General features: G+C 49.2%; 53 protein-coding genes and 1 pseudogene (1 of these 54 running past the window's edge). 22 read left to right on the top strand and 32 right to left on the bottom strand.

Annotation, left to right across the window (positions count from 1 at the left end; translation table 11 throughout):
* Positions 1-190, top strand: partial view of an NAD(P)/FAD-dependent oxidoreductase gene (locus tag ACYQ8U_RS07255; protein WP_459944868.1) — the final stretch only. It extends 842 nt beyond the left edge of the window; only the last 190 of its 1,032 coding nucleotides appear in the window; the start codon falls outside the window, past its left edge; it ends in the stop codon at positions 188-190.
* Between the two features lie 32 nt (positions 191-222).
* Entirely contained in the window at positions 223-492 is a 270-nt protein-coding gene (locus ACYQ8U_RS07250; protein ID WP_459944867.1) for a hypothetical protein, read from the top strand.
* 39 nt (positions 493-531) lie between these two features.
* Here the strand turns inward: ACYQ8U_RS07250 and pepN are convergent, their stop codons facing one another.
* Positions 532-3,183, bottom strand: coding sequence for an aminopeptidase N (gene pepN, locus ACYQ8U_RS07245; RefSeq protein WP_459944866.1), 2,652 nt, complete (start codon positions 3,181-3,183; stop codon positions 532-534).
* Positions 3,184-3,334: 151 nt separating this feature from the next.
* Here pepN and ACYQ8U_RS07240 point away from each other — a divergent pair, with 151 nt between their 5' ends.
* The gene (locus tag ACYQ8U_RS07240; RefSeq protein ID WP_459944865.1) at positions 3,335-4,561 is read left to right on the top strand and encodes an LL-diaminopimelate aminotransferase; all 1,227 of its coding nucleotides are present in this window, start codon (positions 3,335-3,337) and stop codon (positions 4,559-4,561) included.
* Positions 4,562-4,654: 93 nt separating this feature from the next.
* Here the strand turns inward: ACYQ8U_RS07240 and ispH are convergent, their stop codons facing one another.
* The 10 genes from ispH to ACYQ8U_RS07190 form a co-directional block, all read right to left on the bottom strand.
* On the bottom strand, positions 4,655-5,587 hold the full coding sequence (ispH, locus tag ACYQ8U_RS07235; RefSeq protein ID WP_459944864.1) for a 4-hydroxy-3-methylbut-2-enyl diphosphate reductase: 933 nt from the start codon (positions 5,585-5,587) through the stop codon (positions 4,655-4,657).
* Positions 5,588-5,782: 195 nt separating this feature from the next.
* Complete coding sequence (locus ACYQ8U_RS07230) at positions 5,783-7,180, bottom strand: TRAP transporter large permease (RefSeq protein ID WP_459944863.1); 1,398 nt, start codon at positions 7,178-7,180, stop codon at positions 5,783-5,785.
* Complete coding sequence (locus ACYQ8U_RS07225; protein WP_459944862.1) at positions 7,181-7,717, bottom strand: TRAP transporter small permease; 537 nt, start codon at positions 7,715-7,717, stop codon at positions 7,181-7,183. It abuts the gene before it with no gap.
* Between the two features lie 83 nt (positions 7,718-7,800).
* Complete coding sequence (locus ACYQ8U_RS07220) at positions 7,801-8,796, bottom strand: TRAP transporter substrate-binding protein (protein ID WP_459944861.1); 996 nt, start codon at positions 8,794-8,796, stop codon at positions 7,801-7,803.
* A 451-nt stretch (positions 8,797-9,247) separates the two neighbouring features.
* Positions 9,248-10,603 carry a sigma-54-dependent transcriptional regulator gene (locus ACYQ8U_RS07215; protein ID WP_459944860.1) on the bottom strand — a complete coding sequence of 452 codons (1,356 nt, stop codon included), beginning with the start codon at positions 10,601-10,603 and terminating at the stop codon, positions 9,248-9,250.
* Between the two features lie 4 nt (positions 10,604-10,607).
* Positions 10,608-12,455: a sensor histidine kinase gene (locus ACYQ8U_RS07210; protein ID WP_459944859.1), complete on the bottom strand. Its 1,848-nt coding sequence runs from the start codon at positions 12,453-12,455 to the stop codon at positions 10,608-10,610.
* Between the two features lie 68 nt (positions 12,456-12,523).
* On the bottom strand, positions 12,524-14,119 hold the full coding sequence (hisF, locus tag ACYQ8U_RS07205) for an imidazole glycerol phosphate synthase subunit HisF (protein WP_459944858.1): 1,596 nt from the start codon (positions 14,117-14,119) through the stop codon (positions 12,524-12,526).
* A gap of 64 nt (positions 14,120-14,183) precedes the next feature.
* Complete coding sequence (locus tag ACYQ8U_RS07200; protein ID WP_459944857.1) at positions 14,184-14,771, bottom strand: FmdE family protein; 588 nt, start codon at positions 14,769-14,771, stop codon at positions 14,184-14,186.
* A 380-nt stretch (positions 14,772-15,151) separates the two neighbouring features.
* The gene (locus ACYQ8U_RS07195; protein WP_459944856.1) at positions 15,152-15,424 is read right to left on the bottom strand and encodes an HU family DNA-binding protein; all 273 of its coding nucleotides are present in this window, start codon (positions 15,422-15,424) and stop codon (positions 15,152-15,154) included.
* Between the two features lie 416 nt (positions 15,425-15,840).
* Complete coding sequence (locus ACYQ8U_RS07190; protein ID WP_459944855.1) at positions 15,841-17,016, bottom strand: homocysteine biosynthesis protein; 1,176 nt, start codon at positions 17,014-17,016, stop codon at positions 15,841-15,843.
* Positions 17,017-17,276: 260 nt separating this feature from the next.
* Between ACYQ8U_RS07190 and pheA the strand changes: the two genes are divergently transcribed.
* Positions 17,277-18,377 (top strand): prephenate dehydratase, encoded by a 1,101-nt coding sequence (pheA, locus tag ACYQ8U_RS07185; protein WP_459944854.1) that lies wholly within the window; start codon positions 17,277-17,279, stop codon positions 18,375-18,377.
* On the opposite strand, the gene moaA is transcribed toward pheA, so the two are convergent.
* Positions 18,360-19,337, bottom strand: a complete 978-nt coding sequence (gene moaA, locus ACYQ8U_RS07180; RefSeq protein ID WP_459944853.1) for a GTP 3',8-cyclase MoaA — start codon at positions 19,335-19,337, stop codon at positions 18,360-18,362. The two genes, pheA and moaA, sit on opposite strands and share 18 nt — an antisense overlap.
* Before the next feature lie 213 nt (positions 19,338-19,550).
* Here moaA and tsaD point away from each other — a divergent pair, with 213 nt between their 5' ends.
* The 4 genes from tsaD (at position 19,551) to nadA (ending at position 23,302) form a co-directional block, all read left to right on the top strand.
* Positions 19,551-20,564, top strand: a complete 1,014-nt coding sequence (gene tsaD / locus ACYQ8U_RS07175) for a tRNA (adenosine(37)-N6)-threonylcarbamoyltransferase complex transferase subunit TsaD (RefSeq protein WP_459944852.1) — start codon at positions 19,551-19,553, stop codon at positions 20,562-20,564.
* A gap of 12 nt (positions 20,565-20,576) precedes the next feature.
* A complete protein-coding gene (locus ACYQ8U_RS07170; RefSeq protein ID WP_459944851.1) occupies positions 20,577-21,077 on the top strand; it encodes a DUF2062 domain-containing protein in 501 nt (166 codons plus the stop codon).
* A gap of 38 nt (positions 21,078-21,115) precedes the next feature.
* On the top strand, positions 21,116-22,027 hold the full coding sequence (gene rsmA, locus ACYQ8U_RS07165) for a 16S rRNA (adenine(1518)-N(6)/adenine(1519)-N(6))-dimethyltransferase RsmA (RefSeq protein WP_459944850.1): 912 nt from the start codon (positions 21,116-21,118) through the stop codon (positions 22,025-22,027).
* A 216-nt stretch (positions 22,028-22,243) separates the two neighbouring features.
* Positions 22,244-23,302, top strand: coding sequence for a quinolinate synthase NadA (gene nadA / locus ACYQ8U_RS07160; protein ID WP_459944849.1), 1,059 nt, complete (start codon positions 22,244-22,246; stop codon positions 23,300-23,302).
* 4 nt (positions 23,303-23,306) lie between these two features.
* Here nadA and ACYQ8U_RS07155 read toward each other — a convergent pair whose 3' ends face one another.
* From ACYQ8U_RS07155 to coaBC, 3 genes are read right to left on the bottom strand one after another with little or no spacing between them, the layout of a single operon-like run.
* On the bottom strand, positions 23,307-24,401 hold the full coding sequence (locus tag ACYQ8U_RS07155) for a tRNA-queuosine alpha-mannosyltransferase domain-containing protein (protein WP_459944848.1): 1,095 nt from the start codon (positions 24,399-24,401) through the stop codon (positions 23,307-23,309).
* Complete coding sequence (locus ACYQ8U_RS07150) at positions 24,398-24,526, bottom strand: hypothetical protein (RefSeq protein ID WP_459944847.1); 129 nt, start codon at positions 24,524-24,526, stop codon at positions 24,398-24,400. Before ACYQ8U_RS07150 ends, ACYQ8U_RS07155 begins: the two co-directional genes overlap by 4 nt.
* Positions 24,526-25,752, bottom strand: coding sequence for a bifunctional phosphopantothenoylcysteine decarboxylase/phosphopantothenate--cysteine ligase CoaBC (gene coaBC, locus ACYQ8U_RS07145; protein ID WP_459944846.1), 1,227 nt, complete (start codon positions 25,750-25,752; stop codon positions 24,526-24,528). Before coaBC ends, ACYQ8U_RS07150 begins: the two co-directional genes overlap by 1 nt.
* Positions 25,753-26,305: 553 nt before the next feature.
* On the opposite strand from coaBC, the gene ACYQ8U_RS07140 reads away from it, so the two are divergent.
* Positions 26,306-26,599: a hypothetical protein gene (locus tag ACYQ8U_RS07140; RefSeq protein WP_459944845.1), complete on the top strand. Its 294-nt coding sequence runs from the start codon at positions 26,306-26,308 to the stop codon at positions 26,597-26,599.
* A 72-nt stretch (positions 26,600-26,671) separates the two neighbouring features.
* Here ACYQ8U_RS07140 and ACYQ8U_RS07135 read toward each other — a convergent pair whose 3' ends face one another.
* Positions 26,672-27,943: a U32 family peptidase C-terminal domain-containing protein gene (locus ACYQ8U_RS07135; protein ID WP_459944844.1), complete on the bottom strand. Its 1,272-nt coding sequence runs from the start codon at positions 27,941-27,943 to the stop codon at positions 26,672-26,674.
* 172 nt (positions 27,944-28,115) lie between these two features.
* Here ACYQ8U_RS07135 and mnmA point away from each other — a divergent pair, with 172 nt between their 5' ends.
* From mnmA to ACYQ8U_RS07100, 7 genes are all read left to right on the top strand, one after another.
* On the top strand, positions 28,116-29,150 hold the full coding sequence (mnmA, locus tag ACYQ8U_RS07130; protein ID WP_459944843.1) for a tRNA 2-thiouridine(34) synthase MnmA: 1,035 nt from the start codon (positions 28,116-28,118) through the stop codon (positions 29,148-29,150).
* A gap of 13 nt (positions 29,151-29,163) precedes the next feature.
* A complete protein-coding gene (gene mtaB, locus ACYQ8U_RS07125; RefSeq protein WP_459944842.1) occupies positions 29,164-30,507 on the top strand; it encodes a tRNA (N(6)-L-threonylcarbamoyladenosine(37)-C(2))-methylthiotransferase MtaB in 1,344 nt (447 codons plus the stop codon).
* A complete protein-coding gene (locus ACYQ8U_RS07120; RefSeq protein ID WP_459944841.1) occupies positions 30,497-31,741 on the top strand; it encodes a CinA family nicotinamide mononucleotide deamidase-related protein in 1,245 nt (414 codons plus the stop codon). The genes mtaB and ACYQ8U_RS07120 overlap by 11 nt, the downstream gene beginning before the upstream one ends.
* A 128-nt stretch (positions 31,742-31,869) precedes the next feature.
* Complete coding sequence (gene recA / locus ACYQ8U_RS07115) at positions 31,870-32,937, top strand: recombinase RecA (RefSeq protein WP_459944840.1); 1,068 nt, start codon at positions 31,870-31,872, stop codon at positions 32,935-32,937.
* Between the two features lie 51 nt (positions 32,938-32,988).
* Positions 32,989-34,398, top strand: coding sequence for an NAD(P)/FAD-dependent oxidoreductase (locus ACYQ8U_RS07110; RefSeq protein WP_459944839.1), 1,410 nt, complete (start codon positions 32,989-32,991; stop codon positions 34,396-34,398).
* A gap of 215 nt (positions 34,399-34,613) precedes the next feature.
* A complete protein-coding gene (locus tag ACYQ8U_RS07105; protein ID WP_459944838.1) occupies positions 34,614-34,772 on the top strand; it encodes a rubredoxin in 159 nt (52 codons plus the stop codon).
* A 232-nt stretch (positions 34,773-35,004) separates the two neighbouring features.
* Entirely contained in the window at positions 35,005-35,595 is a 591-nt protein-coding gene (locus ACYQ8U_RS07100) for a peroxiredoxin (RefSeq protein WP_459944837.1), read from the top strand.
* A gap of 91 nt (positions 35,596-35,686) precedes the next feature.
* Here ACYQ8U_RS07100 and ACYQ8U_RS07095 read toward each other — a convergent pair.
* From ACYQ8U_RS07095 to ACYQ8U_RS07060, 8 genes and pseudogenes are all read right to left on the bottom strand, one after another.
* Positions 35,687-35,971, bottom strand: a pseudogene (locus tag ACYQ8U_RS07095) (hypothetical protein); the annotation flags it as partial.
* Between the two features lie 179 nt (positions 35,972-36,150).
* Entirely contained in the window at positions 36,151-37,023 is an 873-nt protein-coding gene (locus ACYQ8U_RS07090; protein WP_459944836.1) for a protoheme IX farnesyltransferase, read from the bottom strand.
* Between the two features lie 40 nt (positions 37,024-37,063).
* On the bottom strand, positions 37,064-37,651 hold the full coding sequence (coxB, locus tag ACYQ8U_RS07085) for a cytochrome c oxidase subunit II (protein WP_459944835.1): 588 nt from the start codon (positions 37,649-37,651) through the stop codon (positions 37,064-37,066).
* A 15-nt stretch (positions 37,652-37,666) separates the two neighbouring features.
* On the bottom strand, positions 37,667-37,954 hold the full coding sequence (locus ACYQ8U_RS07080; protein WP_459944834.1) for a cytochrome C oxidase subunit IV family protein: 288 nt from the start codon (positions 37,952-37,954) through the stop codon (positions 37,667-37,669).
* Between the two features lie 25 nt (positions 37,955-37,979).
* Positions 37,980-38,576 carry a cytochrome c oxidase subunit 3 family protein gene (locus ACYQ8U_RS07075; RefSeq protein ID WP_459944833.1) on the bottom strand — a complete coding sequence of 199 codons (597 nt, stop codon included), beginning with the start codon at positions 38,574-38,576 and terminating at the stop codon, positions 37,980-37,982.
* An 11-nt stretch (positions 38,577-38,587) separates the two neighbouring features.
* Positions 38,588-40,219, bottom strand: a complete 1,632-nt coding sequence (locus ACYQ8U_RS07070; protein WP_459944832.1) for a cytochrome c oxidase subunit I — start codon at positions 40,217-40,219, stop codon at positions 38,588-38,590.
* 55 nt (positions 40,220-40,274) lie between these two features.
* Positions 40,275-41,099: an SCO family protein gene (locus ACYQ8U_RS07065; RefSeq protein ID WP_459944831.1), complete on the bottom strand. Its 825-nt coding sequence runs from the start codon at positions 41,097-41,099 to the stop codon at positions 40,275-40,277.
* A 12-nt stretch (positions 41,100-41,111) separates the two neighbouring features.
* Positions 41,112-41,663: a DOMON domain-containing protein gene (locus ACYQ8U_RS07060; protein ID WP_459944830.1), complete on the bottom strand. Its 552-nt coding sequence runs from the start codon at positions 41,661-41,663 to the stop codon at positions 41,112-41,114.
* 551 nt (positions 41,664-42,214) lie between these two features.
* On the opposite strand from ACYQ8U_RS07060, the gene ACYQ8U_RS07055 reads away from it, so the two are divergent.
* Positions 42,215-42,589, top strand: a complete 375-nt coding sequence (locus tag ACYQ8U_RS07055) for a desulfoferrodoxin (RefSeq protein WP_459944829.1) — start codon at positions 42,215-42,217, stop codon at positions 42,587-42,589.
* 197 nt (positions 42,590-42,786) lie between these two features.
* A complete protein-coding gene (locus tag ACYQ8U_RS07050; RefSeq protein ID WP_459944828.1) occupies positions 42,787-44,172 on the top strand; it encodes a class II fumarate hydratase in 1,386 nt (461 codons plus the stop codon).
* A 114-nt stretch (positions 44,173-44,286) separates the two neighbouring features.
* Here the strand turns inward: ACYQ8U_RS07050 and ACYQ8U_RS07045 are convergent, their stop codons facing one another.
* Positions 44,287-45,006: a polyprenol monophosphomannose synthase gene (locus ACYQ8U_RS07045; RefSeq protein ID WP_459944827.1), complete on the bottom strand. Its 720-nt coding sequence runs from the start codon at positions 45,004-45,006 to the stop codon at positions 44,287-44,289.
* A 358-nt stretch (positions 45,007-45,364) separates the two neighbouring features.
* On the opposite strand from ACYQ8U_RS07045, the gene ACYQ8U_RS07040 reads away from it, so the two are divergent.
* The 3 genes from ACYQ8U_RS07040 (at position 45,365) to ACYQ8U_RS07030 (ending at position 48,617) form a co-directional block, all read left to right on the top strand.
* Positions 45,365-45,835, top strand: coding sequence for an Lrp/AsnC family transcriptional regulator (locus ACYQ8U_RS07040; protein ID WP_459944826.1), 471 nt, complete (start codon positions 45,365-45,367; stop codon positions 45,833-45,835).
* A gap of 12 nt (positions 45,836-45,847) precedes the next feature.
* Entirely contained in the window at positions 45,848-47,107 is a 1,260-nt protein-coding gene (locus ACYQ8U_RS07035; RefSeq protein WP_459944825.1) for a diaminopimelate decarboxylase, read from the top strand.
* Between the two features lie 64 nt (positions 47,108-47,171).
* Positions 47,172-48,617, top strand: a complete 1,446-nt coding sequence (locus ACYQ8U_RS07030; protein WP_459944824.1) for an exodeoxyribonuclease III — start codon at positions 47,172-47,174, stop codon at positions 48,615-48,617.
* On the opposite strand, the gene mutY is transcribed toward ACYQ8U_RS07030, so the two are convergent.
* From mutY to ACYQ8U_RS07010, 4 genes are read right to left on the bottom strand one after another with little or no spacing between them, the layout of a single operon-like run.
* Entirely contained in the window at positions 48,614-49,735 is a 1,122-nt protein-coding gene (mutY, locus tag ACYQ8U_RS07025) for an A/G-specific adenine glycosylase (protein WP_459944823.1), read from the bottom strand. The genes ACYQ8U_RS07030 and mutY overlap by 4 nt on opposite strands.
* 5 nt (positions 49,736-49,740) lie before the next feature.
* Positions 49,741-50,073 carry an AzlD domain-containing protein gene (locus ACYQ8U_RS07020; protein WP_459944822.1) on the bottom strand — a complete coding sequence of 111 codons (333 nt, stop codon included), beginning with the start codon at positions 50,071-50,073 and terminating at the stop codon, positions 49,741-49,743.
* Positions 50,058-50,783: an AzlC family ABC transporter permease gene (locus tag ACYQ8U_RS07015; RefSeq protein WP_459944821.1), complete on the bottom strand. Its 726-nt coding sequence runs from the start codon at positions 50,781-50,783 to the stop codon at positions 50,058-50,060. Before ACYQ8U_RS07015 ends, ACYQ8U_RS07020 begins: the two co-directional genes overlap by 16 nt.
* A 2-nt stretch (positions 50,784-50,785) precedes the next feature.
* Entirely contained in the window at positions 50,786-51,853 is a 1,068-nt protein-coding gene (locus tag ACYQ8U_RS07010; protein ID WP_459944820.1) for an iron-containing alcohol dehydrogenase family protein, read from the bottom strand.
* Between the two features lie 354 nt (positions 51,854-52,207).
* Here ACYQ8U_RS07010 and ACYQ8U_RS07005 point away from each other — a divergent pair, with 354 nt between their 5' ends.
* A complete protein-coding gene (locus tag ACYQ8U_RS07005) occupies positions 52,208-53,518 on the top strand; it encodes a hypothetical protein (protein ID WP_459944819.1) in 1,311 nt (436 codons plus the stop codon).
* Between the two features lie 36 nt (positions 53,519-53,554).
* On the opposite strand, the gene ACYQ8U_RS07000 is transcribed toward ACYQ8U_RS07005, so the two are convergent.
* The 3 genes from ACYQ8U_RS07000 to ACYQ8U_RS06990 all read right to left on the bottom strand — a co-directional run bounded on the left by ACYQ8U_RS07000 (position 53,555) and on the right by ACYQ8U_RS06990 (position 57,183).
* Positions 53,555-54,622: a GDP-L-fucose synthase family protein gene (locus tag ACYQ8U_RS07000; protein WP_459945014.1), complete on the bottom strand. Its 1,068-nt coding sequence runs from the start codon at positions 54,620-54,622 to the stop codon at positions 53,555-53,557.
* A gap of 13 nt (positions 54,623-54,635) precedes the next feature.
* Complete coding sequence (gene gmd / locus ACYQ8U_RS06995) at positions 54,636-55,754, bottom strand: GDP-mannose 4,6-dehydratase (protein ID WP_459944818.1); 1,119 nt, start codon at positions 55,752-55,754, stop codon at positions 54,636-54,638.
* Between the two features lie 85 nt (positions 55,755-55,839).
* A complete protein-coding gene (locus ACYQ8U_RS06990) occupies positions 55,840-57,183 on the bottom strand; it encodes a UDP-glucose dehydrogenase family protein (protein ID WP_459944817.1) in 1,344 nt (447 codons plus the stop codon).
* Positions 57,184-57,536: the final 353 nt, after the last annotated feature.

Below are 57,536 nucleotides of genomic sequence, written 5' to 3'. Positions count from 1 at the left end.
GAGATGTATTGCTCATCCCGGTTTCAATCCAGTCGAACTGCAAAAGATGATTAAAAATCATACTCGACATAGTAGAATGGTCTCTCTACTTGGAAAAAACAACCTCTTATCAACTTTTCTTGCTGAAATGGTCGCCTTTAGTTTAAAGAACAAACTCCTGAATTTTACTGCTGCTGAAATGGCCCACTGATTTAATTCGGTAAAAACCACCCCAGATTGTCAATGAAACATACAAAGAGTCGTAAACTGCTTATCGGCAATAGCCTGTTTATTCTCATTCTCGCAGCTATCCTTGTTTTTCTTCTCAATGCACCGAAGGAGACAACCTCACCCCTTCCCCATGATGCAATCCATAGCCGTTTCCATGACATCAAAGGGAAAAAGGAGGCGGAAAAATTCTGCCTGGAATGCCATGATCAGGATAAAGAGTCCCCGCTTCCCAAGGGGCATCCCCCAAAATATCGCTGTCTCTTTTGCCACAAACGACTCTAATGCCAAGGTTGATGGCCAGAGGCATGTACGACACGGCTCCTACCTACTTTTTGAGGCAATCTCAAAGACATCACGGGAAAGATCTTTTATCATTAAGATTCTATCGAGCTCCTGACGCATCAATTTTTGCCGCTCGGCATCATATCGTCGCCAGCTAATTAATGGTGTCACCAGCCGAGCGGCAATTTGAGGATTAATGGCATTTAACTCTTCGATCTTTTCAGCTAAAAACCGATAGCCAGCCCCATTCTTCTCATGAAACCGTACATGGTTGCCGGAACAGAAAGTGCCGATCAGGGCTCTTACCTTATTCGGATTGAACATAGAAAAAGACCGATGTGAAGTGAGTTGCACTACAGCATCTAAGGTGTTTTCGAGAGTTGACGAGGCCTGCAGGATAAACCATTTATCGAGCACCAAAGGATCATCGATCCATTTTTCATAAAAATCCCCCAGGGCATCCTCTTTCATTGCATGATCCAGGTTGACCAGCTGAGACAGAGCGGCGATTGAATCGGTCATATTGGTCGCTTGCCGGTATTGGTGGTAGCATAACTCCTGAATTTCTTTCGGCAGTGGGTCCAGGGCCATGAGATAGGCAAGCGAAATGTTTTTTAAACTCCTCCGGCCCATCGCTTCCGGAGTGATGGCATAGTCCCCTTCGTCTTTATGGTTATGGTAGAGGGTAAGGAAATGGTGTTTATTTCTTTTGGCCAGTTCTTTTTTTACGAGTTGTCGGGCATCATGCAGCGCATCCGGATCAATAACCGCCATTTCCTGCGCGAGAGTCGTTTCCGCCGGTAACTGCAGGGAAAGGGCCAGATGAGCAGGGTCATCAATAGTGCCTTGCAGGCTGGCGGAAACAGCCTCAAAGTACAGTTCATCGATCGATAGGGTCTGCTTGTTCTGCAAGCTACCTACTATCTCAAGGATTACCTCGGCCGCCAGGCGGGTTGCCGCATCCCAGCGATTAAAAAGGTTTGCATCGGCACGGCTGAGCAGTGCCAGTTCTTGGCGGGACAGGAAGCTTTCGACCCGCACCGGCGCGGAAAAATCCCGCAAAAATGAAACGATAGGCTTTTCCTTAATGTTTTGAAAAGTAAAAAGCTGCTCTCTCTCCTGCAGCTGCAGAATGGCCGACCCATTTGAATCATTTGACGAATCATACGACGCAGCAGAGGTGTCGAGCAGGTCGCGGCCGTCAGAGCCAAGAAGACCGATCATCACAGGTATGTGAAAAGGCTTTTTGGCCGTTTGCCCTGGGGTGTCCGGGCAGCTTTGCCTGATGAGCAGTTTATATTCCGCCTGTTCTTTATTCCACTCCCCTTTCACCTGCAAAACCGGGGTACCGGCCTGACTGTACCAGTTTTTGAATTGGTTCAGATCAATCCCTGATGCGTCACTCATGGCGGCGACAAAGTCGTCACAGGTGACAGCTTGACCATCATGCCGGGAAAAATAAAGGTCCATACCCTTGCGAAACAACTTCGGGCCAAGCAGGGTGTGCAGCATGCGGATGACCTCCGCCCCTTTATTATAGACGGTAGTGGTATAAAAATTATTGATTTCCTGGTAGGAATCGGGACGAACCGGATGGGCCATGGGGCCGGCATCTTCTTTAAATTGAAAATTTTTCAAAAGCCGCACATCGTCGATTCTCTGGACACTCCTGGAATTCATATCGGCCGAAAATTCCTGATCGCGAAAAACCGTGAGCCCCTCTTTCAGACTGAGCTGAAACCAATCGCGACAGGTGACCCGGTTGCCGGTCCAGTTATGGAAATATTCATGGCCGATGACGCCTTCAATGCCGAGAAAATCCTGATCAGTGGCGGTCTGCTCGGTTGAGAGCACATACTTTGAATTAAAGATGTTTAAGCCCTTATTTTCCATAGCGCCCATATTAAAATCATCGACGGCAACGATCATAAAGGTATCCAGATCGTATTCAAGGCCAAAAACCTCCTCGTCCCAGCGCATGGCTTTTTTCAGGGAAAGCATGGCATGGGCGCATTTGTCTTTGTTTCTCTCTTCGACAAAAATTTTCAGCTCGATAATTCGACCGGACTGAGTGACAAATTCATCTGCAATACTGACCAGTGTACCGGCCACCAGGGCAAACAGATAACTGGGTTTGGGGAAGGGGTCCTGCCAGACCACATAATGACGGTTTCCTTCCAGTTCGCCCTTGTCTATGAGGTTGCCATTGGACAGCATAACCGGACAGGAGAGCTTATCCGCTTCAATTCGAGTTGTAAATACGGTCAGGACATCCGGTCGATCAGGATAGTAGGTGATTTTCCTGAATCCTTCAGCTTCACATTGCGTACAATAGTTTCCGCTTGACCGATATAACCCTTCAAGAGAAGTGTTTTTTGCCGGATAAATGACCGTGACAATCTCAAGGGTGAAAGTGTCAGGAAGCTGCTCAAGCTGCAACGTCTTCGTATCGACCTTATATGTGTCAAGCTTGATACCATTGACCTTGACAGCTGACAATTCCAGCTCCTCGCCAAAAAGTACCAGCGGGGCATGCTGTTTTGTCGATGCCGGATTTCTGCGATACTTTCCCCGGGCGGTGACAACAGTACGCTCGGCAAAGAGTTGAAACTGCAGATCCAGCCGTTCAACGATATAGTCATAGACAAGGTAGGCGTCTCGATAAATGGTTCCCGGTTGTACAGTGTTCATGTGATAATTCCTTTTGGCCCGATGAGATCAGCCATGCCAGTTGCCGGTTGACAGCCTCTTTCATTTCATTATATTAGCAAGCTAATCCAGGTTGATATTTTGTTGAACAACTTAACGCCTTTTATCCATAAAACAACTGAGAAACGTATCCATGATTACAATCAATGAGCATTACCTGAAGTTGCAGGCGTCCTACCTTTTTTCCGATATCGCAAAACGGGTTGCCGCTTTTCAAAAAGCCAATCCCGACAAGGATATCATCAAACTGGGTATCGGTGACGTTACCAAGGGATTAACCGCTGCGTCAATCAAGGCCTTCCATGCCGCGGTGGATGAAATGGCTGAAGATACAACTTTTCGAGGATATGGCCCCGAACAGGGCTATGATTTTTTGCGCCAGGCAATAGCGACCAATGATTTCCAAAGCCGTGGTGCCGATATTGCCGCCGATGAAATCTTTGTCAGCGACGGGGCAAAATGCGACACAGGCAACATCCAGGAGCTCTTCAGCCAGGACATTACAATTGCCCTTCCCGATCCGGTCTATCCGGTGTACCTCGATACCAACGTCATGGCCGGCCGCACCGGGACATTTACCGATGGAAGGTATCAGGGGCTTGTCTACCTGGACAGCACCAGGGAAAATAATTTTGTGCCGGCATTGCCGAATGAAAATGTCGATTTGATCTATCTCTGTTTCCCCAATAACCCTACTGGATCGACCATTTCTAAAGCAGAACTGAAAACATGGGTCGATTATGCCAGAGAGCATAAGGCACTTATTTTATTTGACGCAGCCTATGAGGCATTTATATGTGATGCCTCGCTGCCTAAATCCATTTACGAGATCGAAGGTGCCAAAGAGGTTGCCATCGAGTTCCGCAGCTTTTCGAAAAGTGCCGGTTTTACCGGAACACGCTGCGCCTATACCGTCGTTCCCAAAGAATGTGCCGCCTACGACCGTGCCGGAAACAAGCACTTTCTTCACGGACTGTGGAATAGGCGGCACTGTACAAAATTCAATGGCGTTTCCTACCCGGTTCAACGCGCCGCAGAAGCGGTTTACAGCGACGAAGGAAAAATTCAAGCTCAAGCATTGATAGACTATTATATGCACAACAGCGCTGTCGTCTGTCAGACGATGGAGGAATTGGGCTACGACTATGTCGGAGGCAAAAATTCCCCCTATATCTGGATAGACGGCCGGATGGATTCGTGGAAATTCTTCGATATGCTGCTCAACAAGGCTGGCGTGGTCTGTACGCCTGGTTCGGGTTTCGGTAAATGCGGCAGCGGATATATCCGTATTTCAGCCTTCAACAGCCATGATAAGGTCAAAGAAGCGATGGTCAGGCTGCGTGCGGCACTGACTGATTAAATGTCTGAGGTGGTCACCTGTCGGGTTTGGACTCAAACGCGTTATCTGTTGAGCCCAAACCTGCGTCTGATTATAGTTAGGATTTTCTGTTCATTATTCAGCTGACAGAACAGCCGGCCTGAAATGTACGTTCTCTTCAATTCCTTTCAGCTCAATAACCCTTGTGGCACCGTGGTCACGCATCCAGCTGACGACCCCTTCTACCAATCGTTCAGGGGCGGAAGCGCCGGCGGTGATACCTACTCTCTTTTTCCCTGTAAGCCAGGCAGCATGCAGATCACTACAGTCATCAATGAGATGGGCCTCCACGCCACATTGCTCTGCGACTTCTTTTAATCTGTTGGAGTTGGAGCTGTTTTTTGATCCAACGACAAAAAGGATATCCGTTTTCTTTGCCAGTTGCTTCACGGCATCCTGGCGGTTTTGCGTGGCAAAGCAGATATTTGATTTCGGCCCCTGTATCCTGGGAAATCGCTTGGACAAAATTTTCAGAATCCCGCCAAGATCGTTTTTGCACAGCGTCGTCTGGGTTACATAGGCAACTTTGTCACTATCGTGCACCTTGACATCCGCAGCCTCAAGTTCATCGGCGACTATATGCACCCTGCCGCTGACCCGCCCCGCTGTGCCTTCAACCTCCGGATGTTTATGGTGCCCGATTATAATGACATCGTAGCCCGATAAATGGTATTTTTCCACCATCCGGTGCACACTGCTGACCAGCGGACAGGTAGCGTCAATGGTCTTCAGCCCCAGCTCTTGAGCCCGGCTTTCGATTGCATGAGACACGCCGTGGGCACTGAAGATACAAACTTCACCCGGTGGAATATTCTGCAGGTTTTCCACAAACACCGCCCCGGACTCTGTCAATTCCATGATGACATGCCGGTTATGCACTATTTCATGCAACACATAAACCGGCTTTCCATAGCGTATGAGACTGATTTTCACCGTTTCGATAGCCCGTTCCACTCCTGCACAGAAGCCTCGGGGAGCGGCAAGATATACTTCTATATTACCCGTCATAATCTTTATACCTTGTGTTCATCTCTTCATCCAATCGCCATGCATCTCCACATGCATATTCTTCGTATTATAGAGTTTTGTCAATGCCTTTGCAGGGCGGAAAACAAGGCTTTTCTGCTAAAACAAAAAAGGCCATCCATCGAATTCCTGGAGAGAATACGATGGATGGCCTTTACCCACTGACAGTTCGACAGCTTAATATCCCTGCATTTTATCAATGAATTCCGGCAGGAAGAGTGATATCTGTGGTATATAGGTAATCATAACAAGAAAAGTGAGCAGAACCATCAACCAGGGTACACAGGCCTTGATAGCCCAGCCCATACTGTTCCCGGTCACCCCGGAAATGACGAAGAGGTTCAGGCCAACCGGTGGGGTCAACATGCCGATTTCCATGTTGACAACCATGATAATACCCAGATGAATTGGGTCAATGCCGAGCTGCACGGCAATCGGGAACAAAATCGGGGCCATGATCAGAAGAATGGCCGATGGCTCCATGAAGTTTCCGGCAATAAGCAGGAGTATGTTCACCACGATGAGAAACATCCAGGGTGACAGTCCCCACTGTACGATCACTTCGGCAATATGATGCGGAATGCGCTCAGTGGTCAGCACATGGGCAAAAAGCATGGCATTGGCGATAATGAACAGCAGCATGATACTCACTTTAGAAGCATCAAGAACAACCTTGTTGATCTCTTTATCGGTAATCAGTTTAGGCAGACTAAGAAGGATATGTTTGCTGTTGCGACCAAGCATTGCACCAATACTCTCTCCTTGCTCACGCCAGGATTCATTTTTGAGAGGTCCCATGTCTCGATAGCCCCAGACTGCTATACCAAAAGCATAGACGGCGGAAACCGCGGCAGCTTCGGTCGGACTGGCAATACCGCCATAGATGGCCCCCAGGACGATGACGATCAGCATCAGGCCGCCGGTGGCGCTAAATCCTGACGCCAGGATCTCCTTTGCGCCGGCCCACGGCTGGCAGGGGATCTTTTTGATCCGGGCGACAAAATAGATAACGATCATCAGCATCAGACCCATCAGTAATCCCGGCAGAAAGCCGGCCATAAACATACGCGCAGCAGATACTTCGGTAGCTGCGGAATACACCAGCATGATTATCGACGGTGGGATAAGAATGCCAAGCGTTCCGGCGTTGCCGATAACCCCGGCGGCGAAGGCTTCAGGATAGCCGGCCTTGACCATGCCGACGATGACGATAGAACCGATGGCGGCGACTGTTGCCGGCGACGATCCCGAGACAGCGGCAAAAATCATACAGGCTATGACCGAGGCCATGGCGATGCCGCCATGAATATGGCCAACCAGACTGAGGGCAAATCGGATAATACGTTTGGCTACCCCGCCGGTCGATAAAAAGGTCGAGGAGAGAATAAAAAACGGGATCGCCAAGAGAGTGTAGTGTTCGGAGAGCGCCTCAAACAGTTTCAAAGCTATCGACGCCAGTGAGTCGTCGGAGAACATCAGAATGGTGCCGATGCTTGATAGACCAAGCGCAAGGGCGACGGGCATGCCGAGCAGCATGCATCCAAAAAGCAGTATAAACAGAGCTGCGGTTGTCATTTACCTTCCCTCCCCTTTGGTAATACCTTCGGCCAGTTCCAGGCTCTCTTTCGCCTCATCGGCATGCCTGAAACCAAGAGCCTTACCGGTAATTAACGACCAAAGTATAATAAGCAAACGAACAGTCAGGAAAAGGTATCCAAAGCACAACATTGAATGCGCCTGCCAGGCTGGAATCGGTATGTCTTGCAGTTCGATGCCGATCAATTTCATTTTCTTCAGATACATCCAGCTGCCGTAAAAGATGAGACCACAGTAGACTATTGCCAGGAGAGCTGCGATAGAGGAAAGTATTCTTTGACCTGTCGCAGGAAAGAGTTTGACGAAGGCATCCATACCGATGTGCGACCCGACCTTTAAACCGTAGGAGGCACCAAAGAGGACCATCCACGCTGACATATGCAGGGTCAGCTCCTGGGTCCACATGAAGCCGGCGCTGAAGCCAAACCGCATGACGACATCGAGAAAAACCAGAAGAGTCGTCAATATCAGCATGATGCAGATAATGGCCTCTTCCGCACGATTAATTAAGCGCATAAACATATCTCAACCTCTTGAGGACAAAAATTACGGCGGTCTCCTTGACTGAAGGCGACCACCGGTCCATTTACACAGTCCTGTTACATATTTGATTGATATGCCGCGTCAATCATATCCTTACCGATTTCCTTTTCAAACTGTTGCCAAACCGGTTTCATGGCCTCTACCCACTGGTTTCTTTCGGCCTCGGTGATCGTGACGATTGTTGTTCGTTTGGAATCGATAATCTTCTGACGATCTTCCAGGTCTTTTTCCAAAGCAACCTTATTGCCGTAGGCAATTGATTCGTTGAGAATAGCAGTCAGTTCGCTGCGAACATCGTCGGGAAGACCCATCCAGAATTCCTTGGAAGTTACCACCATATAGTCAAGAAGTCCGTGATTGGTTTCAGTGATATGAGACTGAATTTCATAGAACTTTTGTGAATAGTTGTTGGAGTAGGTGTTTTCCTGGCCATCAATCGCCTTGGTCTGCAGCAGGGTGAAAACTTCAGAGAACGGTTTTTTCAAAGGAACGGCCTTTACCGCCTGGAACTGCGCTGCGAGGACATCGGAAGACATAATACGGAACTTGAGGCCGGCCGCATCGGCAGGAACCCGCAACGGTTTGTTGGCGGAAATCTGTTTTAAACCGTTATGGAGATACCCCAGACCGACCAGACCTTTTTTCTCAATACTCTTCAGCAGTTCCTGGCCTTTCTCACTTTGCTGAAATTTATCGACGGCGGTTATGTCCTTGAAGAGAAACGGCAGATCAAATATCTGCAGCTGAGGAGTGTATCGATCAAACTTGGACAGTGCCGGTGCAGCTAACTGGACGTCGCCTAAGAGCATTGCTTCCAGAACTTTTTCATCGGTAAACAATTGGGAACTGGGGAAAACCTCAACAACAACTTTTTCGCCCATACGTTCCGCAACCATCTTTGCGAATTGGTTGGCCATTTGACCTTTGGGCGTATTTTCAGCGACCACATGGGCAAATTTAATTTTAATCGGATCACTCGCCAGCGCTGAACCGGTTATGAGCATTGCCGAGAGTGCTGCTGTTGCAACAAGTGTGGTAATCTTCCTAAACATAGTTTCTTCCTCCAATTTGAATGTTGACACACCGGCAAAGCCGGCAACATTAACCGACAGTTCAAAAATCTGTCCATATCGACGAAACTAAATTTTTCTTCGATACGCCAAACAGCCATGCAAACATTGGTCCATAACTAATCAAATAAACTATCTATTTAGATATACAGAACTATTTAATTTGGAGCTTCAATTACTGCAAAAAAATGGGTGGAATTCCACCCATGAGTCGCCGGAAACTGTTAAAGAATAAATATATATTGTATTTCAGTAACTTATATGAATAAAGAACGGATTACAAAGCCGACAACAGGCGGGAATCCACCCGTTTTGCCATCATGGGTGAACAGGATAAAGAGGTCTAAAAAAAGCCATAACCTGGGAGGAATTGCAGCGGAAGAGTACAGAAAAAAAGAAGGTACGGTGAAGGAAGATACCACTAGTTTTAAAATTATTTATAATCATCCTTTTTTAAGCCATACTTGCGCATCTTGTCGTATAACGTCTTTCTGGGCATAGCTAAGGTCGCCATCACATCTTTTATGCTCCCATTAAAGGAAACTAAAGCGTGTTCGATGAGACTCCTTTCAAAACAGTCAACCTGCTGGACCAGAGATTGACTCTGCACCTTATCCTCACCTGTGAGCATTTTCTCCAACGACCAGTCAAACTGTTGACCAAGCAAAACATATCGCTCAGCAAAATTCCTCAGCTCTCTGACATTGCCCGGCCAGGCATAAGATAACAAGGCTTTCATTTGTGCATTACCGGGTGTTGGAACCTCCTGCTGGTATCTATGCCCGGCTACCAAAAGAAAATGATGGAACAGCAGGGGGATATCCTCACGTCTTTCACGTAAAGGTGGAATTTCCAGACAGACGACATTCAGCCGGTAATACAGATCTTCCCGGAAAGCGCCCCGCTCCGAAGCGTCCCTCAAGTCTATCTTCGAGGCGGCAACCACCCTGAGATCAACGGGAATGATCCGGTTCGAGCCGAGTCTTTCGATGCATCGCTCCTGCAGAACCCGCAACAGATTGATCTGCACGCGAAGAGGCATCGATTCAATTTCATCGAGCAGCAGGGTCCCGCCGTTGGCATGTTCAAATTTTCCGATACGTGTTGACTTGGCATCGGTAAATGCCCCCGCCTCATGGCCAAACAACTCGCTCTCCATAATAGATTCAGAAACAGCGCCGCAATTGATAGCTACAAAATTTTTGGTTCTTCTACTGCTGTTTTCATGCAGGGCCCTGGCCACCAGTTCCTTGCCGGTACCGGTCTCCCCTAAGACCAGCACATCAGCTCCGGTATCGGCAACCTGGGCAATGGTACTTCTCAATAATTCCATAGCCGGCGTGCGTCCAATAATCCTTGGTCCAGGGGCACTGTGCAGTTCCAGTTCACGACGTAAGGTTCTGTTTTCCAGGGTTAATGCCCGTTTTTCCAAACCGCGCAAAACGGTTTTCACCAACCTTTCAGCAGAATACGGTTTTTCAATAAAATCGTAGGCGCCGTCGCGCATGGCATTGACTGCAATCGAGATATCGCCGTGTCCGGTTATCAGGATGACCGGTAGATCTTGATCAATTTTTTGTACCTCTACGAGAAACTGCAGGCCATCCATATTCGGCAGACGAATATCGCAGACGACTATGCCGGGCCATTCCCTGGTAACGGTTTCCAGGCCTTTTTCCGCGCAATCCATGACCAGGACGTCGAGGTCAACCAGCTCAAGCGTCTGTTTGTTTGCTTGTCGGATGTGTTTTTCATCATCGATGAAAAGAACCTTGCCATGTACTGTCATTTTTTTATACTATCTTATCAAGGGTGAATTCAAACCGGGCCCCTTCCGCGCTCGGAACCAGAGTAATGTGACCGCCGAAGTCTCTCACTATTCTATCACTTATTGTCAGCCCTAATCCCAGACCTTGTCCTGATTTTTTGGTGGTAAAAAACGGTTCGAAGATGTCACTGCGGTGTTCTGACAACACTCCGGGTCCATTGTCCTGGACCGCAACGACGACTTTGTCGCCGACAGCAAGACATTCGAGCGCTATCTTTTTCGACTTCCGACCTTCCATGGCCTGCATGGCATTAGAGATAAGATTGACCAGAACCTGCTGCAAAAGTACATTATTGGCACGCACTTCAATATTATCCGGCCGAATATCAATCGTCAATTCTATCGCCTCTTTATTGAGACTCGGTTTAAGAATTTCCAATGCACCGTCTATGGCACCATGCAGCGGCACAACGGCCACGTTGCCGCTCGATTTTTTGGAGAATAGTTTCAGTTGAATACCAATTTGAGCCATACGTTCGGTTAATTCACCAATCTGCTCCAGATTCCACATCGCGTCCTCAAGACGGCCTTTCTGCAGAAACTGTTTCCCGTTATCAGTGTAACTCCGTATGGCGGCAAGAGGCTGATTCAACTCGTGATTTATTCCAGCAGACATTTGTCCCAGCACCGCCAGCTTCGCCGCATGGATCAATTCTTTACGTGTTCTTTTCAGCTTGATTTCAGTCTGTTTTCTATCTAGAATCTCTTTGCGCAACATCTCGTTTGTTTCGGTAAGCTTCTGTGTTCTATCAAGGACACGTGATTCTAATTGTTCGTTAGCCTCCTGCAGCGCTCTCTTCGATTCCTCCTCAATTCGCCTCATTTCGGCCAGACGATGGTTGCGTTGCAAAAACAGGAGCACGAGCATATAGGCAAGGCTCAATCCTGTTCCAACCATAATGTTAACCATCAAAACTTTTTTTCTCAGCACCCTGGTGTCGGAAAGGATATGGACATTCCACCCGGCATTGGACATGAATTGCGATTGTTTCAGCACCTGTCTCTGGGTCTTGCCCTCTCCTCTATCAATATTAAGAATCTGAACTGCATCCCGGATAGTCTTGATTTCATGGCTGAGGGGCAGAAATACTGCATCCTGGTATCTCCTGCTCAACGTAATACGCTCGACGACACTTTGCTCCAGCGGTTCAAGCGTTTTAAACCTCCATTCAGGATTGGTGGTGATAAAGACGACTCCATCAGGATCGGAAACTAAAAAATTTTCGTCCCGGGCCGCCCAACTCTGCTCGACGGTATCGATATTGATTTTAACGGCTACGGCACCAAGTATCTCCTCGCCTTTGCGAACCGGATAAGCAAAATAATATCCCCTCTTCGAAGAGGTGGAACCAAGGGCGAAATATCTGCCCAATTTTCCTTCCATTGCCTGTTTGAAATAAGGACGGTAATTAAAATTTCTGCCGATAAACGGACGTTCCTCATTCCAGTTGGAAGCAGCGATGGTTAGCCCATCCTTATTCATCAGATAGGTATCAAGAGTGTCGCTCACCTTGTTGATTGTTTCCAGATATCGGTTGAGAATTTCGATGCGTTTCTTTTCATGGGGGTTCAATAACGCCCGGACCAGATGGTCGTCTATCGCCAGCAGTTCCGGCAGACTCTCATATTTGCCGAGAATGCCCTGTAAATAATTAGTATACAGCTCCAAGCGAACATTACCTTGTTCCAGCAGGTCAACAAGACTTCTTGTGTATGTCCAGGTTGAAACTACATTCAGAATCTGAACCAGGATAATAATGAAAAACATCGAACCGATGATGACTTTCCTGTTCCTGGTTAACTTGATTGCCATACCGCTCTATTAATTTTTTCAAGAGGTTATCAGAAGCAAATAGCACTAAGGACGTCGATGTTGGAAAACTACCTTATTTCAATTCCAGCCTTCTGCACTGCCTGTTTGACTTCTTTAATAGAAACTTCCCGGCGATGAAAAATTCCCGCTGCAAGCGCCGCATCTGTCGACGTTTGCTCAAATACCTCCACGAAGTGCGCGGCTTTTCCGGCGCCACTCGAGGCAATGACTGGAATGGAGACATTCTCTTTCACCAGTGTAATGAGCTCCAGGTCAAATCCGCTGTTGGTACCATCTTTATCAATACAGTTAAGGAGAATTTCACCGGCCCCCAATTCCTGACAGATTTTCACCAGTTGAACGACATCGATATCACGCCCCTCCCTGCCTCCTTTGACCGTGCACTGGTACCAGCAATAATTCTCCCCGCCGGGACCGGGTGTTTCGGTGTGGATAGTGGAGTGCGCGGATTCGTCAGGATGTTGTACATATACCCGCTGTGGATCGACCGAGATAACCACCGCCTGGGCTCCATAGACATGGGATATCTGTTCAATCGAACTCTTTCCTGATTTTTTCCCGGTTTTTAAAAATTCCTCAACAGTATAAACCGCATCACTGCCGATGGATATCTTATCAGCCCCGGAGCGAAAGTAGGCAGAGGCTACATCGAGTGAAGTATACGACTTGCCGTTCGAATCGGTAAATTCTCTGATACCACCACCAATGGTCAAGGGGACAAACACATTTTCAGATGTTTTCTCGAGCACCTCGATCATTGGCTGGTCCTGCATGGGAAAATCACGAAATCCGGTAATGTTAAGAAAAGTGATCTCATCCGCGCCTTCTTCGTAATATCGTTTGGCGAGCTCGACCGGTTTGCCAAGGTTTCTCACCTCCCCTTCGCTGCGCACATCGTACTGATCGCCCTTGGTGACGACCAGATCGCCCGCATCATTACTACGCACATCAAGACAGGCTATTATTCTTTTGGCAATATGTGTCTCTTTTTCCCCGTTCCTGTCTTTATCTGAAACTATAGTTCTCTCGTCCTGGGTGGAAGTCAGAAAATTATTCAGTATTCTCAACCCTGCCTTGCCACTTTTTTCGGGATGGAACTGCAAGGCGCAGACATTGCCTTTTTCGACTGCCGAGACAAAGGCATACCCATAATCGGTAAGGGTCAACGCCCAGTCCCGGGTTGCATCGGTAACCGGAGCGTGATACGAATGAACGAAATAGAGCTTCTCATTTTCATATCCGTAAAACAGCCTGGATTCCTTCTGCAGCCTGATGCCGTTCCAGCCAATTTGCGGGACAGACAATTTTGTCTCCGGAAACCGTATCACTTGACCGGCGATGATTCCCAGACCCGGTACGCCGGGGGACTCTTCACTTCCTTCAAACAAGGCCTGCAGGGCGACACAGATCCCTAAAAACGGTTTATTCTCTTTTATCCGCCTTTGCAAAGGCTCGATGTAGCCGCTCTCCTGCAATCGATGCATCACCAGGCCAAAACTGCCGACACCAGGGAAGATCAATTTCTCGGCAGTGAGAATATCTGCTGCAGTTTTGACATTTTGAACCGTATGGCCAAGTTCGCGAAGAGCATTTCTAACGCTGCGGACATTGCCGGCCCCATAATCCAAAAGAGTTACAACCATTTCAATTCACCTCTCCTCATCACTGTCCTTCCCCAGTAGTACCTGGATGTTTTCGCAATATTTTCTATTCGTTGAGCAGCCGGTAATAGCGTCCATGCGCACAGCTTCGGCAAAGCACCTTACCGTCGACGAGAACATCTCTCTTATCCTGCACCCAGTCGGCGCACTTTTCACACCTGACTCTCTTAAGAGGTCTGCCGGGTAAATTTTCCGGTGGGATTTCTACCGCCACATCTTCGACACGAAAAAGCTCTTCTTCCGGCATAATTTTATATGCCTGAAGCTGCCGGGCGTACTTATCGGCAATGTCGGAACAATATTTTTTCGATAGTTCACGGGATTCTTCCAGAGCAGTTACCCGGACAGACTTCCCCGAATCAAGATTGACAAAGGTTGCTGCCATGACGCCATGGTCAACCCATTTCATGGACCGCTTGCCCAAAGTACAGCCGGTAACGGTTTGGATGGCATCTGTCGCACATCTGTCAATTTCAACAAAGACATACAGTTTCTTGCGGTCGGCGCCTTGAGGATCGTCTATCTCCAGACGTGAAAGAGCCAGCATGCACATACGCACGCCAATTACCTGCCCCGCACAAACGTGGCCATGAATACGAGTTGCCTCATCCAGCAGCTCTTCAAAAGATTTCATTCGCACCTCTCATCTTCTCCACCCTGTCTACCTTGTATTTATTTGTTTTGCGAAAGCAGCAGCTGCCACCAGCACCCCCTTGAACGGGGAAAATTCCCAGAATTTTATACCCCAAGATACTTTCCAGCAAACTTGACTGTCAACCGTAATCAACGCATAAAATAAAAAGGCCGTTCCTGGTGAGGAACGGCCTTTTTATGGAGCTGTTTGCTGTCAATATGCCTAGCAACACTGTCACTTTGTCTGAAAGTGCAGTACGTACGTTATGCTATGCTTCCTTGCAATGTACTCATTCAGACACTGTAACCTTGTAGTATGTGTTTTTTGCTGCTCTACGCATAGTAACAGTTACCGTATCGACGATGTATGAACAGACAGGATTAATTGACAGTCTCAGACAATTTGCTACCAGCTTTGAATTTGACAACTTTCTTTTCTGGAATCTCAATGGTGTTCCCGGTTTGCGGATTTCTGCCCTGGCGAGCATCACGCTTTGAAACAGAGAATGTGCCAAAGCCGACGAGGGTCACCTTGTCGCCTTTTTTCAAGCTTTCAGCAACTGCTGCGAGAGTGCCGTTCAGTGCTTTTTCAGCAGCTGCTTTACTGATGTCTGCTGCACCTGCAATGCTCTCAATTAGTTCCTTCTTGTTCATGAATTCCTCCCTGCTTTAATCTTTCTTTGCCAGCCTAACGAAGACAACGTCAGCTGCCCTCTTTCCCCTATAAAAAACACCTCACCTAAACACTCATGAAAACACATATGAATTGTCAAAAATAATCTCTCATTTATCTTTTTGACAATAAAACAAAATTCGACGCAATCCCTTTGTATTCAGGGGAAGCACGCCCATAACAAGGCACCATAATTGAATCGGAATTCAGAATCAAGCAATAAATTGCTCTTACCAGAATAAGTTTCGCTCTATGCAATAACCATTCACCCGCGTTCAACAAAACCCAACGCCACAATCAGGAAACAGCGTTGTCGCTGATTCCTGCGGCGCAATTCTATACCAACGTCCCCACCTGCCAGCTGTTCTTTAATCCGCTGGCAGGCATCTGCTGGGTATTATCCTTGACCATCCGGCAGCAATTCTGCCGGTTTATTGAGGAAAAATCGGCCGTCCGATATACTTTTCTTAAGATTTTCGGCAATTGCCCGAGCCTTAACCACGCTCGACAAGGGAGCAGTTTTTACCTTTTTGCCGTTTACCTCGATCTCTCCTGTCTTTAACTGTGCATAACTGACTTCCCCATAACTTCTGGCAATACCGTTGGTATAATCGTAGCCGTAATCGATCACCTGAGTAAACAGGTCTTCATCCGAGACACCGGTATGGGCCGCCATTTCACTATTGAGAATTGGAATCGGAATACCGAGCCCGACAGCGAGCGAACTCCCGTAGCCGAGGATCGAAACACCGCGCAGCCACTCAGGTGACATCTGCTTCAAATCCCCCTGAACCATGATTGTTCCGGCCGGCTTCACGGGAACTCCGTTACTGTTCCGTGGCGCCTGGGGGTTGTGCTGGGTTCCCTGCCAGGTAACATACCCATAGCCGCCACCAAGAAAAATCCGTGTCCCAACGCCAATTGTTTTGTAAAAAGGATCATTTAACAGAGGGCTTAATTCACCGGCACTGCAATAATTCGCACTCAGACAATTCGGTTTCAACATACCCATATAGGTATAGACTGCTTTATCAGATAAATTGATGGCACAGTTGTAGTTTTGATAACCATTTCTCGGATTGCACAGCAGTGCATGCTGCAGATCCTCCAGTCCCACCTCCTTTTTCATTTTTTTTGCCGCATAGCAATCCGTCCCATAGGCTTTGGCCTCCAGCAAGAGTTTTTTACCGCGCAGAAGGTCTTCAATGACATGACCTCCACCGTAGCGAAACTCACCCGGGTAGATCTTATTTAAAGGATCATCTTCAGCGGGTTCGGTGGCGCCAATATAGGCATCGACCGCCGCCAGACCGGCATACGCAGGAACCTTGTTAAGCCATACCTTCGAGGCTTTAATAGTCGGGGTCATCTGACCAAAATTAAAAAACAAACCGGAAGAACACATCGGGGCAAATGTCCCCGTGGTGACGATATCCACTTTCCGCGCCGCCTCTTCCGGACCATTCTTTTTAACAATATCAACCATTTCCTCAGCAGTTACGACAACTGCTTCCCCCGCTTTGATTCGGGCATTTATTTCGTCGTAGGTTTTCTGGATTTTCTTCTCACTCATTTTATTCCTGCTATTTGTTGTGTTGAAGATTCATTGGGTTTCAAGAGATTATATACTCTTCTCCGTCTCATTCCGCCAAACGGGAAAGCGTCAGGAATCTATGATGCGTGCATTGGTAAGGCACCCGTCAAACTGACTAAAAAAGATCACTATAGCTCTCTTTTGCGGCTTGACATAGCAATTTCTTTTGCCTAATTTAATTGCGCTAGTCCATGAGGATAGTATTGATTTTTTTTACAGTGCACACAGTAAGGAGCAGCATGGAAAATGCGCAGAAAAAAGCCATAGTATCGGTTCGTGATACTATTGATTCTATAGATAACCAGATACTCACGCTTCTGAAAGAACGGCTCTCCTGTGCCAAAGAGATCGGCCGGCTCAAAGATGGGGAGAAACGCGCTAAATGGGACCCTCTTCGGGAACGGCAGATTTACGACAGACTCTTAAAAGACAACGATGACATCTTCCCCCCAGATGCCCTGAAATCGATTTTCCATGAAATAATTACCACCTGCAGGCTGTCGCAAAAAAAGGCCGAGGTGGCCTTTCTTGGACCCGAGGCTACTTTCAGCCACCTCGCCGGGGTGAGATACTTCGGCCACTCCGCCGCTTACAAGGCAATGGAAACCATTGAAGACGTTTTTGCCGAGGTTGAGAAAGGCCGGACGAGATACGGCATTGTCCCGGTTGAAAACTCAATAGAAGGTGCGGTCTTTTCGACACTTGATTGCTTCATGAAATACAAAGTACAGATCTGTGGCGAGTTACAACTTGAGATAAGCCATAATCTTGTCTGCAGATCAGGCAACATGGAAGATATCCAGACCGTGGCTTCCCATCCTCAGCCGCTTGCCCAGTGTCGGCAGTGGTTGCGAAAACATCTCCCGTCAACGCCGACCCTGCCGGTCTTTTCCACTGGAGCCGCGGCGCAGATGGCCGCAAACAATCCCAATATCGGGGCAATTGCCTCTTCTCTTGCCATCAAAACATACGAACTTCAGGTCGTTGTTCAGGGCATTGAGGACTACAGAGGCAACACCACCAGATTTTTAGTGATCGGTAAAAAGTCTCCGTCAAGGAGTGGACAGGACCGAACGTCATTGCTCATAGGGCTCATGGACAGGCCGGGATCGTTAAATGACGTTCTGACCGCCCTGTCCAAAGAAGATATTAATCTGGCAAAGATCGAATCACGACCGATTAAGGGAAAACAGTGGAAATATCTCTTCTTTCTCGATATGCTCGGTCATATTGAGGATCAAAAAATTCTCCGTGGCTGTGACATGCTCAAATCCATGTGCTCCTATTTTGAGTGGCTGGGCTCCTATCCTCAAGGGGAAGCCTCAACCACCGATTCGTGACATCCTGCCGTCACAAGAAGGTTGTTTTGCTATCGCAGGGTCCTGTAAGGTGTGACCTTGCGGTTTATCCAGGATAGTCTGGCGTATAGCGGCAATAATTGCCAGGTCGGGCGCCCCGCCTCGCAGCAGAGCTTTCAAATCGGTTTCCTTGTCATTGAGCAGACAGGCGCGAAGCCTTCCTTCAGACGTAAGTCTGAGCCGGTTACACTGATCGCAGAAATGGTGGCTTATCGGACTGATAAAGCCAACGGCGCCCTTTCTGCTGTCCGGCGCCTCCAGATCAAACATTCGTGCCGGCCCTTCACCGTGTTCTTTGCGGAAAGGAGTCAAGACCCCCAACTCACTGATCACCGTTTTTATCTCTTCCGCCCTGACAAATTGCTCTTTCTGCCAGCTGTTTTTGGCACCGACAGGCATAAACTCGATAAACCTCACCTTAAAGGGGTGGTCAAGTGCCAGTTGGCCGAAATCTCGGAATTCATCGTCGTTTACCCCTTTCATGGCAACAACGTTCAATTTTATCTTGAAACCGAGCTCTTTTGCCACTTCGAGACCATGCCAGACTTGGGCAAAATAATCGTAGCCGGTTATCTTTTTAAATTTTTCCGGCTGTAACGTGTCGAGGGAAACATTGATATAACGTATCCCTCCGGCATAAAGTCTCTCGGCATACTCTGCCAGAAGTACCCCATTGGTCGTCAGCCGAACCTGTTCCAAACCATCCACCAGTGACAGTTGCTGGATGAAATCGAGTACTCCTCTGCGTACCAGAGGTTCTCCGCCGGTTAAGCGTAATTTATTCATCCCCATGCCGACGGCCAGCCGAACGACCCGCAGCAATTCTTCATAACTGAGCAGTTCGGAATGATTGAGAAAGTTGCCCGTCTTTACATTTGCGTTGTTGTCCTCGGGAACACCCGGCATACAATAGCAGCAGCGAAGATTACATCTATCGGTCAAAGACAATCTCAGATAGGATATAGTCCTGGAAAACTGATCGACAAGAGGAGAAATTGTTTGTATTTTTTCTTTCACGGTATACTGTCTACCTCAAAATTATCAACGGGGAAGCAGCTATCATCCCTTCACTACTTCCGTTTAACTGACCGCTTCTTACTCAGAGCGACAGTATTAACACAATCAAAAAGACACTCAACCAAAAAAGACCCCTGCATGCTTATTTTAGGTATAGAGAGCTCCTGCGACGACACCGCTGCAGCGGTTCTTGAAGATGATGAAATTCTATCCAGTGTGCTCTCCAGCCAGGATTGTATTCATACAAAGTTCGGCGGGGTGGTGCCGGAACTGGCCTCCAGAAAACACCTTCAGGCTATCCATCCCATCGTCCAGGCGGCACTTGATCAGGCCGGGGCCAAACTGTCGGACATACAGCTTATCGCCGCTACCCGCGGCCCAGGCCTGATAGGCTCTCTTCTCGTTGGTTATTCTTATTCTAAGGCACTTTCCTATGTGCGCAACATCCCACTCATCGGCGTCGATCACATGGCCGGGCATATCCTGGCCATTTTTCTCGACAATAAGAAATCACCTTCAAAACCAATTTTCCCGTATGTTGCTCTCATCGCCTCTGGGGGAACTTCTTCAATCTATCTTGCCGAAAACTATCACAACTTCAAACTACTGGGCAGAACCCGTGATGACGCGGCGGGCGAAGCTTTCGACAAGGTCGCCAAACTGCTCGGCCTGCCATATCCCGGCGGTCCGCACGTTGCCGAAAAGGCGAAAAGTGGTCAGCCGCGGTACGTGCAGTTCCCGCGAGCCTGGCTCGAAGAAAACTCCCTTGATTTCAGTTTCAGCGGGGTGAAGACAGCGGTACTGAATCATGTCCATCAGCAGCAGCGCAATGGTTCTGAACTGCGCATAGCTGATATCTGTGCATCCTTTCAGGAAGCTGTCGTCGAGGTACTTGTCGCAAAAACCATTGCAGCTGCTCGGCAAAATAATATCGAAACAGTTGTCATCGGCGGAGGTGTATCGGCCAATGCCAGGCTTCGCGAGGTTTTTGTCGATAAATGCACTGCCGAAGGCCTCTCTTTTTATGCGCCGCTGCCGAAATATTGTACCGATAATGCGGCAATGATCGCCCTTGCCGGATTCCATGCATTCAACCATTCGGGCCCAATTTCGCTTGATGAGGATGTATACTCCCGGTCCCAACTTGGCTGAGTGTCACCTCTCATGAATTTTTGGCGTTTTTTAAAGTATTATTTTATACGATTTAAGCGATTGCAAGGGAGCCCGCATGCACTGGCCGGCGGAACCGCCATCGGTGTTTTTGTCGGTTTGACGCCGACTATGCCTTTTCACACCCTGCTCATCGTCTTTTTGTCACTTCTTTTAAGATCATCAGCACTGGCCGGCATAATTGTCAGCTGGATAGTCTGCAATCCATTAACGTATCTGCCTATTTACTATCTGGCCGCTGTGATCGGCAATCGCCTGACCCCCTATGAACTTAACCTAGGCAATGTACAAAATGCACTGGCGCAGGTCATGGCCGGAGGAGGCATGCGGAATTCGTTGGCAATTCTCCTTGATTCAGGATACGAAGCTCTGGTAGTGATGGGGGTCGGTGGGGTTTGCCTTGCTTTACCTTTTGCCATCGTAAGCTATTATCTGGCCCTCTATTTTTTCCTGCACATCCAGAAAAAACGCATCAATAAACGGGTACTCAACTAAACGGCTGCACCAGACAGGATCGAAGGATAGACAACAATATGACAAAATACGGACGACAAACCTATGAAACGCTGAAGAGCAACCAGCTGGCGCCAAAGAAGCGATTCGGGCAGAATTTCCTGGTGCACAAGGGAACTGCCGAGGCTATCGTCCGGGCAGGAAAGGTATCCAGCACGGATATCATTGTCGAAGTCGGCGTAGGACTCGGGGCGCTGACGGTTCCCCTGGCATCAATGGCGCAACATGTTTTCGGCTATGAAATTGACAGCGGCATTATCCGTTTTCATGAAGAAAAAGGTGATTTGCCCGACAACGTAACCCTGGTTCATCAAGACATTCTCACTGCTGATTTTCAGGCAATCGCCCAACAGTGCGGTGGAAAATTGAAAATACTGGCAAATCTTCCCTATTCGATTTCCAACCCGTTTATTTTCAAGCTCATTGACAATGCTTCCTTCATCGACACCGCGACAATCATGTTGCAAAAGGAAGTGGCCGATCGTCTTATGGCGGCGCCGAAGACCAAGGACTACGGCGTGCCGACGGTGCTCCTTGCCAGCTGCGCATCGGTGCATAAACTCATGACTCTTGGCCCCGGAGAGTTCCACCCACGACCGAAGATCGATTCTGTGGTCGTCAGGATTGATTTCTCCAAGCCCCCAGGAACTTCGGCAGAAGAGACCAAGTACGATTTCGCTCTTTTTCGTCACCTGGTCAGAACAACTTTTAATCAACGCCGAAAAACCATTCTTAATACCTTGAGTGGGGCGAATTTATTTGCTGACAGGGCGCAACAGGACAAGGTCATCAATAAAGAAATCACCCTGCTGACTATTGAGCAAGCCAACCTCCAGCCGACCGCCCGGCCTGAAACGTTAACCTTTAGCGATTTTATCCATCTTGCCATTCAGGTTGCCCGCAACAAAGAAATCACTCTGCACAACCAGTGATTTGTTCTGCAAGTCATCGACATTCAATGACTTTGATGGCCAATTAAGTATGTTGGTTCAGGCTTGAGAGGAAACCAAAGGCTACTTTGAGGTTTAATTATTTCCCAGGAGACTTATACTGTCGGTTATAAGTAGACCAAGCAGGCAAAGCTGCCGATCACGGCGCACCTGCTTAGTTTAAAAACAACTATTTTTAATGAGTGTAGAAAAAGAATCATGGCTTCTCAATTCGAACAGACTATTCCTCTTCCTGGCATTCCACAGGTAAAGGTACCGCAACACCCGCAATGGCCCACGCTTTCCGATGCGGATACTTCTCTGCTAAAAGAACGGATCAAACAACTTCTCGTTGAACAGGATGCCGTTCTTGTGGCGCACTACTATACCAATGGCGCCCTGCAGGATCTGGCCGAAGAAACCGGCGGCTGTGTTGCCGACAGTCTGGAAATGGCCCGTTTCGGCACCGAGCATCCCGCAAAGACTCTGGTTGTGGCCGGTGTTCGGTTCATGGGGGAGACCTCCAAGATACTCAACATGGAAAAAAGAGTGCTCATGCCGGAATTTGGTGCGACCTGTTCACTCGACGAGGGTTGCCCCTATGAAATGTTCGCAGCATTTTGTGACCAACATCCCAACCACACCGTAGTCGTCTATGCCAATACCAGTGCCAGGGTGAAAGCCAGATCAGACTGGGTTGTCACCTCGGGGATCGCCCTGCCGATCATTCGGCACCTTGCCGAAAAGGGTGAAAAAATCCTCTGGGCACCGGACAGGCATCTGGGCAGTTATGTACAAAAACTTACCGGAGCCGAGATGATATTCTGGCCCGGTTCCTGTGTCGTACACGAAGAATTCAGGTCGGTAGCCCTGGAGCGGCTTCGTAAGCTTCATCCGGATGCGGCGATTCTGGTACACCCTGAATCCCCGGAAGCGGTGATCAACCAGGCCGATGTCGTCGGCTCGACCACGGCTCTTATCAATGCGGTGATCACCCTGCCCAACAAAGAGTTTATCGTCGCAACCGACACGGGTATTTTCAACAAAATGCGCCAGCTGGCCCCGGACAAAATTTTTATTGAGGCGCCGACAGTCGGCGAAGGAGCAACGTGTCAGAGCTGTGCAAGTTGCCCCTGGATGGGTATGAACTCCTTGCAAAACCTGGCGGAAGTACTGGAAACAGGGCGAAACGAAATCCTGGTCTCCCCGGAGATTGCCGCCAAGGCGCGCATCCCCATCCAGAGAATGCTGGACTTTGCCAAAAGTATGAAGAAATAGTTGGTTATTGCTGGAGCACCTGCAGCCATTCCGAGTACGCCTGTCGCAGGCTCGGCCAGCCAAAACGGTTCGTCATTGCTCTGGCTTTCTCCCGGGGAAGCCGACAGTGATCGGCTATGACCTTCTCCAGCCTTTCGGCCAACGAACCGACACTATAGAGGAAGGCATTTTCAAAAAGCTCCGGATAGGACAATCGGTTGGGCAGGACAGGAAGACAGCCGGCCCGCACCGCCTCAAGTATAGAAATACCATAGAACTCATGCAGTGATGTCGAGACGACAATATCTCCCTGACTGAGCAGATTGATATATTTTTCATAGGAGGGCACGAAGCCGTAATGGAGAATCTTCTCTTGAAATTTTTTTTCTCCATGGGCAAAACACGCCGGACTGGCAGGAAATGATTGTCCGAGGACGATCAAGCGAAAATCTATGCCTCGCTGTTCCAGATGATGCAAAGCAAGAAAAAAACTTTCGGGGTTTTTGTCATGTTCCCAGCGATGGTTCCAAACAATCACTGCTATCTCCGGTGTCTTTTTCCATTCGATTTTATCGATTTCTGAAAATTCAATGCCTGGAGAAAGGATTATGGTCTTGTCTGCAAGCTTTTTGATAATGCCCGAAAATTTCATGTCCATTGCCGCCTTCAGACCCTTCCGGCATCCGGAAAAAAAACTTTCCCGGTTATAGACTGAGTTGAAAGCAATGCCGTCTGAGGCCAGGGCCGAATGGAAATTGATGGCGGCAAATTGAAATTGGCCCGGCTCATCAAATCGCTGCGGGTAGACGAACTGATTTTCGTGAAAATAGGTAAGAATCCTGGCCTGAGGATTCCAGCCATGCACACCTGCAAGCAAGGCTCGCAGTACGGCCACATCAGTAAAGGAGGAACACAGGACACTGTCAAATTGCCGCTCACCAACCGGCAAAACCTTTATTTGTTCAACAAACCACAGCGCCGAGAGTTGCATGCGCATCTTCCAGTTCCTGGCCGGCAAGGTGAGAAGATGGTAATTTGCCGTGACATGCTTTTGTACACCATCGAGAAAATTTTTATGAGACCCGCCGTAGTAGGGTTCAAGAAGAAGAATGCGCTTCATTTTTTCAGCTGCAGCTCGCGCCGCAGGATCCTGGCAAAAGGCACAACCTCGACAAAGCTATAGCTGCAATTGTCCGGCAGGCTTCCCCCGGCAAAGACCATTTTCATAATTATATCTTGATGCATCAGCCCTGTTCTGCTTTTTCTGCACCAACCGGCAAGAGTGAGACGACCCTGTCCCAGATAAGATCGGCCGTATGCAATTTGCTGGTATACGGCAAAGATTCAACCCCGGAGGCGCTTATCAGCAAGACTTGATTACTTTCAGCCTCAAACCCGGTGCTGTCACCGCTGATGTCATTGACCGCAATCAGATCAAGGTTTTTGTTGTGCAGCTTTTTCGTTCCTTCCTGCCGAAGGTCCTTACTCTCGGCGGCAAATCCGACCAGCAGCTGTCCAGCCTTCTTTCTTTTGCCTAACTCGAAAAGGATATCCGGGTTACGTTCAAGAATCAACCGGGTGTCGATGTGTTCCTTTTTCACCTTGTGTTCATACATTTTTTCCGGTCGATAGTCGGCAACTGCGGCAGCCTTGATGACGATGGAACAGTTCCTGGCATGGTCGAGCACCGCATCATACATTTCCATGGCCGTCTGCACCTTCACCAGATTGACTCCAGCGGGACAAGGCAAGGGGCTCGGCCCGCTGACAAGAGTGACCTCCCCACCCCGTCGAAAAGCGCTGCGGGCAAGAGCGTAACCCATTTTCCCGGAGGAACGATTGCTCAAAAAACGTGCAGGATCAAGAGGTTCTCTCGTCGGTCCAGCGGTTACCAGGATGTGTTGTCCCTGCAGGTCCTGCGGACTGAGGCTTTTGGCCAGGTATTCTTTGACCTCCTCCCATTCCGACAGACGGCCGTCCCCTTCCTCCTTGCAGGCCATCATGCCGCAGGCTGGATCAATAACCGTGTAGCCCAGTTCCTTCAGCTTGACAATGTTTTGTCTTGTCGCCGGATGAGAGTACATCCGACTGTTCATGGCGGGGCAGACCAGCACTCCCGCCCGCGTCGCCAGGACCGTGGTGGTCAGGAGGTCATCGGCAAAGCCGTTGGCCAGTTTGGCTATGGTATTTGCCGTAGCCGGAGCAATCAACACAATATCGGCATCCCGGCCAAGACTGATATGGGCCATGGTGTCTTCTTTTGCCGCTGAGAACATGTCGGTAGAGACATCATTCCCCGACAAGGCGGCAAAAGTGAGGGGGGCGATGAATTTTGTTGCCGAGGGGGTCATCACCACAGAGACCAAGGCCTCCTCCTTGGCCAGATCACTTACCCAGCCAGCAACTTTGAAAGCGGCTATGGAGCCGGTTACGCCTATGACGATCTTCTTTCCGGCAAAAACAGTTTGCATGATCCTTCCCTTGTTCTATGTAAATGGTACTCAAAAAAGTACTGCAGATATTTTTTTATAAAATATGTCACGCGCAATACATACCACTATCCTCGTAGTCAGGCCAAAAAACAACAATTTTTCTTGTGGCCGGTCTTATTGCCCTGGCAAGGCTTCGTTTCGATTTTACCGCATCTGCAATATTTCTCTTGCCTTGGATCTCATACAAGATAATTCCCGCTTTTCGTACTCTTTTCGAAGAGCCCGCCTGAAAATTTTCTGCAAGAGGCCCTGCAAAAAATAACTCTATTTTTAGCTGTGCAGTAAGCAGCCATCCCTTGGTGTACATTCCCTCAAGGCGGCACAATGAAAGCACAAGACAAGGTTATCCTAAGATTTCTGTAAGACGTTCTTCATAAAATGAAGACGAGTGATTATCTGTAATAATTGTCAAGCAGAGCCACTCACTGTATATTCTCCATATTCATCTCAAAATGTTCAAACACGGTTCATGAAAAATTCACGACTTGTGATATCAATGGAGAAAGTCAATGTCTGCCAGGAGGTCTACAGCATGTTATACGAAAAATGGTCTGTAATTCTAGTATATGCCTTTCTCTTTGTTGCTCTGACAAACGCCATACTCGCCAGTTGTACCAGGCTCTACTACAAGAACAAGCCTGCAGGCCTCCTCTCCCACAGTCAGTTGCGGATAAAACAGGGAAACGCCACCTTCGAACATCGGTTGAATGTTTTTGGCCAGGCACTGGTTTTCTGTTTCATTACTCTTCGAATCTATCTCCTCGCCATCCTGGTAGGACTTGTTCTGGGCGGAGCAATGTATTTTGCGACATTGCTGCAAAGGTAATCTCCGTCTCATATTATTTTCCTCTTTACCCCAGTTGAGTCACTCCATCGCCGGCATCAGGTGGCCGGCGGATCATTTTTTTTGACGCCGCAAAATACCGTACTCTCGTCCATCGGACAAGGGCGGATCGGTCTGCATGACCACCAGATTTCCAGGATTCGCCTTAGTGATCGGACTCCCCATTTCATCTGCCATGGAGATAATTATCAATGGAATCAGCTCAATGCCCTGCTGCATATATTCAATATGTTCACCGGGCACTACCTGATTGCGTATTTCAACCAAGGGCGCCGCACCAGGTTTTCGAACAACCGCTACCGGTTCGTAACTCTGTTCCGCCCGCGACGAGGTATAGATCATTTCCGCACTGCCCGGCCGCTCATTGATGAAATTCTCTGTCGTTCCTCTCGTGCCGGTTTTCTGAATTTCCTGCATGAATCTCTGAGGCATCTGAATGGCTGCCGGATCTTGCCAGGCCTCTTGCGGCAGCCGGGCAAGATAATCGAGGGCTGCGCGATAAACCCGCACCACCCCCCCGACATAAAAAATTGATTTCATGCGGCCTTCAATTTTAAGGGAATCGACGCCGGCTGCTACCAGCTGGGGCAGCATGTCTATAAGGCAGAGATCCTTGGAGTTGAAGATATACGTGCCGCGCTCGTCCTCCTCGACGGGGTAATACTCCCCCGGTCGTTTTTCTTCGAGCAGGGCGTAGCTGAATCGACAGGGATGGGCACAGCTGCCCTGATTGGCATCTCGACCGGTCATATAGTTGGAGAGCATGCAGCGACCGGAGTAGGAAATACACAGTGCGCCGTGCACAAAAATCTCCAGCTCTCCGGTCACTTTTTGACGAATCTCGCGGATTTCCGGCAAAGAGAGTTCCCGGGCCAGGTTGAGCCGTCCTACTCCCTGGTCAAGCCAGAATGAGGCAGATGCATGATTGGTGACATTGGCCTGGGTGGACAGATGAACAGGCATGGTCGGAACAATTTTTCGGGCCCGGCTGAGGATACCGGGATCAGAGACAATAATACCATCCACCTTCATACTTTCGAGAGTCGCTAAGTAGGCATCCAGGTCCAAAAGATCCCTGTTATGGGCAATAATATTCACCGTCACATAGACCTTTACCCCGTGTTCATGGGCAAAACGGACCCCCTGACGCATCATTTCGTCGTCAAAATTACCGGCTTTTGCTCTGAGGCTGAAGATTTTGCCGCCCAAATAGACCGCGTTTGCGCCATAGTGCACGGCTGTCACCAGTTTTTCATAACTTCCGGCAGGTGCCAGCAGTTCCGGCAATGCGACGGTGAACCCTTTGCGGCTTTCATTTTTCATCATGGTGGAGTATTCTAATCTCTTAATTTTAACTGTTTGCTCTAAGGTATGTATGAGCAGCAATATACCTGCATCTCTTCATTTGACACACATGGGTATGTATCGAGGGAGCTGCTAGCAACCCTCTTTTCACACCCCTTATTAGAATAACCTGCACCGTACTACAAGATATTCTGTGAAAGAAAGACAAATCGGCATAGCTTTAAGCGGCGGCGTTGACTCCACCGCCTGCGCCCTTCTCCTCCGTGAGCAGTATCAGCTGAAGGGTTTTTTCATGCAGCTCGCGCAACCAAATTTTGCAGCCCAGAAGGCCCGGGTTGAAAGTATAGCCAAGAGGCTCGGCATCTCTTTGCAGGTTATCAACCTGCAGCAGGAGTTTGCCCAAAGAGTGCTGGAGTATTTTTCCGGCAGCTATTTCCACGGACGTACCCCCAATCCCTGCGTTATCTGTAACAGAGAAATAAAATTCGGCTTATTCATGGAGGCCATTCTCGGTTCCGGAATGGATAAAATGGCTACCGGTCATTATGCCCGAATAAACAAGTCTGACGATATATATCATCTGTACAGCGGAGTCGATCCGAAAAAAGATCAGTCGTACTTTCTCTCTCGCCTCACGCAGGAGCAACTGGCGAAGATTATTTTTCCCCTCGGCCAACAGACCAAAGAAGAGACCTACCGTTTTGTCGAAAAACACGGCTTCGATGATTTTCACGGTTTGGAAAGCCAGGATGTCTGTTTTTTAGAAAACAGCCAGATCGGCAATTTTTTAGAAAACCGCGCAACAGAACACAATGCGGCAGGACCAATTGTCTCTACCTCGGGCAAAGTTCTCGGCCGGCATAAGGGATTATTCCGCTACACCATCGGCCAGCGTAAAGGTCTGGGGATTTCCAGTGACACCCCGCTCTATGTTGTCGCTTTGGATGCAACGGCAAACCGGGTTATCGTCGGCAGGAACGAGGAATTATTTACAAAACAGATCAGGGTGGAAAAACTCCACTGGCTGGCCGGTAAAGCTCCTGATGTAACAATTACTTATCAGGTGCGCATCCGCTACAGTCACCGGGGTGCAACCGCAAGACTGAGAACAGATGACAATGGCTGCGGAGAAATTATCTTTCAACAACCCCAGCGAGCGGTGACCCCGGGACAATTTGCCGTTATCTACCACGACTCGGAACTTCTTGGCTCCGGCATCATCATATAAAAAAATCGCAAACATGAACAAAGTATTTATTACAACGCTCGGCTGCAAGGTCAACCAGTTCGAATCGGCGGCCTTTAAAACCGGCTTCGAGCAGGAAGGCATGACCGTTGTCTCCCAGAATGAAGAGGCGGACCTGATCGTCATCAACACCTGTGCCGTCACGGCCGCGGCCGGAGCCCAATCACGGCAGACCATTCGCCAGGCCCTGCGCCACAATCCGGCCGCAGAAATCATTATCACCGGATGCTATGCGGAACTGGCCGCACATGAGCTTGCCGAGGAAAAAGAACTGCAGGGCCGCATGTATTCGCTTGTCGGTAACAGTAAAAAAGAAGGACTTGTTGCCGGTGCCTTAGCTACATTACGCACATTAAGCAATGGAACAGCTTCGCCGGAAATGGATATGGGCAGCATCAGCACGGCCCGGGAAATATGCCGCCTGCCGGTCAGACGTTTTGGCGAGCGAAGTCGCGCCTATCTCCGGGTACAGGATGGTTGCGAAAGTTTTTGTACCTATTGCATTGTCCCCTATACCAGGGGACCAAGCAGAAGCCTGCCGGTGAAGGAAGTTATTGAACAGGCAAGAATTTTTACCGAAGAAGGACATAAAGAGATCGTCCTGACCGGAATTCACCTTGGCTACTACGGCAAGGATTTGACCGGAAACGACACCCTTATCTCCCTTCTCGACAAGCTCACCCTGGCCACGCCGCAAACGTCCTATCGCATCAGCTCGCTGGAACCCCTGGAGATCAATGAATCGCTGTTGTCACTCATGCAGGAGCGCAAAAACATTCAGCCGCACCTGCATATCCCTTTGCAAAGCGGCAGCGATGAGATTCTGGCCAGAATGAACCGCAGGTACACCACTGACCAGTTTCGAGAAGTCATCGAGCTCTGTCATGAACGACTGCCGGACGCGGCAATCGGCATTGATATTCTCGCCGGCTTCCCGGGTGAAACCGACGCTCATTTCATGGCTGCGACAACCTTTCTAAAGTCACTGTACCACAGCTATCTGCATGTATTCCCCTATTCAATTCGCCCAGGGACTGTGGCGGCACTCTTCAAGGAGCACGTCCCTAAAATAGTCAAGGATGCACGGGTCACTTTGCTCCGTTCGATAAGCGATGCAAAAAAACATAGTTTCTATCAAAGTCAACTGCAGCAGATTCGACCCGTTCTTGTCGAGGGGCGACGCGACAGCGACGGCATGCTGAAAGGTTTTACCGACAATTATATTGCCGTCCGTTTTGCCGGCCCAGACAGTCTGTTAAACAGTGTCACTTCTGTCAGGCTCATGATAATGAGAGACAACAGTGTGATTGGAGAAAGAGTGGAGCACCATGAAAATTGAAATAATTGCCATAGGCGACGAACTTACATCAGGCAGAATCCTCAACACCACCAGCAGTTTTGCGGCAAGAAACCTCTATGAAGCCGGCTATGAAATCTACGCCATGAACACCATTGGCGACACCCCGGCACTTATTGGCGAGGCCTTGAAGCAGGCTCTCAGCAGAGTAGATGCCGTCCTGGTTACCGGTGGTCTCGGCACCACCGACGATGATTTAACCAATGAGGCCGTCTCCAAGGCTCTCAACCGCCCCACCATGCCTAATCTGGAGATTCTTGCCAATATTCGTTCGCACCTCGATGAAATTACCGCTTCCCCGGTGGGCCGGCTGGAGAAACTCGCCTGGCTGCCATCGGGAGCCGAGGCGCTGAGCCCGCAATCGCGCATGGCCGGTTATCAGCTTATCCATGATGACAAACCGATCTTTTTTCTGCCTGGCATCCCCAGCCAGATGCAGCAGCTCCTGATTGAACAGGTACTCCCGAAATTATCTACCTGGGACAAAGACTACCGCCTGACCACCTACCAGAGGACATTTCGTATTTTTAACCTGCCGGAGACAGAGGTTAACCGTCGTATCGCAACCCTTGATCTCAGCGCCGATGTGCACATCGGCTACTACCCGGTTTTCCCCGAAGTTCACCTGAGCCTGACGGTACGTGACAAAAAGACCAATAATGCCAAGCGGCTCTTTAACTCATCCTGCAACGCCATCAATACAGTCCTCGGGGATTCAATTTATGGCTGTGACCGCGACAGCATGGAAAGAGTCGTCGGCAGGCTCCTTACGGAAAATAACCTCAAGCTGGCCGTGGCGGAGTCCTGCACCGGTGGCTTGATCTGCCGGAAGATCACCGACACCCCAGGAAGCTCCGCCTATTTTTTAGGGGGGGTTGTGTCCTATGCAAATGCTCTAAAAACCATATATCTCGATGTTTCGCCTGATCTTTTACAATCGAACGGTGCAGTAAGCCGGGAAGTCGCCGAAGAGATGGCGGTCGGTGTGCGGTCGAAAAGCGGCGCCGACATCGGCTTGGCCGTAACCGGCATAGCCGGGCCGGACGGCGGCAGCGAAGAAAAACCCGTCGGAACGGTCTATATCGCTATCGCGACCTCGGAAGAAAATTGGGTGACCAGATTCCATTTCAACGGCAATCGTAACGAGATCAGGGAGGTTTCGGCGCAAAGTGGCCTGGACCTGATCAGAAAATATTTACTACAGAAATTTCAATAACAGCCGGTTTGCAAGGCCGGATTTTTTTTCAAACTTTCACACAGTAAGATTTTTATTTATTTCTCATTGTATGGTAGATATCACTCTACTTCGTCCCATACATTTCACTTAACATTCTGGAGAATCGCATGGCTGTACGTGCTATAAACAAAGATAAAGTCAGCAGTGTTGACAATGCAATAAGCCAAATCCAAAGACAATTCGGCAAAGGTTCGATCATGCGTCTCGGATCCCAGGAACGTGAAAACATTCCTGTTATCCCGACCGGCGCTTTAAGCCTCGATATCGCCCTGGGCGTTGGTGGCATACCCAAGGGGAGGATCACCGAAATCTACGGTCCTGAATCCTCCGGGAAGACGACGCTTGCTCTCCACGTCGTGGCGGAAGCCCAGAGAGCCGGCGGCTCCGCCGCTTTCATCGATGCGGAACATGCCCTTGACACAAAATATGCCGAACGTCTGGGGGTGGACATTGACAACCTGCTCGTCTCTCAACCGGATTTTGGCGAACAGGCACTGGAAATTGCCGAAATCCTTATTCGATCAGGCGGGATAGATGTCATTGTCATCGACTCGGTTGCCGCCCTTGTACCCAAAGCGGAAATCGACGGCAACGTCGGGGATCACCATGTAGGCCTCCAGGCCCGGCTGATGTCCCAGGCCATGAGAAAATTTACCGGTGTGCTCAGCCGCAGTAACACCATTCTCATTTTCATCAACCAGATCAGGATGAAGATCGGGGTGATGTTCGGCAGCCCGGAGACCACCACCGGCGGTAACGCCCTGAAATTTTATTCCTCTCTGCGTCTGGATATTCGTCGACTGGGGCAACTGAAAGATGGCCAGGACCTGATCGGCAACCGCACCAGGGTGAAGGTTGTCAAAAACAAATGCGCGCCACCTTTTAAAGAAGCGGAATTTGACATTGTCTACGGCGAAGGGATCTCGAAGATTGGTGACATGCTCGATCTGGCTGCCAATCTGGACATTGTCGAAAAAAGTGGTTCCTGGTACTCTTACAACGAAGAAAGAATTGGTCAGGGTCGAGAAAACGCCAAACGTTTTCTTACCGACCAGCCGGAAATGTGCTTCGATATCGAAAACAAGGTCAGATTAGCCTACGGCATGGCACCAGCAACTCTCCCTGTCGATGCCCCGGGACCATCACCAGCTGAAACCGCCCCCTCGGCTGAATGATTTTTTCCTGTACTCGCCTGGGTTCAGAGAACCAACAACGAGGAACATCCATTGTCTCCACCAAAACAGAGTAAATCGGCAGCTAGCTACGATGTCATTATTGTTGGCGGAGGCCCGGCGGGTCTCTTTGCCGCCTATTATCTTGCGGAGCACTCCAGCCTCAAGGTATTGGTTATTGAACAGGGGAAAGCAGCCTCAAAACGTAAATGCCCCATAAAAGATGGTGGTTGTATTAAGTGCAAGCCTTGTAATATTCTGTGCGGCATTGGTGGAGCCGGACTCTTTTCCGATGGGAAACTGAACTTTATCCACAAGCTCGGCAAGACTGATCTCACCCAGTTTATGGATGTCTCGACAGCAATAGCCCTGATTGATGAAACGGAAATGATTTTCAACCGCTTCAACATGGACGGTAAAGTGTTTCCAACCGACATGGACAGAGCTCTCAATATCAGAAAAGAGGCCCATAAACAGGGCATCGATCTTTTGATCATCAAACAAAAACACCTGGGCAGCGATAACCTCCCCGGCCACATAACAAAAATGGCCGACTATGTGGCGGGAAATGGTGTCACCTTCCATCACTCGGAAGAAGCTAAAGAGGTCATCGTCAAAAATGGCGTCGTGCGCGGGGTGAGAACCAACCGCGATACCTACAAGGCGAGAAATGTCATTCTCGCTCCCGGCCGGGTCGGCGCCGAATGGGTGGCCAACGTAGCCAGAGAACACGGCATTGTGGTGTCGCAGCGGGGCATTGAAGTGGGTGTCCGGGTCGAAATACACAATGAGATCATGCAGGATCTCTGCGAAACCATTTACGATCCGACTTTTTTCGTGCGAACTGCAAAATACGACGACCAGACCCGAACTTTCTGCACTAATTTTGGTGGCTATGTCGCCCTGGAAAACTATCAGAATTTTGTTTGTGTCAACGGTCACGCCTTCATGGACAAAAAATCTGACAACACCAATTTTGCCTTCTTGTCCAAGGTCGTTCTCACTGATCCCGTGGAAGATAATCAGGCCTATGGCGAGTCCATCGGCAAACTGGCAACCCTGATCGGTGGTGGCAAACCGATACTCCAACGTTATGGCGACCTGAAACGGGGCCGTAGATCGACTTGGAACCGAGTGAGAAACAGCTATATCGAACCAACCCTGAAAAGTGTCACCTGCGGTGACATTGCCATGGCCCTGCCGGAGAGAATTCTCACCAATCTCATCGATGGACTCGATCAGCTTAATCAGGTTATTCCCGGTGTAGCCAATGACGAGACCTTACTGTACGCCCCGGAAATAAAATTTTTTGCCACGCAGGTAGCAACTGACAATAATCTCCAGACGTCGGTATCCGGGCTCTTTGTTGCCGGTGATGGTCCTGGGGTAGCGGGAAATATTGTCTCGGCTACCGCCACCGCGCTTATACCCTGCAAAGAAATAATTAAAAGTTGCAAGTGTTAAACCAATATAAAAACACCATCGCCAATGGAATGCCCGGAACGGCATAAGGAGCCGTGATGCAATAGGTGGAAATGGCCAGGTTATTTTGTAACCGCCCACCTCTGTTGGCGTGATTTTTTTACTCTTTTTTATTGACTCCTGGCTGGGACTCACTATAGTAGCAAATCCATAGTAATGATTACTATTGTTTAACTTTAACTAAAGAGGTGAAGAACATGCAAAAATGGGAATGTCCTTGTGGGTACATTTATGATCCGGCAACTGGTGATGAAGACAACGGTGTGGCTCCTGGAACCGCTTGGGAAGATGTCCCGGAAGACTGGGTCTGCCCGATGTGCGGAGCCGAAAAAGAATCTTTTTCTAAAATAGACTGATTTGTCAGTTCGGACTCATTGCAGGACCCTTTTACAGGGCGTAAGGTACCTGAGAAATTCTTTTTTGTAAGATTCATTTTTTAGGTATTCTGTTTCATAGAGAGCTACGGCATATTTATTCAGGTAATCAAAATATGCCGTGGCTCTTTTTTTCCTTTCATTGTTATGCGCGGCTAAATAGTTTCACTCGCCTGAAATACGCCGTAAAAAACACACGTAGAGGAGCACTATCATGAGCCTTTTAGTCACCCGCCCGGCACCTGACTTCACAGCTACTGCAGTTTTACCCGACAACTCGTTCAAAGACGATTTCAGTCTTGCCGATTTCCGTGGCAAGTATGTGTTGTTATTCTTCTATCCTCTTAATTTTACCTTTGTCTGTCCATCTGAAATTCTCGCCTTCAACAAAGCGGTCAAGGAGTTTGAAGACCATAATTGCCAACTTATCGGTATTTCTATCGATTCGGCCTTTTCCCATCTGGCCTGGAAAAACACCAAGGTAAATGATGGCGGCATCGGCAATATTCAATACCCTCTCGTCGCGGATCTCGACAAATCCATTTCAAAATCCTACGACGTACTCCTCGATCAAGGTATCGCTCTGCGGGGACTCTTTCTTATTGATCGGGAGGGCATTGTTCGCCACCAGGTAGTCAATGATCTGCCGCTCGGCAGAAATGTCAATGAGGCCTTACGCATCCTGCACGCCCTGCAGTTTACCGAGAAACATGGCGAGGTTTGTCCGGCAAACTGGAATAAGGGAGAGGAAGCAATGCAACCGACGGCGGAAGGTGTAGCCAAATATCTCAGTAATCACCACTGATTACCTCCATTCGACAGCAAGGCACCAGGGGTGGAAAAGCTGCACTTGTTTCTCCACCCCTGGCTAAAGAAAATCGCCTGAACCGCTGAGCCTATCCAATCCGATCATACAGCGCAGCATTGTAGCCGACATAAAAGACATTGCCGATTTTCAGGGTAGGCGCCCGAAGATTACCCGTTGGCCCGGTAATCTTTTTCAACAGGGCATCCTTATTGGCGGTTGACGGAGAAAAATCTATACACTTCTGGCCGCTGGCGACATGCACTGTGTCGGCACCGGCGATCACCTTCCACGCCTCCTCTCCAGTATAGGTTTGATTTTTCGCATTCACTTCCGTCCCAATCGAGATGTTTTTTTCCGCAAAGGCCATCCAGGCTTTTTTACAGGAAGCTCATCCTTTACGCATATAAGCCCAATCAATGTTCATTATTACCTCCCCTTCTTATTTCCCATACCAGGGTTCTTTAATTGTCACTGTTCACGGGAAACTGAAAAAACTGTCTCTCCCCGAACTATTAAGGTTTTACCTTAAACTCTCCATTCAACCACCTGCATCTATGTCAAAGCCCGGCCGGCGGCAAGCGTTGCCATATGGACAAACAGAGCCAGGTTCAAAACAATAAACAGCCGTCGATAATCGCTCATTTTTCGTATCGCCAGACCATAAAAAAACGCACCAGGTAACAGGCACGCATTGCCGATGATTATGGCACGAAAGAACCAGCCAAGAGGAAAAGGCAGGATAAGGAACATAAGCATAACCGTCACCAGGGCGCCGATCCAGGTGGCAAAAAAACGTTTCAAACTGTCTTCTCGAAACTGTTTGAGAAAATTTGGCAGATCGCTCCCGGCATAATCTTCTTTAAAGGTAAGCTGGACCAGCCAGAAATGCGGTACCTGCCACAAGACAAAAAGAACAATCAGTAAGGCCGCAGTAAATCCGACGGCCTTCCCACCACCGCCAAGCCAGCCGATATAAGGCGGCAAGGCCCCGCAGATCGCCCCCGGAATAATAGCGAGGATCGTCTTCTTTTTTAGCGGGGTATAGACAGCATTATACAAAAAAACTGCACAGACGGCGACCAGCGGCGGTAAAAGAGTCCGGCCTGCGGTAAAGAGGATCCCCAGGCCGATGAACAACAGCACCAGGGCCTGCATACCTGCCTCGGCTGGAGTAAGCAACCCCTGCGGCATGGGTCTGTTTCTTGTTCTCCCCAGTTGACCATCCAGTCGATATTCCTGCAGGCTGTTCAGCGTTGCCGCGCCTGCGGCAATGACAAAAATGCCACAGCCGGCGAAAAACGTCCGTGGCGTTACAACGGGATCTGCCAAAATATAACCAAAAACCGTGGAGCAACCTACAAGTAGGCAGAGCGGTACTTTGGCCAGGCCGTATCTTCTTTTTATAGCTGGTAAAAAACTTAACACAAAGCGGGGGAAGATAAGGTGTCCATGACAGGGAGTCCCTTTACTCCTGCAGCCAGCTCTGGAATTCTGCTTCAGGGACAATTCTCAGCTTGGCGACCATGGCCGAATGATCTACTCCACAATACTCGGTACACTCAATATCGTATTCCCCAAGCTCGTCGGCAGAGAACCAGGTATAGGTCGACATCCCTTTCACCGCATCAACTTTAATGCGAAAGGCCGGGACAAAAAAGCTGTGCAGTACATCAAGAGAGGTGATGTTCAGCTTGATTGCCCTGCCCAGGGGAACTACCAGTTCATTCTCGGTTTCCTTGTCATTGTCATAGACGAAGATCCACGAATACTGCTGGGCCAGGACCTCTATCTCCATTGCGTCATCGGGAACCGTGCGCAGTCCAAGATACGCCGACCAGCCGATGTAAAACATGGAAAGTGCTATCAGCGTCGGGACAATCGTCCAGATAATTTCCAGAGGGTAATTATCTCGAATATCAGCGGCGACAGGGTGTTTGCTTCGTCTGTACCTGACGACGAAATAGACCATCACAGTGGTGATACCGAACAGCAGCACGACGGATATTCCGAGTATATACCAAAATGCCTGATCAACGCCTTGTACCGGGGTCATAGAATTCTCCACCTGTTATCGGTATGCCACATCCCAGAAGGTAAAACCGATCAAAACAACCAGCACCAGTACCGTACTGATGAAAGAAATATTGATAACTCGACCCTCATATTTGAGATGCATAAAAAAGAGCAGAACAAAGGTCACCTTGGTGCAGGCAATGGCCAGCGCAATGGGAATATTGAAGAATCCCACATCGATGTAGGAGACCCCGACGGTAACCCCGGTCAGCACCAGAAGAATCGCCAGAACCATCCCGAGTTGCGTAAAGCTGAGCACATGTTGTTTGTCTTGATTCTCCATGTTCAATCTCCAAAACTGATCCGGATTACAATACCAGGTAAAATAAAGGGAACACAAAAATCCAGATAAGGTCTACCAGATGCCAGTAAAGACCGGAGTTGTCGAGCATGGAGAAACTGGAGGCAGTCACTCTACCGTTCAGGACAAAAATGAGACTGACGGTGAGCAGCACCATGCCGATAATGACATGCAGCCCGTGCAGGCCGGTGATAACATAATAGAGGCCAAAAAATATATTCACCCCAGGTTCTCCGGCAACAAGGGTTTCGGAGTTGGGATAAATGTCATGATGAATCTTCGCACCCCATTCAAAATATTTATTCACCAGGAAGACAACACCGCAAAAAATTGAGAAAAAGAGTAAACCGACCGCCTGCTTTTTGGCGTTTCGCTGTAGAGCGGTAATGGAGGCGGCCACAGTGAAACTGGATATGAGCAGAACGATGGTATTGATCGCCCCGATTACCCGGTTCAATTCCTTGCCACCCTCGGCAAAGAACTCGGGATACCGGTGCAGATACGCCGCATAGAGGACAAAAAGTCCGCCGAAAAGGATAATTTCCGAATAGAGAAACAGCCACATCCCAAGTTTAATACCAGCTCTATCTATCTGAGAACTCATTATAAGTATCCTTATCTGCCACTCTTTGGCAGGCGTTCAGTTACCTTGGTAAAATCATATGGGTAGTCCTCTATGTGCGGCTTTTTTATGAAATTGTGTACCGGCGGCGGCGATGGGACCGTCCACTCCAGGGTCGTTGCCCCCCAGGGATCAGCAGGTGCGGGAACCCGCTGTTTGAAACTCAGCAGCAGATTTACAAACATCGTCACCATGCCGATAATAAGCAGATACCCGCCAAATCCGGCAAGGAAGTTGCCGGTTTCATACTGGGGAAGATAGTCATAATATCTTCGGGGCATGCCCTGCATGCCGAGAATGAGCATCGGGACATAATGGAAAACAAAGCCTACGCCGGTCAGGACCGCGCCGATATACGCCGGTTTAAACCGATACATGACGCCAAACATCTTCGGCCACCAGAAATGCATCGCCGCAAAAAAAGCAAAGCCTGTCCCGCCGAACATGACAAAGTGAAAATGGGCCACAACAAATTGCGTATCATGCACATGAATATTCGTTCCGGCCGCCCCCAGAACCAGACCGGTCAATCCACCTATGCTGAAGAGATAGATGAAAATGAGCGACAGGAGGAGCGGCGGCGTCATTTCAATAGACCCTTTATACATGGTCGAGACCCAGGAGAAGACCTTAACTGCCGACGGAATAGCGACAAGATAGGTCAGCAGAGAGAAGACAAAAACGGACACGTCGCTCATACCGCTGGTAAACATGTGGTGTGCCCAAACCAGCGAGCCGGCGATTGCAATGGCCATCGATGACCAGACGATTGCCTTATAACCAAAGATGGCTTTTCGGGAAAAAACCGGGATAATCTCTGAAATCACCCCCATACCCGGTAAAATCATCACATAAACGGCAGGATGGGAATACATCCAGAACAGATGCTGATACAGTAAGGGATCTCCGCCTTTATCCGGGTCAAAAAGTCCAATATTCAAAAACCTCTCCAAGACAATCAGCACGAAGGTAATGGAAATCACCGGAGTTGCCAGGATCTGTACCCAGGCTGTGGCGTACAGCGACCAGGTAAAGAGCGGTATCTGCATCAAACCCATGGTTTTGTCGCGCATGCGGTGAAAGGTGGTGACAAAATTCAAACCGGTCAACATCGACGACATACCGAGAATAAATGCCGCCGTGACGGTTAGACCGACGTTGGCACTGTTCTGCACACTAAAGGGCACATAGAAAGTCCAGCCGGTATCAGGAAATCCGTCGCCGACAAACAAAGAAATGATGGCGAACAATCCGCCAAACATAAAAAGGTACCAGCTGAAAAGATTGAGACGCGGGAAAAAAACGTCATCGGTGCCGAGTTGTATCGGCAGGAAAAAATTGCCGAAAATAGCAGGGATGCCGGGAATAACAAAAAGAAAGATCATTATTACCCCATGCAGGGTAAAGGTCGCGTTATAGGCCTCGGCCCCCATAATAGTCCGACCCTGAGTCATCAGCTCAGTTCTCAGCAGGAGACCAAGAAACATGGCGAGTACGAACCAGAAGCTCACCGCAGCAAAATACATGATACCCAGCCGCTTATGGTCATGGGTCAACAGCCAGGACATTATTCCCGTACGCCCAGGCGGTGACGAATTATGATAGAAAGATTGCGTTGCAGTCATATGGATATCCTGTCTGTTAATGCTGCATGGTAACGGCTCGGCCATCATCGACATCCTACGGCCGTTTTCGTTTAAAATAGCTAAAAACAAAGATTACGACTATGACAAAAAACAGCATCACACCTATTTTTACGCGCTGGAACACAGATTTATTGGTATCCGGATCGTAATTGAAGCAGAATGCGAGAAGCCTTTTCACCGAAAGTGACGGCCTGCCGCTTGTTGCATCGGCAAGCCCCATGTCTATATCCCCAGCCAAAAAGGATCCATAGACGTAGCGGATGATTTTCCCGTCTTTTGCTATGGTCATCAGCGCGGCAGGATGAATAAAAGTCTGATCATCAATTTTTTTAAATCGAAAACCCACAGCGTCCATTGCCGTGTTAATCGCCTGTGGGCTGCCGGTGAGAAAACGCCAGGCATGGGGGGGGAAATCCTCCCCGACAATTTTCAAATAATTCTTTTTTGCCCGAGCAGCATCTGTCGCGCTTTCCGCTTCATTAAAACTGAGAGCGATTACCCGATAGTCTTTTTCCGGCTGAAAACTAAGATTGCCAAGGGCAATGGCCAGGTTAGCAAGATTTTTGCTGCAGATATTCGGGCAATAAAAATAAATCGGGAGAAAGATTGTCGGCCGATCGATAATATCGCCGAGTCGCACACCATTTCCCTGTTCATCGACAAATTCCAAGTCCAATGGCAGATATTGCCCGGTCTTCTCCTCTATCCACTGAACTGAATCAGTCTTGCTGCCGGCCAGAACCTTCTTGCTCTGCTCTAGAAGTCCCGGGGCATTGTTTTCCGCTCTGGAATAACTGCCCATTTCCATCGCCATAAAGAGCATAACGACGTAGACGATGGTTTTTATCCAAGGTATCATGCACACATCCGCTTATTCCATTTTCTCCGATGCACCCGAGTTCAGGTTCACCTTCAGAGCGGTTCTGTATGTATGCTTGGCCAGAAAGCTGTCCCGGCCGGCTCCATAGGCTAAAAGAATGGTAGTATCGCCGTTCACATCAATTTTCGTATCGTTTTTATCACCTGACTGCAAAGGGATGGTAAACTCTATGGTCGTCATGCCGCCTGTTTCAGTGCCACCTACCAAGGTAACATCGCTGGAACCTCCGAGTTTCGTATCTGATTTATGGGCGTTGGCATCATAGCCAAAATCATCATCTAACCTCACTTTGCCATTTTTCACATAACCGAGGATAAAATTGGCCCCTTTCATCTCTTTTTCAGGATTAAATCCTATACCAACCCACCCTTCCGTCTCGGCAGCCATTTTGACAGCCAGTGTCTCCCCAACGACCTTCCAGGCAAAGGAAATTTTTTTATCTTGTACTTCATGGTCATATTCGGCTGCCTGAATATTCATTACGGTGGCGCAAAATATGACACTCATACTTAGAATCATTTTATGGACGCTTTTTATTTTCATAATTTCTCCTCTTGTTATACAAGTTTGTCAAGTCGGAAAGTTTTTTCAACCTATCGAATCAGGGAGCTGGGATCACGGCAAGCTGCGCTAGCTCATTGATGTGCATTTTTAGTTGATTAATTACTCTTTGCTCAGTTTGCAATTATTAGCATACTCTTTATGTTAAAAAAAGGTTCTGCAACTTATTATGATGCAACAGCAAATGGCAATGATTCTTTTTCATAAAAATTTTTTAAAATATTTGCCGACTCAACATTCTATGATTACCATAACGAATTGAAGTTCACTGAACACAGCTTCTTTTTGGTAGATCCACCTGAATTTGCTGCAAGCATTACAACTACATTGTAGCACTACGGGTTGTCACCAAGAGTCTGTCGTATTATAGCAAATTTTTCTCAGATCAAGGCATTTTTAAAAATTAAGCACAGCCATATAGTTAATATAGCGAGCATTAATTTTCAAAAATAACGAAGATATGGGAAAAGGGCATAATCCGACAGACTCCTCGACGGCAACTAAACCCTAATCATTATCACTGGAGGAAATAAATGGCCAAAAAATTGGGAATATACAAATGCGATGTCTGCGGTAATATCGTTGAAGTTCTTACTGCAGGTGGGGCGGAGTTGATGTGCTGTGGTCAGCAGATGACCATGCAAAACGAAAATACAACCGATGCCGCCGTTGAAAAGCACGTACCTGCCTTAGAAAAACGTGATGACGGTTGGCAGGTAAATATTGGTTCTGTAGATCATCCTATGACCGATGCCCATTTCATTGAATGGATCGAGCTCTCAGCCGGGGATGCCGTTTACCGGCAATTTCTCCACCCATCAGCCAAGCCGGCAGCTTTTTTCCCCATTAAAGCCGATGTTGTCACCGCCCGTGCCTATTGCAACCTGCACGGTCTCTGGAAGAAATAGTTAGTGTATCTCCTGTAGATGGCTTGTTAATCCCATCTACAGGAGATACAATTTGTGCAAAGCGCTTTACTCTCCTGCAGCGGTTTTTCCTTGTTTTCCTCAGAAGTTACTTTCTTGACAGGCCTTATCTTCAGGTATAATTTAATATCGAATTAGGTACTATACAATTCACCTGAAATATTCAATAGGAGAGACCCATGAACACAACGGCACACCGCATCGAAAAGGACAGTATGGGTGAGGTTCGGGTGCCCCTTGAAGCGTTTTATGGTGCTCAAACCCAGCGGGCTGTTGACAATTTCACCATTTCCCCCCAGACATTGCCCTGGAGTTTTATTGAAGCGGTTCTGATCATTAAAGCGGCAGCGGCGCGAAGCAATGGGGAGATCGGCATTCTTGCGCCGGAAAAGGCAGAACTCATCTGCAATGCGGTTGACGTTCTGCTCTCGACACAGCCGTTGGAGCAATTTCCGGTATCTGTTTTTCAGACCGGCTCGGGAACCAGCACGAACATGAACGTCAACGAGGTCATTGTCGGCCTGGTTCGCAAAAAAGGTGTCGAACTCTCACCAAACGATGATGTAAATCTCTGCCAGAGCAGCAACGATGTCATCCCCAGCGCTCTTCAAGTGTCAGCAGTATGGGCAACTAGAAGAGCACTCGTCCCCGCTCTGAAGTCGCTCGCGGCAATTATCCGCACGTTCGGAACGGAAAACAGTGACGTGATCAAAACAGCCCGCACCCATCTGATGGACGCCCTGCCAATTCGACTGCAAGCCGAACTGGAGGGCTGGTCGGTACAGATCGATGAATGTCTCGAGCGTATCGAATCAGCTCTACCGAGATTAAGTCGTCTTCCGCTCGGTGGGACAGCCGTCGGCAGCGGGGTTAACTGTCATCCGAATTTTTCCGCCAAGGCAATTGCCCATATTAACAGCACCACTGCACTCGTTTTCACGCAGACACCGTCATTCTATAAGGGCCTCAGCAATCTTGATACCGTCGTCGAATTCTCCGGCCACCTTAAAACCTGTGCGATTTCGCTGAACAAGATTGCAAGCGACCTGAGATGGATGAATTCAGGGCCCTTGACCGGACTTGCCGAAATAAAACTCCCCGCCCTGCAACCCGGCTCAAGCATCATGCCGGCCAAGGTCAATCCGGTTATCCCGGAAGCTGTCTGCATGGCAACGGCCCAGGTAATAGGCAATGACACAACGATCAATCTTGCCGGCATGGGAGGCAATTTTCAGCTCAATACCATGCTGCCGCTCGCGGCGGCCAATATTCTTCAGTCAATTGACCTTCTCACGGGGAGTGCGAGCGTGCTTGGTGAAAAAGCCATCAAAAACATGTCGGTGAACCGCCAAGTTTTTGCGCAAGCCCTTTCACGCAACCCTATCCTGGTGACCGCACTCAATCCCGTAGTCGGCTATCTGAAAGCCGCGGAAATCGGCAAGATTGCTCAAAATGAAAACAGACCGGTTTTTGACGTAGCCTTAGAACAGACGGATATTCCCGAGGAAGAGCTGCAGCGGTTGCTGGATCCGAAAAATTTAGCAGACGGTGGGGGCAACAAGTAACACGACTATCAGAGCATCAACGTCTGGGGATATTTGCACATTCTTTGCAACCGGCTTGTCTGGCGCAGCCAGGCTCCTGGACTCGGCACTGGCAAGTGCAACGGTTGTCACGCCTTACGCCCAGATTTTGCGATAAAAGCAGGCCATTCGTTTGCAGGCCAGATTATTGAGTTGCTTAAGGTAGTCAAAGGCGACCCAGTAATTCATCTTTGATTTGCCGTAATCACGATCTCTGAATTCGATAGGAATTTCAGTTACCCGCATCTCTTTACCGTACTCGGCCAGCAGAGCCAGACCTATCTTAAAGCCTGGGACGGAATCGGACAACTCGGCCAGTCTCCGCCGCTCTACCGCAAAAAAACCAGCCAGCGGGTCTTTCACTTCACAGAAAAAAAGCGCAGGCAAGGTGGCAATTCTTGAACAGAGTTTTCGTAAAAACGGCCAATCGGGCAGAGATCCGCCCGCGACGTATCTGCTGCCGATGACCATATCGTGCGTCCCATCAAGCAGTGGTTGCAGAAGTTGCGGAATGATCTCGGGAGGGTGACTGAGGTCTGCATCCATAACCAGGACGTAGGTCGAATCGGTATATCTGGCCCCGGCTATGACAGCCCCGGCAAGGCCGACATTGACGTCATGCTGCAGCAGGCGGACCGGCGCTCTTTGCTGCCAGTCAAGCACACGGGCGCAGGTTCCGTCCGTGGATGCCGAATCAACAAAGAGCACATCAAAATCAAGTTTGCTTGATCGTCTGACGTTGAAAATTCTCGTCAGCAACAGATCAATATTTTCCGCCTCATTGAGAGTGGGTACAATAATTGTAATTGTTCGCAAGACCAACTCCTCATTTCATTAAATGGAAAATGCACCCCGGCGTCAATCCACAAGCAACCATAATAGCGGAAATTCACTTTCCAGTACGCTGATTCGAAACCAGCATAGTTTACCATATCAATGTGATCATGCCTCAATTTTTTCCAGATGAAAGCCCCCCTCCCCTCCTCCAGTCTTCTGCCAGCCCGAACATTCACCTCCTTCTCTTGCTCAAAAAACACAGCGGTCCGCTAAGTCTTTTTGTGCAGTCTATTGATAACTTTGGCGAATATATTCACTTATTTTCATGTATTAACAGAATATTGTTCTTGACTTCATTGTTATAAAGAATATATTTACTGTTAAACAAGGAGGATATATGCTCGATGCGATCAGTCTCGAAATATTAAATATACTGCAAAAAAAGGCCCGTATTCCAAACGTCGAGGTTTCCCGGCAGGTTGGTCTGGCACCGTCGGCAGTCCTCGAACGGATTCGTAAAATGGAAAAACAGGGGATTATCGACGGCTACGAAGTCAGACTGAATCCAGAGCAATTCAACCGGGCCCAGGTTGCCTTCGTACACATCAAGACCAACCCGGCCATGTCGGATAAGGTCGGCAGCGAACTCTCCCTGATCCCCGAGATCCAGGAGGTTCACTTCGTCTCAGGAAGCGACTGCTATCTGGTAAAAATACGCAGTGCCGATACCACGGCACTTGGCCAGCTGCTGCAGGAAAAAATAACAACTATTGACGGCGTACTTTCCACCAGCACCGAAACGGTCTTAGCAACGGTCAAGGAAACCAGCCAGATACCACTGCCACTCACCATTAGCCAAACCACATAAGGAAGCAGTCCCATGCCAATGTCACAGTCCTATAAAACCCGACTTTTTCCTGTATTGGATAAAATTACCAGCCATTACGGGACACCTTTTCACATCTACGACGAGAAGGGTATCCGGCAGACAGGAGAGAACCTAAAAAAAGCCTTTGCCGGAATCGACTGTTTTCGCGAATACTATGCAGTAAAGGCCCTGCCCAATCCAAAAATCCTCTCGCTCATGAAAGACATGGGCTTCGGTTTTGATTGCAGTTCTATTGCCGAACTCCGTCTCAGTCGTCAGGTCGGTGGCCGAGGGGAGGATATTATGTTCACTTCCAACAACACCAGTGAACTCGATTTCATTGAGGCAGCCAAAGATGGCGGGTCGATTCTCAACCTCGATGATCTCAGCCTGCTGGCCAAGGTACCGGTACTGCCCGAGCTGATTAGCTTTCGCTACAATCCCGGTGCGAAGAGAAGCGGCAACGAGATTATCGGCAACCCGACCGAGGCCAAATACGGCGTGAGTGACGACCAGATCATTGACGCCTACCGCCAGGCAAAGTCCTTAGGCGTTCAGCGTTTCGGCATTCATACCATGCTCGCCTCCAATGAACTGAATCATGAATATATGGTACAGACCAGCCGAATGCTGCTGGAACTTATCGCCGATATCTCCGCTGAACTTGCTATCACCTTTGATTTCATCAACATCGGTGGCGGTCTTGGTATCCCCTACGAACCGGGCATTGCAGTATTAGACATTAAGGCCATGGGCAGTCAGATCACCGAAATCTTCAAGAGTTTCCGCGAACAGCATGGCTATGAACCGGCCCTCTACATGGAAAGCGGCCGTTTCATGACCGGTCCGCATGGTGTCCTCATCACTACAGCCATCAATCGAAAGGATATTTACCGCACCTATGTCGGGGTTGACGCCTCGATGAGCTGCCTGATGCGACCCGGCATGTATGGCGCTTATCATCATATCGATGTGCTTGGCAAGAATGGTACTGCTGAAACGGAAATTGTCGATGTCGTCGGCTCGCTCTGTGAAAACAACGACAAATTCGCGGTACAGCGCCGGTTGCCGAAGATCGAAGACGGCGACATCCTCGTCATTCAGGACACCGGTGCCCACGGGAGTGCCATGGGTTTCAACTATAACGGTAACCTGCGCCCGAAAGAGCTGCTTCTCACTGTTGACGGCAAGGTCGAACTCATCCGCCGGGCAGAACAGGTGGAGGATTATTTTGCCACCCTTGATTTCGAACCGGATCTGTTAACGCCGTAAAACCGTCGGTTATGACTGTGGCGCAACTACATTTTGATAAACGTGTAAAAGGTCGGATTTTCAGATGACCATTGATATAGACGTGTTTCTGGCTACCGTTGCCACTGCCGTTCGTAATAAACAGGTGCCGGTGGTCGATCTGATTGCGGTGCAGACCAGAGACCCCTTTAAGGTTCTGGTCGCGACGATTCTCTCCGCCAGGACCAAGGACGAAACCACGGCCAAGGCCTCGGCACGACTTTTTAAAGTAGCCCCGGACGTGGCTTCCCTCGCTGCCTTGCCGGAAGAAAAAATTGCCCGCCTGATTTATCCTGTCGGCTTCTACAACACCAAAGCCAAACACTTGGCCAAACTGCCGGACAGTCTAAAAATATTTGGCAACAAAGTACCGGATACCATTAAAGAGCTCATCACCTTGCCGGGTGTCGGCCGGAAAACAGCCAATCTGGTGGTCAGCGTCGCCTTCCAGAAACCGGCTATCTGCGTTGACACGCATGTGCACAGGATTTTCAATATATGGCAATATGTCGAGACGGATAGTCCCCTGAAAACGGAAATGGCTCTACGGGCAAGCCTGCCGGAAAAGCACTGGATTGGCGTAAACTCTCTCCTCGTTGCCTTTGGTCAGTCGATCTGCAGACCGCTTGGTCCCCATTGTGATATCTGCCCCTTAGAAAAGAAGTGCCCGCAGAAAGGGGTACGTCCCCGCAAGATACCCGGAGTTAAAATGGACAAGAACAGCACGTTGAAATTTGTTTCCTGGAATGTCAACGGCATCCGCGCCATTGAAAAAAAGGGCTTTGTCACGACACTGCCGGATTTCGACGCGGATGTTATCTGCCTGCAGGAGACCAAGGCCCAACCGGACCAACTCTCCGAAGAATTAAAAAATATTCCCGGCTACACGTCCTACTGGCACAGCGCCGAACGAAAAGGCTATTCCGGGGTGGCTTTCTACTCGCGGATCGAGCCGTCGGCCGTGCATTACGGCCTGGGCGACGCCGAATTTGACTGCGAAGGGAGAGTGCTGACCCTGGAATTCGATACCTTTTACCTGATAAACATCTATTTTCCCAACAGCGGTGAAAATTTAATACGACTTGACTACAAGCTGCGCTTCAATGCAAGGCTAACCGCTTTTGCCAAGGAACTTGAAGCAAAAAAGGCGGTGATATTGTGCGGCGACTTTAATGTCGCCCACAAGGAAATCGACCTGAAAAACCCGAAAAGCAACGTAAAAAATGCCGGTTTCACCCCGGAGGAACGTGCCTGGATGGACAGCTTCGTCGCCGCAGGTTACGTCGATACCTTTCGCATCTTCAACCAGGAACCGGAGCAATATACCTGGTGGAGCTACCGCTTCAGTGCCCGGGCCAATAACATCGGCTGGCGTATTGACTATTTTTGTGTCAGTGAAGGGGCGAAGACAAAGGTGAAAAGTGCCGCAATCCTGCAAGATATTTTAGGCTCAGATCATTGTCCGGTCGAGCTGCACTATCGCATTGATTAAAGGGAAATATCACCGGCAAGAAGCTCCGGCTGCCTGGCTCGGATATATTCGATGAGTTTTCTTGGCCCCGCCGGGAAGGCAAATTGATTGAGCTGATCCAAAAAAATCCATCGGGAATTGCAGGCTGATCGCAGCACGGGTTCAGTTTTTTCTCCCTCCAGGGTGCAGAGAAAACAGTGGAGAATTATTTTATGATGGGTGTACTGGTGCATAACCCTGGTAAGAGGCTTGACAAGTGCCACGGACAGCCCGGTGTCCTGTAAGATTTCCGAGACAACCTGCGCGCCAGGCTCCCCTGCGGCTATCTCTCCGCCGGGGAACTCCCATAATCCACCCCAGACATCACCGGCTTTACGCTGCTGAATAAAAACCTTCTCCTGCCACCTGATAAGGCCGGCCACCCTGTGCACGGTGATAATATTTTTTTTTGGTCCAAGCAGGGGTCGCTCGGCAACGGTTCCCGCATGCAGGGCCCGGCACGACGCGGCGACAGGGCATTTTGCGCAGTGAGGCTTTTTCGGTGTGCAGACCAGGCCGCCGAAATCCATCAATGCCTGGTTATACGCCCTGGCTTGCCCTTTCGGCAGGAGATTTTCGGCTATTTCGCTCAACCGCTTTTGTGTTTTTTGCTCTTTGACAGGAGTATCGATGTTAAAAAGCCGGGTATAGACCCGGGCGACATTGGCGTCTATCACCGGCACATCAAAATTACCCGCCACACTGGCAATCGCGGCCGCAGTATAGGGTCCGATGCCAGGTAAAGTCAAGAGCCGCTGGTACTCACAGGGAACCTCACCGCCAAATTCACCGACAATGACTTTTGCCGCCTTGTGCAGATTTCTCGCCCTGGCGTAGTAGCCGAGCCCTTCCCAGTATTTGAGAATTTCCTGTTCCTCCGCCGTTGCCACAGCCTGAACGTCGGAAAACCGCGAGATCCAGCGCAGGAAATAGGCGACCCCGCGATCCATCTGGGTCTGCTGCAGCATGATTTCGGAAATCCAGACATGATACGGATTGTAGGTGCGGCGCCAGGGGAGATCGCGGTTGATAATGCGAAACCATTGCAGCAGCGACTGGACAATTTCTGGACAGTCAGCGGCAGAGAGGACACTCTTCATCGATATTACATCCCCCAGCCGAGGTAGCGACCAACGGCGACCAGGCCCATACCGACCACCACCGTGGCACAGAGACTGTTCCATTTCCAGGCCACGGGAAAAGCAATAAGAGCCGCCCAGAAAAAGAGGTTGTCAAAAGCCAGATTTATGGAGTTTTCACGCACAAGTAGGGAAGGAACAAGCATTGCCGCCAAAACGGCGGGAGGGACCAGGCGCAGCCAGGAGGCAAAAATCGGCCGCAGAGTCTTGCCGCTCAAAAAAAGGGTGGGCAGTAGCCGGGGTAGGTAGGTGACAACCGCCATGCCGACGATTGTCCAGAGAATCAGCGTTTGATCCACAGCTCGACCCCCAAACCCAGGGTAGCCCCGGTAACTGTTGCGACTATAATATGAAACTGATGCCAGCCGGCAAGATAGAGCAAGGTGGCAATGCCCCCGGACAGAATTGCGGTAATGAGCTGCACCGGGGATTTACACTGCCCCACCAGCAGGCCGATAAACATAGCCGCCAGGGCATAGTCCAGCCCCAGGGGTTTTATATCCCCTATCAGGCCGGAGGCGATGATGCCTAAACCAGTGCCCAGCACCCAGGATGCCTGGGCGGTCATGTTGAGCGACAAAGCCTCCAGCCGGCAAGCACTCAGTTTTCCAGCCGCTGATGAATGGAGGGCAAAGGTTTCATCGGTCAGCTCAAAGGAAAAAAAAGCAAGATATCGCTTTTTCCAGCCGGCAAGATAGGGGGCAAGTGAGGCGGCCATCAACATATGGCGCAGATTGACGACAAAGGTGGTGAGGATTACCGCAGCGGGCCCGGTCCCGGCGGCAAACAGACCGACTGCGATAAATTGCGCCGAGCCGGCAAAAACAATCAGCGACATCAACAGGGTATTGGCTTCGGACAAGCCACTTTTCCCAGCCAGCACGCCATAGGCAAAACCAATGGGTATATAGCCGAGAACAATGGGCAAGGCCCTTTTGAACCCTGTCCAGCAGTGGACAGACGATGGAGACAATTGCCGACTTTTATCAACCTCGAGCAAATCGGGCAAAATCACATCCGCCGATACAGCTCAAGACACCGTTCACGGCTCATTTTTTTCTGCCAGTCCGGTCCCAAACAGTTTTCCCAAAGGGGTACCAGATTAAGGGCGGTGGTGACCATCAGTTCAAGGGCCTCCTCAGCCATATTGCTGGTGAGGTTTCTCGGCAGCGTTATCTGATGTTTGTCCATCATCCGCCTGAACTCGCGCACCCCTTCCGGGTAAATCTCTTCCAGATAATCGAAAGCGATGCAGCAACCGATACCGTGATGAATACCGAGCACATAAGAGAGTCCATACGACAGCGCGTGACAGGCTCCGACCTGGGAATAAGCGATACTCATCCCGCCGAAATAGGAGGCCATCATCAGCTTGTCGTCCTTTGCCGGATGATCTTCCAGAAAAACCTGTCGACACAGGTCGATAGACTTTTCACCATATGCCTTACTGAACTCATTGATGAAAGTACCCTGCAGGGACTCGACGTCGTGGATATAACAGTCCATACCGGTATAGAACCACTGGTCCTTCGGCACCCCGGCAAGGAGTTCGGGATCGAGCACGATCTGATGAAACAAGGTGTAGTCCGAATTTATGCCGAGTTTTTTCACCGGTCCGGTCAGGATGGTCGTCCGGGAGATTTCCGCCCCGGTCCCAGCCAAGGTAGGCACGGCTACATGGTAAACAGAGGGGTTGTTGATCAGATCCCAGCCCTGATAATCGGCTGACGACCCGGGATTGTTGAGCATCAGCGAAAGAGCCTTGGCTATATCCATGGTCGCCCCGCCGCCGATGCCGACGATACCGTCCGGTTTCACCCCGCTGTAGTCACGAATTTGCCGCACGAGGGCGTCTATATAACTGGTCTTCGGTTCATCATCGACATTGACCAGTAATTTCAGATCATTGCCCTGCAGGGGCAACCTGCCTTCGAGGGGTTTGCCGAAAAAGACATCGTCGAGAACAAAAACAAAATAGGAATCAGGAGTTATCCGATGCGGCTTGACGATATCACTCAGCTGATTGAACGAACCTCTACCAAACATTATATTCGGTACAATACTGAAATTTCTGAACATGCTCAGTTCCACTTGAAAAGTTTTAAAAAATCAAAAATACCTTTGCCCGGAATGGTGTACGAAGCGAAAGAGGTCTTGACACTCTCCTGCCGGCAGGTTTACAGGCCGATGACAAAACAGATCCGGTACCGGTGAACGTTTCACCTTCCCGTAACAAAGATTCGACTATAACTCAAGTACGATTTCCATTCATCTTTTTGTGTGTGTTTATTCGTTCCTGTCGGTAATTTTTCCACTGTTTATATTTGCAATAGCCGGTAGAATGGGCAACAGGCAAGAAAACATTGAAGGTTAACTAAGGTGCTAAGAGTAAGTCAAAGGTTCATATTTTCAAGATAGGAGCAGGAAGATTAAATGTCGGTTATCAGCGAAGACAGCGTATTTACCTCTCTGCAGCAGCATGGCCCACTGGCGGTCGAAGACAGTGTCTATTTGACCCAACCGTTCTCTTCCCATACCAGGAAATGGGTAAAAAATCTCTGCCGGGAGCGAATCAATATAACCAAATATCGTGCCCTTCGCAGCCAGATATTTGAATTTCTGGAAATTACCAGTTTTGCCCAGCTTAACGAACTTCTACAGCACCCGGAAACGCAAATAAATCGAAGCCATCGTGCCTGCTTACTGCTCGGCAATATGTTCGGCCTTAATGGATCATCCCGGGAAATCGAAGCCAGGGTGTACGAATATGCCCGCACCGCCGACGCGGTTGTCAACTCTCTAAAAGGAAAAATTTTAAAACCCTACGCCTCCTTTGTCGACACCACCAACGAAATTGAAGTGGCCAACGATCCGGTCACTCTCCTTCTCATTATGTTTAACGACAGGTACCATAAAAAGGCCCGGTTTGAGGCACGGCGTAAGCTGGTACTCATGAATCTGGCCGGGAGCATTGATCAACGGGAAAGGGAAACAGGCATCGAAGAAAAGTTTTCCAATTTTTTACATTTTCTCAACGATTACGTGTGGAGCAAAAACCTGAAAATTGGAGAACATGATATTGCATATCTATATTCACAGCACTCCGAGGAGACATTCTGCTGCAACAGCGTCAAGGTTCTTAACGAAAAACAAGCAAAAGAGGTTCAACTCGGCAAAGGGTCGAAGCTCACCCTGCTCAAACGCCGTCGTTTCTCCGCCGGATATCGAGAGATCCCCATCTATGTCTCGATCCGCAAGAAACCGCCCGAGGCGAAGGTCCTCAAATTGCTGCGAAAAAACCAAAAAAATCCAGCGGTAGCCGTCGATGACGAGCTTGGTCTTATGGCCGTTCTCGATTCCGTTGCCGACATAAAAACATTTCAGACGCACCTGACGCGGTCGGCATCAAAAGCCAACAGCTTCATGGTCCTGGAAGACATTTCCGACACCTTGACCGGATCTACTGCATACAGAACAACAGCGACCGGGTCGAGCTCAAAAACTGAGATGCTGAAGTTTTTTGCCCGGCTGGGCGGCATGCGGGTAGAATTTATTATCCACAACAACCGCTCATGGCTGAATTACATGTACAAAAAAGAGGTCTCCCACGATGAGTATGAGGTGAAACGGATTTTTGATTCGGGGGTTATGGAACTGCTGTTTCCCCAAGATATCTTTCGTCTGGATCTCGAGAAAATCCGCCACGACATGATTCGCCGGTTCCGAAAAAACATCGAAGAATAAGAGACACCTCCCCTCCGCACCGCACCACAGAAGCTCTCAGGGAGAGGTGATCGCCTTGAGATAAGACTGATATGTATCCTCGAGTGCTTCCCTGAAACTGAAGCGGGGTTGCCAGCCCAGGCTATTGATCCTCGAAGTATCGAGTAACTTTCGCGGCGTCCCGTCCGGCTGCTCGGTGTCGTAAACCGTCTCTCCGGCATAGCCGACCAGTTCGGCAATGCATGAGGCGGTCTCCCGGATGGTCAGGTCTTGTCCCGTCCCAACATTTAAAAAGGATGGATTCTCATCGCCAAAGTGCCCTTGATCGAGATGCATTACATGGATACAGGCGGCCGCCATATCGTCGACATGGAGAAATTCCCGGCGCGGTGCACCGGTGCCCCAGAGAATAACCTTCGGTATATGGTCCTTACTGAGACTGTTCGTGTCGGCTCTATAGCCCAGAGCCTGCCTGATATTTTCCGGTATCAGGCCGTAGCGTGCCTCGTCTGCCATGATTGCCGCAACATTGCCATCCATGGCCAGTTTGGCCAGATGATACTTACGCAGCATGGCAGGAATAACATGACTGTTTTGCAGATGGTAATTATCCTCCGGACCGAAGAGATTCGTCGGCATGACGGAGCGATAACAGGTACCGTACTGCCGATTATAGGCTTCACACATTTTGATCCCGGCAATCTTGGCGATGGCATAGGGCTCGTTGGTCGACTCTAGAGTGCCGGTGAGAAGGTAATCCTCTTTTATCGGTTGCGGCGCCAGTTTGGGATAGATGCATGAGCTGCCGAGAAACAGGAGGTTCTGCACCCCGGCTTTAAACGCCTGATGAATGACATTAGTCTCTATCATCAGGTTGATATAGATAAATTCCGCCGGATAAACGCTGTTGGCATGGATGCCGCCGACTTTGGCTGCGGCCAGAACTACCCTGTCCACCTTCACAGTCTGGAAAAATCTGCCAACCGCCGCCTGATCTGTCAGATCGAGTTCGGCATGCGACCGGGTAATGATATTTTTACAGCCTAGTCTCTTCAGCTGCCGAACGATAGCCGAACCAACCATGCCGCGGTGCCCGGCAACAAAAATTTTTTCATCAGCAATCATGTGCATGACAGTTTTATTCGTGATGGTTGAGAATGGTAAAGCCTTCGCTCTTGCAGAGTTCGTCTCTTTTGGCCTGTACCAGATCGGAACGCATCATTTCAACTACCAGCTCGGAGAAGGTCGTCTTCGGTACCCAGCCGAGTTTCTCCTTGGCCTTCCGAGGATCACCGAGCAGGGTCTCAACCTCGGTTGGCCGGAAATACCTCGGATCGACCCGAACAATGACATCATTAACCTTCATTTGCTGCACGGCTTTCCCGGCGGAAATGTGATCGATAATGCCGATTTCATCGACACCGGTTCCAGTCCAGCGTAAGCGTATGCCGATTTCTGTCGCGGCGGCGTTGACAAAATCCCGCACGGAGTGCTGTTCTCCGGTAGCAATAACAAAATCTTCAGGTTTATCCTGCTGCAGCATCAACCACTGCATCTGCACATAGTCGCGGGCATGTCCCCAGTCGCGCCTGGCATCCAGGTTTCCAAGATGCAGACAATCCTGCAAGCCGAGATAAATTCTCGCCAAAGCCCGGGTAATCTTGCGGGTGACAAAAGTTTCTCCTCTCAGGGGCGACTCGTGGTTAAAAAGGATGCCATTGCAGGCGTACATGTTGTATGCTTCCCGATAGTTGACGACAATCCAGTAGGCATACATCTTGGCCACCGCATAGGGCGAACGCGGATAAAAAGGCGTTGTCTCAGTTTGCGGCGTTTCCTGGACCTTGCCAAAGAGTTCCGAGGTGGAAGCCTGGTAGAATTTCGTTTTTTCCGTCAAGCCGAGGATTCGAATCGCCTCGAGAACCCGAAGCGTTCCCAAGGCGTCCGAATTGGCGGTGTATTCCGGTTCTTCAAAGGAGACCGCAACATGCGACTGGGCGGCAAGATTGTAGATCTCGTCCGGCAGCACCTTGCCGATGATGTGAATAAGACTGGAAGAATCGGTCAGATCACCATGATGGAGAATAAATTTTCGGTCACCTACATGAGGATCCTGGTAAAGATGGTCAATACGATCCGTGTTAAAAAGAGACGCCCGCCTCTTTATGCCGTGTACTTCGTAGCCTTTTTTGAGAAGGAACTCTGCCAGATACGCTCCATCCTGCCCGGTTATGCCGGTAATGAGGGCTTTTTTCATCTCTTCACACTCTCTTCTCTGTTATTTTTGTCCCGGGAAACGGGAAATAGGCCAAGACTCTTTTTACTCCCCCGGGTACTATAATTCATATGATTTTTTTAACCGATCGTCCTCGACCAATGCCGTAATAGGCCAGTCCCATGGCTTCTACACGGCCGGGATCATACAGATTTCTACCATCAAAAATCACTTTATCAGACAGTTCTTCGGACATTTTCTTAAAATCAGGCACCCGAAAGCTCTTCCATTCGGTAACAATAACCAGGGCATCGGCTCCGTGCAGGGCGGCTTCTTTGGTGCCCATCAAGGTAAAATTGTCTCTGGTTCCATAAATCCGCTGGGCCTCTTCCATCGCCTCGGGATCATATGCCTGTATCCTGGCGCCTGCTTGCCACAAAGCTTCTATCAACACCCGGCTGGAGGCTTCGCGCATGTCATCAGTGTTCGGTTTAAAGGCAAGCCCCCACAAGGCGATAGTTTTTCCGGAGATATCGTTGTTATAAAAAGAATTCACATGCTCAAAGAGCTTTTCTTTCTGTTTATAATTAACACTCTCAACCGCCCGGAGGATTTTAGCTTCATAGCCGATATCGTTTGCCGCCCGTTCAAGCGCCTGCACATCTTTGGGAAAGCAGGAACCACCATAGCCGCAGCCGGGATAAATAAACTGGTAGCCAATACGAGAGTCCGACCCTATTCCCCGTCTGACCTGTTCGATATCCACACCCATTCGTTCCGCCAGGTTGGACATCTCATTCATAAAGGAAATTTTTGTCGCGAGCAGACAGTTGGCCGCATATTTAGTGAACTCGGCACTGCGCACGTCCATAAGCATAATTTTATCGCGATTTCTGCTAAACGGCTCATAGAGCTCACGAATCCTCTCTTCAACAAGATCACTGTCAGTACCGACAATAATTCTCTCCGGCCGCATACAGTCATCAAGAGCGGAGCCTTCTTTCAAAAACTCGGGATTGGATGCCACATGAAAGGCAAGATCGACATTTCTTCTTTTGAGAACACCGGCCATATGCGCCCTGACCTTATCGGCGGTACCTACGGGAACGGTGGACTTATTGATGACGATTTTGCTCTCCTGCATATGCGTGGCGATCATGCCGGCCACCGCAAGTACATACTTTAGATCGGCACTGCCGTCTTCATCGGGGGGAGTGCCGACTGCGATAAACTGAAGTTCGGCATGGTTAATGCCCCTTTCAGCATCGGTGGTGAAATCAATACGCTTTTTTTCATAATTGACCTGCACCAGGTCCGACAATCCCGGTTCGAAAATAGGAATGTCGCCATCCTTCAAGCTTTCGATCTTCTTTTCATCTACATCCACACAACATACATTATGTCCAACATCAGCAAGCACCACCGCCTGCACCAACCCGACATAACCAACTCCAAAAACAGTTACATTCATGACTTCCTCTACCAAGTAAAAAAACGAAAAGTTGACCGAAAATTCTCTCAAGACAAAATCGGTCAGCATAATATCATGAAATGAAAACTAATCAAGCCTAACCACCATGAAGAAATAATTTATGAACGTAGGCTGTCTGCCGGCCAGGTGTTCGATTACTCTTTGCAGATTGCGCAATTACTCCTCCGCACAAAACCTTTTGTCATTGGCTTGTAGTTTATGTATAATGCAGCCAGGGCGAGCACTTTAAAAACGGCTCTCGTTTGATAAAACAATAATTCCCTCAATGACAAAAAACCTCTTGACGGCCCAGCGTCGATCAAGTAGTTTGCCGCGGACTTTGCGGAACACTA

Source organism: Desulfocastanea catecholica (assembly GCF_054657295.1).
Note: the sequence above shows the minus strand (reverse complement) of the source record. Positions and strands in the feature narration are given on the sequence as shown.

Excerpts from the sequence above, each read along its gene's own strand:
- ACYQ8U_RS07250 (WP_459944867.1), top strand. The coding sequence starts at position 223 with ATGAAACATACAAAGAGTCGTAAACTGCTTATCGGCAATAGCCTGTTT.
- pepN (WP_459944866.1), bottom strand. The coding sequence starts at position 3,183 with ATGAACACTGTACAACCGGGAACCATTTATCGAGACGCCTACCTTGTC.
- ACYQ8U_RS07240 (WP_459944865.1), top strand. The coding sequence starts at position 3,335 with ATGATTACAATCAATGAGCATTACCTGAAGTTGCAGGCGTCCTACCTT.
- ispH (WP_459944864.1), bottom strand. The coding sequence starts at position 5,587 with ATGACGGGTAATATAGAAGTATATCTTGCCGCTCCCCGAGGCTTCTGT.
- ACYQ8U_RS07230 (WP_459944863.1), bottom strand. The coding sequence starts at position 7,180 with ATGACAACCGCAGCTCTGTTTATACTGCTTTTTGGATGCATGCTGCTC.
- ACYQ8U_RS07225 (WP_459944862.1), bottom strand. The coding sequence starts at position 7,717 with ATGCGCTTAATTAATCGTGCGGAAGAGGCCATTATCTGCATCATGCTG.
- ACYQ8U_RS07220 (WP_459944861.1), bottom strand. The coding sequence starts at position 8,796 with ATGTTTAGGAAGATTACCACACTTGTTGCAACAGCAGCACTCTCGGCA.
- ACYQ8U_RS07215 (WP_459944860.1), bottom strand. The coding sequence starts at position 10,603 with ATGACAGTACATGGCAAGGTTCTTTTCATCGATGATGAAAAACACATC.
- ACYQ8U_RS07210 (WP_459944859.1), bottom strand. The coding sequence starts at position 12,455 with ATGGCAATCAAGTTAACCAGGAACAGGAAAGTCATCATCGGTTCGATG.
- hisF (WP_459944858.1), bottom strand. The coding sequence starts at position 14,119 with ATGGTTGTAACTCTTTTGGATTATGGGGCCGGCAATGTCCGCAGCGTT.
- ACYQ8U_RS07200 (WP_459944857.1), bottom strand. The coding sequence starts at position 14,771 with ATGAAATCTTTTGAAGAGCTGCTGGATGAGGCAACTCGTATTCATGGC.
- ACYQ8U_RS07195 (WP_459944856.1), bottom strand. The coding sequence starts at position 15,424 with ATGAACAAGAAGGAACTAATTGAGAGCATTGCAGGTGCAGCAGACATC.
- ACYQ8U_RS07190 (WP_459944855.1), bottom strand. The coding sequence starts at position 17,016 with ATGAGTGAGAAGAAAATCCAGAAAACCTACGACGAAATAAATGCCCGA.
- pheA (WP_459944854.1), top strand. The coding sequence starts at position 17,277 with ATGGAAAATGCGCAGAAAAAAGCCATAGTATCGGTTCGTGATACTATT.
- tsaD (WP_459944852.1), top strand. The coding sequence starts at position 19,551 with ATGCTTATTTTAGGTATAGAGAGCTCCTGCGACGACACCGCTGCAGCG.
- ACYQ8U_RS07170 (WP_459944851.1), top strand. The coding sequence starts at position 20,577 with ATGAATTTTTGGCGTTTTTTAAAGTATTATTTTATACGATTTAAGCGA.
- rsmA (WP_459944850.1), top strand. The coding sequence starts at position 21,116 with ATGACAAAATACGGACGACAAACCTATGAAACGCTGAAGAGCAACCAG.
- nadA (WP_459944849.1), top strand. The coding sequence starts at position 22,244 with ATGGCTTCTCAATTCGAACAGACTATTCCTCTTCCTGGCATTCCACAG.
- ACYQ8U_RS07155 (WP_459944848.1), bottom strand. The coding sequence starts at position 24,401 with ATGAAGCGCATTCTTCTTCTTGAACCCTACTACGGCGGGTCTCATAAA.
- ACYQ8U_RS07150 (WP_459944847.1), bottom strand. The coding sequence starts at position 24,526 with ATGCATCAAGATATAATTATGAAAATGGTCTTTGCCGGGGGAAGCCTG.
- coaBC (WP_459944846.1), bottom strand. The coding sequence starts at position 25,752 with ATGCAAACTGTTTTTGCCGGAAAGAAGATCGTCATAGGCGTAACCGGC.
- ACYQ8U_RS07140 (WP_459944845.1), top strand. The coding sequence starts at position 26,306 with ATGTTATACGAAAAATGGTCTGTAATTCTAGTATATGCCTTTCTCTTT.
- ACYQ8U_RS07135 (WP_459944844.1), bottom strand. The coding sequence starts at position 27,943 with ATGATGAAAAATGAAAGCCGCAAAGGGTTCACCGTCGCATTGCCGGAA.
- mtaB (WP_459944842.1), top strand. The coding sequence starts at position 29,164 with ATGAACAAAGTATTTATTACAACGCTCGGCTGCAAGGTCAACCAGTTC.
- ACYQ8U_RS07120 (WP_459944841.1), top strand. The coding sequence starts at position 30,497 with ATGAAAATTGAAATAATTGCCATAGGCGACGAACTTACATCAGGCAGA.
- recA (WP_459944840.1), top strand. The coding sequence starts at position 31,870 with ATGGCTGTACGTGCTATAAACAAAGATAAAGTCAGCAGTGTTGACAAT.
- ACYQ8U_RS07105 (WP_459944838.1), top strand. The coding sequence starts at position 34,614 with ATGCAAAAATGGGAATGTCCTTGTGGGTACATTTATGATCCGGCAACT.
- ACYQ8U_RS07100 (WP_459944837.1), top strand. The coding sequence starts at position 35,005 with ATGAGCCTTTTAGTCACCCGCCCGGCACCTGACTTCACAGCTACTGCA.
- coxB (WP_459944835.1), bottom strand. The coding sequence starts at position 37,651 with ATGACCCCGGTACAAGGCGTTGATCAGGCATTTTGGTATATACTCGGA.
- ACYQ8U_RS07080 (WP_459944834.1), bottom strand. The coding sequence starts at position 37,954 with ATGGAGAATCAAGACAAACAACATGTGCTCAGCTTTACGCAACTCGGG.
- ACYQ8U_RS07075 (WP_459944833.1), bottom strand. The coding sequence starts at position 38,576 with ATGAGTTCTCAGATAGATAGAGCTGGTATTAAACTTGGGATGTGGCTG.
- ACYQ8U_RS07070 (WP_459944832.1), bottom strand. The coding sequence starts at position 40,219 with ATGACTGCAACGCAATCTTTCTATCATAATTCGTCACCGCCTGGGCGT.
- ACYQ8U_RS07065 (WP_459944831.1), bottom strand. The coding sequence starts at position 41,099 with ATGATACCTTGGATAAAAACCATCGTCTACGTCGTTATGCTCTTTATG.
- ACYQ8U_RS07060 (WP_459944830.1), bottom strand. The coding sequence starts at position 41,663 with ATGAAAATAAAAAGCGTCCATAAAATGATTCTAAGTATGAGTGTCATA.
- ACYQ8U_RS07055 (WP_459944829.1), top strand. The coding sequence starts at position 42,215 with ATGGCCAAAAAATTGGGAATATACAAATGCGATGTCTGCGGTAATATC.
- ACYQ8U_RS07050 (WP_459944828.1), top strand. The coding sequence starts at position 42,787 with ATGAACACAACGGCACACCGCATCGAAAAGGACAGTATGGGTGAGGTT.
- ACYQ8U_RS07040 (WP_459944826.1), top strand. The coding sequence starts at position 45,365 with ATGCTCGATGCGATCAGTCTCGAAATATTAAATATACTGCAAAAAAAG.
- ACYQ8U_RS07035 (WP_459944825.1), top strand. The coding sequence starts at position 45,848 with ATGCCAATGTCACAGTCCTATAAAACCCGACTTTTTCCTGTATTGGAT.
- ACYQ8U_RS07030 (WP_459944824.1), top strand. The coding sequence starts at position 47,172 with ATGACCATTGATATAGACGTGTTTCTGGCTACCGTTGCCACTGCCGTT.
- mutY (WP_459944823.1), bottom strand. The coding sequence starts at position 49,735 with ATGAAGAGTGTCCTCTCTGCCGCTGACTGTCCAGAAATTGTCCAGTCG.
- ACYQ8U_RS07010 (WP_459944820.1), bottom strand. The coding sequence starts at position 51,853 with ATGTTCAGAAATTTCAGTATTGTACCGAATATAATGTTTGGTAGAGGT.
- ACYQ8U_RS07005 (WP_459944819.1), top strand. The coding sequence starts at position 52,208 with ATGTCGGTTATCAGCGAAGACAGCGTATTTACCTCTCTGCAGCAGCAT.
- ACYQ8U_RS07000 (WP_459945014.1), bottom strand. The coding sequence starts at position 54,622 with ATGATTGCTGATGAAAAAATTTTTGTTGCCGGGCACCGCGGCATGGTT.
- gmd (WP_459944818.1), bottom strand. The coding sequence starts at position 55,754 with ATGAAAAAAGCCCTCATTACCGGCATAACCGGGCAGGATGGAGCGTAT.
- ACYQ8U_RS06990 (WP_459944817.1), bottom strand. The coding sequence starts at position 57,183 with ATGAATGTAACTGTTTTTGGAGTTGGTTATGTCGGGTTGGTGCAGGCG.